Source organism: Candidatus Nanosyncoccus alces (assembly GCF_004138395.1).
Lineage (GTDB): Bacteria > Patescibacteriota > Saccharimonadia > Saccharimonadales > Saccharimonadaceae > Nanosyncoccus > Nanosyncoccus alces.
The window spans coordinates 168,210-225,880 of the sequence record NZ_PRLM01000006.1 but is presented as its reverse complement, the minus strand read 5'-3'; the positions used below and the strand labels follow the sequence as shown (position 1 = coordinate 225,880).

The 57,671-nt window shown below is 43.4% G+C and carries 49 protein-coding genes, 1 tRNA gene and 1 pseudogene (2 of these 51 cut by a window edge); 19 read left to right on the top strand and 32 right to left on the bottom strand.

The window, feature by feature from the left end; translation table 11 throughout:
* The 3 genes from G3RUM_RS03720 to G3RUM_RS03710 all read left to right on the top strand — a co-directional run.
* Positions 1-885 carry the 3' portion of a 30S ribosomal protein S1 gene (locus G3RUM_RS03720; protein ID WP_129735502.1) on the top strand. Its footprint begins 183 nt before the window's first position, so only the last 885 of its 1,068 coding nucleotides appear in the window; the start codon falls outside the window, past its left edge; it ends in the stop codon at positions 883-885.
* A 115-nt stretch (positions 886-1,000) separates the two neighbouring features.
* Positions 1,001-2,359: a hypothetical protein gene (locus tag G3RUM_RS03715; protein ID WP_129735500.1), complete on the top strand. Its 1,359-nt coding sequence runs from the start codon at positions 1,001-1,003 to the stop codon at positions 2,357-2,359.
* 64 nt (positions 2,360-2,423) lie between these two features.
* Positions 2,424-4,145, top strand: a complete 1,722-nt coding sequence (locus G3RUM_RS03710; RefSeq protein WP_129735498.1) for a class I adenylate-forming enzyme family protein — start codon at positions 2,424-2,426, stop codon at positions 4,143-4,145.
* A 16-nt stretch (positions 4,146-4,161) separates the two neighbouring features.
* Here the strand turns inward: G3RUM_RS03710 and G3RUM_RS03705 are convergent, their stop codons facing one another.
* Entirely contained in the window at positions 4,162-5,094 is a 933-nt protein-coding gene (locus G3RUM_RS03705; RefSeq protein ID WP_164998364.1) for a glycosyltransferase family 2 protein, read from the bottom strand.
* Between the two features lie 76 nt (positions 5,095-5,170).
* Between G3RUM_RS03705 and G3RUM_RS03700 the strand changes: the two genes are divergently transcribed.
* The 3 genes and pseudogenes from G3RUM_RS03700 to G3RUM_RS03920 all read left to right on the top strand — a co-directional run.
* The gene (locus G3RUM_RS03700; protein WP_129735494.1) at positions 5,171-5,659 is read left to right on the top strand and encodes a COG2426 family protein; all 489 of its coding nucleotides are present in this window, start codon (positions 5,171-5,173) and stop codon (positions 5,657-5,659) included.
* A 64-nt stretch (positions 5,660-5,723) separates the two neighbouring features.
* The gene (locus tag G3RUM_RS03695) at positions 5,724-7,958 is read left to right on the top strand and encodes a hypothetical protein (protein ID WP_129735492.1); all 2,235 of its coding nucleotides are present in this window, start codon (positions 5,724-5,726) and stop codon (positions 7,956-7,958) included.
* Positions 7,959-8,217: 259 nt separating this feature from the next.
* A pseudogene (locus tag G3RUM_RS03920) lies at positions 8,218-8,340 on the top strand (hypothetical protein); the annotation flags it as partial.
* A gap of 38 nt (positions 8,341-8,378) precedes the next feature.
* Here G3RUM_RS03920 and G3RUM_RS03690 read toward each other — a convergent pair.
* From G3RUM_RS03690 to G3RUM_RS03680, 3 genes are all read right to left on the bottom strand, one after another.
* The gene (locus tag G3RUM_RS03690) at positions 8,379-9,542 is read right to left on the bottom strand and encodes an RNA-directed DNA polymerase (RefSeq protein WP_129735490.1); all 1,164 of its coding nucleotides are present in this window, start codon (positions 9,540-9,542) and stop codon (positions 8,379-8,381) included.
* Positions 9,527-10,279: a hypothetical protein gene (locus G3RUM_RS03685; protein ID WP_129735488.1), complete on the bottom strand. Its 753-nt coding sequence runs from the start codon at positions 10,277-10,279 to the stop codon at positions 9,527-9,529. The genes G3RUM_RS03690 and G3RUM_RS03685 overlap by 16 nt, the downstream gene beginning before the upstream one ends.
* Positions 10,280-10,364: 85 nt before the next feature.
* Positions 10,365-10,439 (bottom strand) — tRNA-Asn (locus G3RUM_RS03680).
* 51 nt (positions 10,440-10,490) lie between these two features.
* On the opposite strand from G3RUM_RS03680, the gene infB reads away from it, so the two are divergent.
* Both infB and G3RUM_RS03670 read left to right on the top strand, forming a co-directional pair.
* Entirely contained in the window at positions 10,491-12,257 is a 1,767-nt protein-coding gene (gene infB, locus G3RUM_RS03675; protein ID WP_129735486.1) for a translation initiation factor IF-2, read from the top strand.
* Between the two features lie 28 nt (positions 12,258-12,285).
* Entirely contained in the window at positions 12,286-12,579 is a 294-nt protein-coding gene (locus tag G3RUM_RS03670; protein ID WP_129735484.1) for a DUF5663 domain-containing protein, read from the top strand.
* On the opposite strand, the gene G3RUM_RS03665 is transcribed toward G3RUM_RS03670, so the two are convergent.
* From G3RUM_RS03665 to priA, 3 genes are all read right to left on the bottom strand, one after another.
* Positions 12,569-13,390, bottom strand: a complete 822-nt coding sequence (locus G3RUM_RS03665) for a methionyl-tRNA formyltransferase (RefSeq protein ID WP_129735482.1) — start codon at positions 13,388-13,390, stop codon at positions 12,569-12,571. The genes G3RUM_RS03670 and G3RUM_RS03665 overlap by 11 nt on opposite strands.
* A complete protein-coding gene (gene def / locus G3RUM_RS03660) occupies positions 13,383-13,955 on the bottom strand; it encodes a peptide deformylase (protein WP_129735480.1) in 573 nt (190 codons plus the stop codon). The genes G3RUM_RS03665 and def overlap by 8 nt, the downstream gene beginning before the upstream one ends.
* 78 nt (positions 13,956-14,033) lie before the next feature.
* Positions 14,034-15,965 carry a replication restart helicase PriA gene (gene priA, locus G3RUM_RS03655; RefSeq protein WP_164998363.1) on the bottom strand — a complete coding sequence of 644 codons (1,932 nt, stop codon included), beginning with the start codon at positions 15,963-15,965 and terminating at the stop codon, positions 14,034-14,036.
* Positions 15,966-16,373: 408 nt separating this feature from the next.
* Here priA and G3RUM_RS03650 point away from each other — a divergent pair, with 408 nt between their 5' ends.
* From G3RUM_RS03650 to G3RUM_RS03640, 3 genes are all read left to right on the top strand, one after another.
* Positions 16,374-16,664, top strand: a complete 291-nt coding sequence (locus G3RUM_RS03650) for a helix-turn-helix domain-containing protein (RefSeq protein ID WP_129735476.1) — start codon at positions 16,374-16,376, stop codon at positions 16,662-16,664.
* A gap of 1 nt (position 16,665) precedes the next feature.
* Complete coding sequence (gene recJ, locus G3RUM_RS03645; RefSeq protein WP_129735474.1) at positions 16,666-18,288, top strand: single-stranded-DNA-specific exonuclease RecJ; 1,623 nt, start codon at positions 16,666-16,668, stop codon at positions 18,286-18,288.
* A gap of 340 nt (positions 18,289-18,628) precedes the next feature.
* On the top strand, positions 18,629-19,168 hold the full coding sequence (locus tag G3RUM_RS03640) for a CYTH domain-containing protein (RefSeq protein ID WP_129735472.1): 540 nt from the start codon (positions 18,629-18,631) through the stop codon (positions 19,166-19,168).
* A 5-nt stretch (positions 19,169-19,173) separates the two neighbouring features.
* On the opposite strand, the gene G3RUM_RS03635 is transcribed toward G3RUM_RS03640, so the two are convergent.
* Complete coding sequence (locus G3RUM_RS03635) at positions 19,174-20,160, bottom strand: Kiwa anti-phage protein KwaB-like domain-containing protein (protein WP_129735470.1); 987 nt, start codon at positions 20,158-20,160, stop codon at positions 19,174-19,176.
* Positions 20,161-20,779: 619 nt separating this feature from the next.
* Here G3RUM_RS03635 and rsmH point away from each other — a divergent pair.
* The 8 genes from rsmH (at position 20,780) to G3RUM_RS03595 (ending at position 29,979) form a co-directional block, all read left to right on the top strand.
* A complete protein-coding gene (gene rsmH / locus G3RUM_RS03630; RefSeq protein WP_129735468.1) occupies positions 20,780-21,652 on the top strand; it encodes a 16S rRNA (cytosine(1402)-N(4))-methyltransferase RsmH in 873 nt (290 codons plus the stop codon).
* 324 nt (positions 21,653-21,976) lie between these two features.
* A complete protein-coding gene (locus G3RUM_RS03625; RefSeq protein ID WP_129735466.1) occupies positions 21,977-22,321 on the top strand; it encodes a hypothetical protein in 345 nt (114 codons plus the stop codon).
* Positions 22,308-24,095, top strand: coding sequence for a peptidoglycan D,D-transpeptidase FtsI family protein (locus tag G3RUM_RS03620; protein ID WP_129735464.1), 1,788 nt, complete (start codon positions 22,308-22,310; stop codon positions 24,093-24,095). The genes G3RUM_RS03625 and G3RUM_RS03620 overlap by 14 nt, the downstream gene beginning before the upstream one ends.
* 6 nt (positions 24,096-24,101) lie before the next feature.
* Positions 24,102-25,127 carry a phospho-N-acetylmuramoyl-pentapeptide-transferase gene (locus tag G3RUM_RS03615; protein ID WP_129735462.1) on the top strand — a complete coding sequence of 342 codons (1,026 nt, stop codon included), beginning with the start codon at positions 24,102-24,104 and terminating at the stop codon, positions 25,125-25,127.
* Positions 25,127-26,359 carry an FtsW/RodA/SpoVE family cell cycle protein gene (locus G3RUM_RS03610; RefSeq protein WP_129735460.1) on the top strand — a complete coding sequence of 411 codons (1,233 nt, stop codon included), beginning with the start codon at positions 25,127-25,129 and terminating at the stop codon, positions 26,357-26,359. The genes G3RUM_RS03615 and G3RUM_RS03610 overlap by 1 nt, the downstream gene beginning before the upstream one ends.
* Positions 26,292-27,527 carry a UDP-N-acetylglucosamine--N-acetylmuramyl-(pentapeptide) pyrophosphoryl-undecaprenol N-acetylglucosamine transferase gene (locus G3RUM_RS03605; protein WP_129735458.1) on the top strand — a complete coding sequence of 412 codons (1,236 nt, stop codon included), beginning with the start codon at positions 26,292-26,294 and terminating at the stop codon, positions 27,525-27,527. The genes G3RUM_RS03610 and G3RUM_RS03605 overlap by 68 nt, the downstream gene beginning before the upstream one ends.
* Before the next feature lie 6 nt (positions 27,528-27,533).
* Positions 27,534-28,172: a hypothetical protein gene (locus G3RUM_RS03600; RefSeq protein WP_129735456.1), complete on the top strand. Its 639-nt coding sequence runs from the start codon at positions 27,534-27,536 to the stop codon at positions 28,170-28,172.
* 55 nt (positions 28,173-28,227) lie between these two features.
* Complete coding sequence (locus tag G3RUM_RS03595; protein WP_129735454.1) at positions 28,228-29,979, top strand: hypothetical protein; 1,752 nt, start codon at positions 28,228-28,230, stop codon at positions 29,977-29,979.
* A gap of 686 nt (positions 29,980-30,665) precedes the next feature.
* Here the strand turns inward: G3RUM_RS03595 and G3RUM_RS03590 are convergent.
* The 24 genes from G3RUM_RS03590 to gatB all read right to left on the bottom strand — a co-directional run.
* Positions 30,666-33,722, bottom strand: a complete 3,057-nt coding sequence (locus tag G3RUM_RS03590; RefSeq protein ID WP_206660907.1) for a type IV secretory system conjugative DNA transfer family protein — start codon at positions 33,720-33,722, stop codon at positions 30,666-30,668.
* A 19-nt stretch (positions 33,723-33,741) separates the two neighbouring features.
* Complete coding sequence (locus G3RUM_RS03835) at positions 33,742-34,770, bottom strand: HTH domain-containing protein (protein ID WP_164998361.1); 1,029 nt, start codon at positions 34,768-34,770, stop codon at positions 33,742-33,744.
* A gap of 264 nt (positions 34,771-35,034) precedes the next feature.
* Complete coding sequence (locus G3RUM_RS03580) at positions 35,035-36,636, bottom strand: PhoH family protein (RefSeq protein WP_129735452.1); 1,602 nt, start codon at positions 36,634-36,636, stop codon at positions 35,035-35,037.
* 118 nt (positions 36,637-36,754) lie between these two features.
* The gene (dnaE, locus tag G3RUM_RS03575) at positions 36,755-40,489 is read right to left on the bottom strand and encodes a DNA polymerase III subunit alpha (protein ID WP_129735450.1); all 3,735 of its coding nucleotides are present in this window, start codon (positions 40,487-40,489) and stop codon (positions 36,755-36,757) included.
* Positions 40,486-40,737 carry a hypothetical protein gene (locus tag G3RUM_RS03570; RefSeq protein ID WP_129735448.1) on the bottom strand — a complete coding sequence of 84 codons (252 nt, stop codon included), beginning with the start codon at positions 40,735-40,737 and terminating at the stop codon, positions 40,486-40,488. Before G3RUM_RS03570 ends, dnaE begins: the two co-directional genes overlap by 4 nt.
* Complete coding sequence (locus G3RUM_RS03565) at positions 40,712-41,005, bottom strand: hypothetical protein (protein ID WP_129735446.1); 294 nt, start codon at positions 41,003-41,005, stop codon at positions 40,712-40,714. Before G3RUM_RS03565 ends, G3RUM_RS03570 begins: the two co-directional genes overlap by 26 nt.
* 31 nt (positions 41,006-41,036) lie before the next feature.
* The gene (locus G3RUM_RS03560) at positions 41,037-41,915 is read right to left on the bottom strand and encodes a UTP--glucose-1-phosphate uridylyltransferase (RefSeq protein WP_129735444.1); all 879 of its coding nucleotides are present in this window, start codon (positions 41,913-41,915) and stop codon (positions 41,037-41,039) included.
* A gap of 35 nt (positions 41,916-41,950) precedes the next feature.
* Positions 41,951-42,547, bottom strand: a complete 597-nt coding sequence (locus G3RUM_RS03555; protein WP_129735442.1) for a DUF308 domain-containing protein — start codon at positions 42,545-42,547, stop codon at positions 41,951-41,953.
* 49 nt (positions 42,548-42,596) lie between these two features.
* Positions 42,597-43,616 carry a lipid II:glycine glycyltransferase FemX gene (locus tag G3RUM_RS03550; RefSeq protein ID WP_129735440.1) on the bottom strand — a complete coding sequence of 340 codons (1,020 nt, stop codon included), beginning with the start codon at positions 43,614-43,616 and terminating at the stop codon, positions 42,597-42,599.
* The gene (locus G3RUM_RS03545; protein WP_164998360.1) at positions 43,613-44,587 is read right to left on the bottom strand and encodes a lipid II:glycine glycyltransferase FemX; all 975 of its coding nucleotides are present in this window, start codon (positions 44,585-44,587) and stop codon (positions 43,613-43,615) included. Before G3RUM_RS03545 ends, G3RUM_RS03550 begins: the two co-directional genes overlap by 4 nt.
* Positions 44,584-45,687 carry a DegT/DnrJ/EryC1/StrS family aminotransferase gene (locus tag G3RUM_RS03540; RefSeq protein ID WP_129735436.1) on the bottom strand — a complete coding sequence of 368 codons (1,104 nt, stop codon included), beginning with the start codon at positions 45,685-45,687 and terminating at the stop codon, positions 44,584-44,586. Before G3RUM_RS03540 ends, G3RUM_RS03545 begins: the two co-directional genes overlap by 4 nt.
* Complete coding sequence (locus tag G3RUM_RS03535) at positions 45,684-46,364, bottom strand: alpha/beta fold hydrolase (protein ID WP_129735434.1); 681 nt, start codon at positions 46,362-46,364, stop codon at positions 45,684-45,686. Before G3RUM_RS03535 ends, G3RUM_RS03540 begins: the two co-directional genes overlap by 4 nt.
* Positions 46,365-46,406: 42 nt before the next feature.
* Positions 46,407-47,678, bottom strand: coding sequence for a glutamate ligase domain-containing protein (locus G3RUM_RS03530; protein ID WP_129735432.1), 1,272 nt, complete (start codon positions 47,676-47,678; stop codon positions 46,407-46,409).
* A 98-nt stretch (positions 47,679-47,776) separates the two neighbouring features.
* Positions 47,777-48,103: a 30S ribosomal protein S10 gene (gene rpsJ / locus G3RUM_RS03525; protein WP_129735430.1), complete on the bottom strand. Its 327-nt coding sequence runs from the start codon at positions 48,101-48,103 to the stop codon at positions 47,777-47,779.
* A gap of 162 nt (positions 48,104-48,265) precedes the next feature.
* Positions 48,266-48,787, bottom strand: coding sequence for a hypothetical protein (locus G3RUM_RS03520; RefSeq protein WP_129735427.1), 522 nt, complete (start codon positions 48,785-48,787; stop codon positions 48,266-48,268).
* 128 nt (positions 48,788-48,915) lie between these two features.
* Entirely contained in the window at positions 48,916-49,530 is a 615-nt protein-coding gene (locus G3RUM_RS03515) for a hypothetical protein (RefSeq protein WP_129735425.1), read from the bottom strand.
* Between the two features lie 210 nt (positions 49,531-49,740).
* Complete coding sequence (locus G3RUM_RS03510) at positions 49,741-50,421, bottom strand: hypothetical protein (protein WP_129735423.1); 681 nt, start codon at positions 50,419-50,421, stop codon at positions 49,741-49,743.
* A gap of 135 nt (positions 50,422-50,556) precedes the next feature.
* The gene (locus G3RUM_RS03505; RefSeq protein ID WP_129735421.1) at positions 50,557-51,060 is read right to left on the bottom strand and encodes a hypothetical protein; all 504 of its coding nucleotides are present in this window, start codon (positions 51,058-51,060) and stop codon (positions 50,557-50,559) included.
* 127 nt (positions 51,061-51,187) lie between these two features.
* Entirely contained in the window at positions 51,188-51,472 is a 285-nt protein-coding gene (locus tag G3RUM_RS03500; protein WP_129735419.1) for a hypothetical protein, read from the bottom strand.
* A gap of 76 nt (positions 51,473-51,548) precedes the next feature.
* Positions 51,549-52,733 carry an elongation factor Tu gene (gene tuf, locus G3RUM_RS03495; protein WP_129735417.1) on the bottom strand — a complete coding sequence of 395 codons (1,185 nt, stop codon included), beginning with the start codon at positions 52,731-52,733 and terminating at the stop codon, positions 51,549-51,551.
* 177 nt (positions 52,734-52,910) lie between these two features.
* Entirely contained in the window at positions 52,911-55,010 is a 2,100-nt protein-coding gene (gene fusA, locus G3RUM_RS03490; protein WP_129735415.1) for an elongation factor G, read from the bottom strand.
* A 179-nt stretch (positions 55,011-55,189) separates the two neighbouring features.
* Positions 55,190-55,738: a hypothetical protein gene (locus G3RUM_RS03485; protein WP_129735413.1), complete on the bottom strand. Its 549-nt coding sequence runs from the start codon at positions 55,736-55,738 to the stop codon at positions 55,190-55,192.
* Positions 55,692-56,099, bottom strand: a complete 408-nt coding sequence (locus G3RUM_RS03480; protein ID WP_129735411.1) for a hypothetical protein — start codon at positions 56,097-56,099, stop codon at positions 55,692-55,694. The genes G3RUM_RS03485 and G3RUM_RS03480 overlap by 47 nt, the downstream gene beginning before the upstream one ends.
* A gap of 612 nt (positions 56,100-56,711) precedes the next feature.
* On the bottom strand, positions 56,712-57,671 hold the 3' portion of the coding sequence (gene gatB, locus G3RUM_RS03475) for an Asp-tRNA(Asn)/Glu-tRNA(Gln) amidotransferase subunit GatB (protein ID WP_129735409.1). It continues 453 nt past the right edge of the window; the window shows 960 of its 1,413 coding nt (coding positions 454-1,413); the start codon falls outside the window, past its right edge; it ends in the stop codon at positions 56,712-56,714.

Here is a 57,671-nt window from a genome sequence, read left to right as displayed (position 1 = left end):
CGTAATCTTAACGTTGGCGACGAAGTTACCGCTTCAGTAATCGAGGCTGAGATGAACGACGGCTATGTACTACTTAGCCTTCGCAAGGCAGTCAAAGATAAGGGCTGGGATGAAATCAATGCCAAACTTGACAACGCCGAGACGGTAGAGGTTACTCCGTTCGACGCTAATCGTGGTGGTCTACTTGTAGAATATGAAGGCATCCGCGGTTTCTTGCCAGTTTCGCAACTCTCCGCTGAACACTACCCACGAGTTGGCAGTGCAGACAAGGACGAAATTTTGCAACGCCTGAACTCCCTAGTTGGCAAAGCTATCAAAGTTCGCATTCTCGACGCCAATAAAAAGGAAAATAAACTCATTTTCTCAGAGAAGGAAGCCATCCGCGACGGTCTTGCTGCCCGCTTTGCTGAACTTAAGGTTGGCGATGTGGTTAAAGGTGTTGTTACCGGCGTAGTAGACTTTGGCGTGTTCGTGAACGTCGACGGTATCGAAGGGCTAATTCATATTTCCGAGATCTCTTGGGAACGCGTCAATAATCCTGCCGATTACGTCAAAGTTGGTGACACTATCGAAGCCAAAATCATTGCTATTGACAAAGAACGCCTCTCGCTCTCTATGAAACAGCTAGTCGAAGATCCGTGGATTTCCGAAGTAGAAGGCTTGAAAAAAGGCTCCAAGGTGGAAGGCACTATTACGCGCATCACTCCGTTTGGCGCTTTTGTGCAGATTTCACCAGCCGTGGAGGCTTTAGTGCACGTTTCTGAGCTTGGTGAGGGCTCCGATGTCGACCCGGAAAAAATCTTCACTCTAAATGAGCGTAAAGATTTCAAGGTTCTCGATATCGACAAAGAAGGTCGCAAGATTTCGCTTTCGATTGCGAAGTAGAAAACACTCAAAATAACTCCCGTAACAGGGAGTTATTTTTTTGCACTTTACATTTTGTCGTAAAGCGTTATAATTATGGAAAAGCGCTTAAACTTAAAAGAAAGGCCACATAAAAATGAAAAACGGTGGGGAAAATATCGGCGGGTCTAACCCTTTACCAGAACAACAGGTAGACCAATGGCAATTTCGTACTGCAGACCAAGATCGCGGGGCTGCTATTATTGAGGACGAAGACAAGGAATTTAAACGCACTCGCACGGAATCTTATCTTGAATCTGAACAAGGACGTAATGAACAGGGCCTAGAAGCAGAATTCGATAAAATGACTGCAATGCTAGACGAGTCAGTGGCCGCCGGCATCATAACCGCTGAACAAAGGGACCAAATCTTAGAATTCCAAATGAACAAAACCATCGAAAAGATAGATGAGAATCGTTCCGATTACGAGTCAGCTAAAAAGAAAGAGCTGTTTGGCCAAATGGCTGGAGTACTTCAATCCAGTGCAGAAAGCGCAAGTGGTAATGAAATTATAGAGGAGGAGCCTCAGTCTACTGACACAACAGAACAACTAGAAAATCAGACCCCAAACAAGGAAACGACCGCCAAAGAAGGCATGGATGGCGAAACCTTCCAAGTCGGATACGGTATGTCTAAGGAAGCTGAGTTTAAGCGTCTTACTGGGGAAGACTGGCCAGGCGTAAAATATGTAGCCGAAAGCTACGGTGCCGATGAAGGTTATGACGACCCTATGGAGACTTGGATCATTCGTGAACGTTCCGAAAAAGCAGCAACCCCCTCTAATACTTCTGGCCAACCCACTGCTCCAACTGCTACTTCAAATGAGCAGCAAACTTCTACTCCAGGCACAAGAGAAAAGGCAGATTTTGAAGAATTAGAAGAGATTCTAGGTGAACAAACACAAGATTTTAACCCCGAAGAAGAGACGAAAGGTGAATCGAACGAAAAGGCCGAGGGGCTTGCAAGGGAAGAAATGGCAAAATTGCTTGAGGAAGAGAATAAAAAGTTATTCAGAGAAGAGGCATCCAAGCTTTTCTTGGAGCAAGCTAGAGAATTAGATGAAAAAGGCCAAGACGCTGACGTAGAGAAAATGAAGCAAGCACAGCCGCTCATTGACCAAGAAGCTGAGAGAATCAAGACTTTATTGCAAGAGCAATATGGCTACACCATTGAAACCGAACCAGACGAAAGCACTAGAGTCCTAGAGGAGTTTAGGCGACGTATCAAGAGTGACAACATCGGCGGTACAGGTGGCGAAGGTATCCTTATGGAAACGGCCCCGCTAACCTTAGTTACTGCAAGTAAATACAACAATTATTGGAGTAGGCTAGATGATGCAGAAAAAGGCAGAGTCATCAGTGTTCTTCAGGAATTGGAGGCAAAAGGCTTACCAAATGGCAGAGGTTTGAGGGCTTGGTTGCGTGGGCAGCCAGGGAACGTTTTGAGCGCTGCCTAAATCTTAGTCTCTTTCTTATTTTTCTTGCTTATGATATAATTAAGCAGTACTTAAGGAGATTTTTGTGAAGAAAAGTGATAAGAAGAGCAAGGAACGTCCTTGGTTGGAATTCTACGACGAAGACGGCATACCTAGCCATATCGAATATCCAGATTGTTCTATGGTAGATATGGTTTTGCAATCTGCCGAAAAGTGGCCAGACAACATTGCCTATACTTACTATGGGCACAAGGTTACGTACAAAAATTTTGTTAAAAAAATTGAAAAAACTGCGCGTGCGCTCAAAAATTATGGCGTCAAAGAAGGCGATCGTGTCACTATTTGTATGCCCAATACTCCAGAGGGCATTACTATGGTGTATGCCGTGAATATGGTCGGCGCTGTTTGCAACATGGTTCACCCATTGTCTTCAGAAAAAGAGCTTGAATATTACATCAAAGTTGCCGAATCTAAATACGTTCTTGTGATTGACGCTGTTTTTGACAAAATCTATCGGCTTCGTGATACGGCTCAACTTGAGCGCATCATTGTGGTACGTCCATCGGCCGGCCTCGGTTTTCTCAAGAAAAAACTTTACAATACTCTCCACATCAAAAAAGTTCGTCTTCCAGCCAACGATAATCGCGTGGTTCTCTGGGAAGATTTCATTGCCAACTCCTATTTTTATCAAGGGAATTATCATGAAGAGCGCGGCGGCGCCGACCCTGCGGTGATTATGTATTCAGGCGGTACTACCGGAGCGCCTAAGGCAGTTCTACTCTCAAACCTAAACATCAATGCTGAATCCATATGTGATGGCACTATGATTCGCCAAATCGTCCCGGGAGCAACTGTGCTTTCAATCTTACCGCTTTTTCATTGCTTTGGCCTTGGCGTTTGTATTCACACCCCACTCTGTAAAGGCATGGGATGTATCTTGATTCCGGCTTTTTCCCATAAGCAGTTTGCCGATATCATCAAGAAAAACGAACCAAATTTTATCGTCGGTGTCCCCACCCTATTTGAAGCGCTTGTTAACACCAAGCTAAAAAGCGATGATCTTAAATCTGTTACCGCGGTTATTTGCGGTGGCGATGCTCTGACCCAGACTCTTCGTGACAGGGTTAACGAATTTCTCAAAAGTCATGGCTCTGATGCTAAAATTCGGGTTGGCTATGGCCTTACTGAAGGGTCAGGCGCCGTTTGCCTTTCACCGGAAAATACCTTTGCCGATGGCATCATTGGTGTACCTCTCCCAGACACGGACTTTAAGATTATCAAGAATGATACTTTCAAAGAACTTCCTGCCGGAGAAGAAGGCGAAATTTGTATTTCTGGCCCTCTGGTAATGATGGGCTACCTCGGGGATGACGCTGAAACAGCCCAAACCATTCGCTTGCACGATGATGGCAAAGTTTGGCTTCACACGGGCGACATTGGCTACCTCGGCAAAGACGGCCTTATCTATTTTGCCCAACGTCTGAAACGAATTATCATTTCGTCCGGGTACAATATCTATCCTACTCACCTCGAATCTATCATTAATTCACACGAGGCGGTTTTAACCTCTACGGTCATCGGCATCGACCATCACTATAAAGGCCAAGTACCGAAAGCCTTCATTGTGTTAAAACCTGGTTACAAGGCAGGAAAGAAGATCGAACGTGAGATTCGTGAGTTGTTAGAACGTAACGTTCCAATCTACGCCTTACCGGTTGCCTATGAATTCCGCGACAAATTGCCCCAGACTCTTGTTGGTAAAGTAGCTTTCAAGAAGCTCGAAGCAGAAGAAAAAAGCAAAAAATAGCAATTTATAAAGCAGTTTAGCCTCTAAGATAATTCAATCTGACTAGTACTCGCAATTTTAATGGTTTTTGGCGTAAAAATTTATTCTTACGCCAATCTGGGAAATATTTCTGAAGCATTTTGCGCGAACGGGCAAAACCCGACTTACCTTCCGGGAATTTACCGAAATCTTTCGCAGAGTCAATAAGAAGATTCCAAATAAAAAACCACTCCAGTTCATCATGATATTTTTCTGTCGCATTAGCCTCCACAAATTTTTGATATAATCCCTCCAGTGCTGGGAAAATGTCGAAAATATGCGGACTAAACTTTTCCTTATGCAGCACTGATTCTGGATTCTGACAATAAAAGTACAAAGGCTCATTAATCGAAACAAATTTATCAGTGTAGAGGATCAACGAAGACATCAACTCCATATCTTCGTGTATGATGCCTTTCTTGAAAGAGAAAGCGTGCTCTATCCACCACTTTCGACGTATCAATACTTGCCAGGGACCCATGCCGTAGCGCACAAAACGACTTTTGTAATTGGACTCTTTTGGTGAGACTGGTGAGAGATAATCTTTTTGTCCTCCGGAATAAATTCGCTCTGCCCCCATCATCACTAGATCTGCCTTTGTCTTGTCCGCCTTTCTAAGAAGCCTAGCTATCGCACTGCTACTAATGTAATCGTCTGCATCAATAAACCAGAGATATCTACCCTTGGCTCTAGCAACCCCAAAATTCCGCGCGGCGCTTGCCCCGCGTGTATTACAGTGTAATACACGAATCAATTTTAGATGTTCTCTTTGAAAATCCTCCATAACTCGAGCGGAGTTATCTGTGGAATGGTCATCTACTAATACGATTTCACCGTTCACGCTTTCTAGTGCAGCTATCACACTTTTTAGGCACCTGCCTAAAAATTTTTCCGCATTATGTACCGGGACAATTACTGAGATATCAATCATAAAATTATTATACCATGCGTCAACTGACCCGACTTCGGCTAGCTCAAAAACCATAAAAACATGCTACAATAGACCTATGTTCTGGAAAATCCTTATTGTTTTATTAATATCGATGGTTCCATTAATTGAACTACGCGGTGCCATCCCAGTAGCCATTGGTATGGATCTTGGGCTTCCTGAGTGGCTAGTTTTGATTGTTGCCATCGTCGGTAATTTGATCCCTATTCCTTTTATCTACTTTTTTGCGCGTAAATTCCTGGAGTGGGGTAGCAAAAAAAAGTGGAAACCTCTCAAACAATTTTGTAATTTTTGTCTTAAGAAAGGCGAAAAAGCTGGTAATAAACTTCTTAAGAAAGCCGGAAACTATGGCACCTATTTTGCGCTATTTCTCTTTGTAGCTATCCCTATACCTGGCACTGGGGCTTGGACCGGTACTCTCGCTGCCAGCATTTTAAATCTAGACTTCAAAAAAACTGTTATCGCCATCATGTCAGGCGTGTTGGTGGCCGGGTTGATTATGCTTGCCGTTTCCCTTGGCTTCTTTAAAGTACTTTTTGGTGGTTAATTTTTGGCCCGACTTAAACTTTTAAATAACTTATGATAAAATAAGCATAAGGAACTTCGTATTTATGCCATCAGAAAGAATCAGCAGTTCTACTAGTGAAAATGTCAACCAAGACCAGTCACCAGACAGGTTGCTTGGTGCTAAAGTATTGACCACCAGTAGCTTTAGGGATAGACATCGCGAAATCGTTGACTCTTCTTTTGAAAAATTAAGACACCGTAAAGAAAAACTAGTTGGCAAGAATGGGGAAAGACGAATTGATGCTTATCTAGAACGTATTAATCGGGGAGTCAAAAAACATGGCAGTAAATACGAGAAGCGCCTCTGGGCCAAAACTCGAGATTCTCTAATTGTCGACCCTCAAAACATCCCAGAAAGTTATTGGCGCACTCAAGAACAAATCTTAAGAGACAATGGCCAAGGTCGGGAACTCAGCGATGTCGAAAAAGATTACCTGGCTCAAGACATTCAAAATAAACAACGTGAGTCCATTGATTCTTGGGTAAATTATCTTTCTCACGAGGATTGTCCATATCCGCTTTGGTTTAAAATCTACACTATTGACGGTGTTAGTAAGATGGGTGTCTTTGACGGTGAGTCTGGCACTTATAGAAAGCGTGATAAAAGCTCGGTCGCACCATACCCACATCTCAATCCTGCGGTGCTAGGCAAGGTTTATACTGCTGTTACAGATTTTTACGGGATTGACCCCAGCAAAGACCTTAGCTTAAACCAAGATAACCCAGCTATTACAGCTACAGATGACGGAACGGAAGCTGAGCGCGACGCTGAGCTCGGTAGCCTAGTAAAATCCGGCAATTTTAACCGACTATATTCAAGACTTCTCCTTTCTGAAAAAGTTATCATGCCGACACCGGAACGTACCGAAGATGTTCGTGGCGAATGGGTCGAATACAAACCGGGAGACGAAGAGGGCGTTGCTAAGGCAGCCGATGGCACGCCATGGTGTGTCGCTTCTCCTTCGGTAGCCAGAAGCTATCTAACTACCGGGAGCTATGGCGAAGTTTATGAAGACAGCAATGACGACTCTAATCAAGCTAGGTTTATCCTCTTCCAACTCTATGATGACGACGATAGGCTAGCCGAGAACGCCTGCGCTTCGATTCGGCTTGACACGGACGGCAATGTCGCCGAGATTTCCGGACTCGGAGAAGGCCAAGCCCTTGAAGATTCTCTAGTCCCAATTGTTGAAGCAAAGGTTAAAACGTTACCTGGTGGAGAAAAATTCTTGAAACGCTTCGCAGACAAGAAAAGGTTGATCGAAATTGACCGCAAGATGCAAAGCGGTGCCGAAATTACCAGGGAAGATTTTCGTTTTATCTGGGAGCTGGATCGGCCGATCGAAACCTTAGATACTTACAACAACGAAGACCCCAGAATCACCGAGTTTAGGAAAAAGTATGATGCTAAATATGCTGCAGAGATGGGCTACATTATTCCGGACACCACAATTGCCGATATCGAGGGTAATTTGGAGAAATATCTCGGCAACGACCTAGGCTTGGCGTCCAATTTACTGGTTTATGTTTTAAAGAAGCAATTAAAAACTACTCCCGAAAACATTAGAAGGGCCTTCGGGCCATCTAGCATTAGAAAGAAACTCGCAGAATTGGGCACAGATTATGTACAAGCAATGGTTGAACGTGTGCGCAGCTTAGAAATTTTCGAAACAGAGAACTATGCGTTCATGCTGCCTAGAGACCAGTGGAGCAAACGGATTGACCTGCCAAACGACCCGGAAAATCGATCTCTCGCTCCTAGTGACCTTACTGCCATACTTAAGCACTCGGTTAGTTACAACTACGACCAAGAATCGGATGGTAGAAGCAGCTGGGGTACTAGTGATGTGTATGATGAATCTTGGGTTGGCAGAGAGATTAGGCATTTCCCGTGGAGCAAAGAGTTATTCGAGGCGGAAGATAAGCTTCTTAAGCCACACGGCTACAGTATACCTAAGAGCTGGAGACCAATTGTCGACGGCCTTAAGCAACAAATCGCCACTGAGAAAGGCATCGGTCAAGATGAAATTAGCGGAAGAGAGCTCTCAAGTGCTTTAAGAGAAAAGCTAGGTCTTACGTTTGCGGGTTGGGTGTTTGGTGGTCGCCGAGGGCGCGTTGGCGAGTACGGTTGCTTCTGGTCGGCGTCTGAGAAGTCTGCGAAGGACGCGTACTACTTGGGCTTTAGTTCCAGTTACGTGAGCCCAGAGGACATCGGAGTCCGTGCCTACGCGCAGTCGGTGCGTTGTGTGGCTGAGTCAGGGTCTTTTCCAAACTCCTAGAACCAGGGTTTCGTCTTTAAAACTAGACTAAATAAAATTACTTTAGACATTATCGAACATTTTCATTCTTTAAAATATCCCAACAGTGTTACAATATAGAGGTGGGTAAATCCACAGGTTTCTGTGCTGGAACTCCGAGGAGCGGCTCATGTTCTAGGGAAGCCTGATAAAAGACCTAAAACCCCTCTGCCGAGACTCAACGAACCGAGTAGAAGCAGGTTAGTATCTCTAAAATCGCCAAGGCTATTTTAGGCACAAAGTGGGTTTTCTTACGTTTGCGGGTTGGGTGTTTGATGGTCGCCGAAGGAACGTTGGCAAGTACGGTTGCTTCTGGTCGGCGTCTGAGAAGTCTGCGAAGAACGCGTACTACTTGAACTTTAATTCCAGCAACGTGAACCCAGAGAACAACGAAGACCGTGCCTACGCGCAGTCGGTGCGTTGTGTGGCTGAGTCAGGGCCTTTTGCCGCCGCAGTGCGGTTTTTTGGTCCAAAGTCCCAGCCTAAGGAATCAAAGACTGCAGCAAGAAACTTTTTGCTATTAACGTGTTGCATATACCCAAGGTAGGAAACCACAGATTCTAACTCGGCATTACCTGCAGCAAAATTTCGAAAAGCCCTTTTTGCGTTTTTTCTGACCCTTTTACCAGGAATTATGTACCCAGGAAACATAGTTGAACCAGTAAAATTCACGCCATTCTTTAGATTCGTCAGAGTCCGTTTATTCGGATGGAGGGTCAACCCTAGCCCACTAAGAAAAAAATCAATCTTCTTGATGTCGGATAAGAGTTGCTGTTTTTCATTCATCTTAACCAAGATATAAAAATCATCAACATAACGCCCGTAATGTTTATGACCAAGTTCAAATTTAACGTATCTATCAAGTTGGTCTAGATAGATATTGCTTAATAATTGAGAGGTTAGATTCCCAATCACAATTCCGCGGCCCCTAGACTGATTAAAAAGGCTTTTTTCTCTTGGTAACGCTTGCCAATCTCTTTTGCTCCCTACAATCTTTACGTTCTTAGTTGGATCATCAAAAATCACCACCTCCCACAGAAAGCGCAAAGTCCAATACAGATCAGTTTGATAGTCTCCAAACTGTCGATCGAGTCCCCAAATAGCACGTTGATAAAGTCGTTTTCGGTCTAGACTGGCAAAATAATTTTTAATATCCAGCTTGGCTGCAAAAATTTCAGTATGGTAGTTATCAGACACGGACCTAGCATGATATTGAAAACGTTTTTGGGAATATAGTGTACCCTTGCCTTTTCGACAGGAATATGAATCTTCAATAAAACGTTTATCCCACCACGGAGCAACCTGGTTATAAATAAAACGATGCACGACTCGGTCGCGAAATGGCGCCGCAAAAATCTCTCTTGCCACCGGGTCGTGTATCACGAAGGCTCTACTTGGAGAAGGCTTGTAAGTACGTTCTTGGATATCCTTAGATAATAACAAGATATTTTCTATATCATTCAATTCAAAAAGATGCTCATCACGAGTTTTTCGCTTACCTGCCCGGGTGTCCAAGTAGGCCTTATGTAACTCTCGATTCAAAAAACCTTTTAAATTGTCTGGCATTTTAGCTCTTTTTTCACGATTCGTTCAGCTATAATGATTTCCTCAAGAATTCTTTCTAGATTCTTTGCGTGAATGATACCGAGATTTTCTACAGTTTTCATATGATAGCGAATTGCTTCTAGATTAGACCTAATTTTATTCAGGCACTGCTTAGTATCTCGGTTATCCGAATTTGCGTAGAACAAATATAAATTTAAAGAGTCGATCGCCAAATTAAGAGTTTTTACCCCTACGGTTTTTTGTGCGAATGGATGAGTTTGACGTAGGTTTTCGTATAGTATTTTCTCCAGATTCTCTAACCGCACAAAGAGCATTGGGTTCGGATTATTAGGGGTAATTATCTGTTGAAATTTAACTTTTTGATTGGCTAGGTCGTTTACAAATTTTTGAATTTCTTGTTTTTGGTATATTTTTGGTAATTTGAAATATATCACATCATGCTGATTCAAAGACTCTTCCTCTAGAATACCATTTTCGAGCAGCTTCTTTTTTAAGTTGTCAAAGTTCTTAAAAGAAATTACCCCGTATTTAGCCTTAGGGTTAGAAACTGAATTATCCGGGCGGAAATTAATGGTCCTATAGCCAACTCTACTGGCAATCTCAGACTTAAATATGAGAGCAGAATGGTCAAAAAGCTGTTTAAAATTGCCAGTGGAATTCATAAATTGTAAATACTGGTAGTTCGTCCGTTCGAAATCCAAAACCCGCTGTTTTATCTCTGTAAAGCTATTTAACATATTGCTCCTTCTGCCTAAACCACCAGGCCTGTTTTTAGTTGTATTTATCAAAAATGAGCAGATAAGGGGGGTTATCTGCTCATTTTGGCTCCCGGGACTGGACTCGAACCAGCAACCTCGAAGTTAACAGCTTCTTGCTCCACCATTGAGCTACCCGGGAATAACCCCATTATAGCATATTTTCTCGTTTTGTGATAGAATTAAGAGAGTTATGGAAGAAAAAACCATTCAGATTGCTGGTTCTATTACTGTTGACGAGCTCGCTACAGCGCTCGGCCTTTCTGTAACTGAATTAATTGGAACTCTATTCAAAAACGGCATCGTTGCCACTATTAATCAACGCCTTGATTATGAAACGGCTTCCATCATTATTGATGAGCTTGGTCTGAAGAATGTTAAGCTAGAGAAGAAAAACACCTCCACTAGAACCTCAGACTTGCGCAGAGAATTATCCGATAAGGCGGTTACTCGCCCTCCAGTAGTCGCTGTAATGGGGCATGTTGACCATGGAAAAACCACCCTGCTAGACACCCTCCTCAACAAAAAGACCGTCGAAGGCGAGGCTGGTGGTATTACTCAGCATATTTCTGCTTACCAATTAAAACATGACGACCGCTTAATTACTTTTTTGGACACTCCAGGGCACGAGGCTTTTGTTGCAATCCGTCAGCATGGTGCTATGCTTACTGATATCGTGGTAATTGTAGTAGCTGCAGATGATGGCGTAAAGCCTCAAACCGTAGAGGCTATTAACTTCGCCAAATCTGCCAACGCTAAAATTATCGTTGCAATCAATAAGATCGATCGTGAAGGGGCCGATATCCAACGTACCATGGCGGATCTATCTAACCACGGCCTTCAACCAGAAGAATGGGGTGGCGATATCACAATGGTGCCGATTTCTGCTAAGATGAATCAAAATCTCGACAAACTTCTAGACATGATCCTCCTTACCGCCGATATTGAAGAGCTTAAAGCTGACATTGACATTCCTGCCGAAGGTTTGGTAATTGAGAGCCATATGGAGACCGGTAAAGGCTCCGTAGTAAATCTTTTGGTTACTGGTGGGGAACTAAAAGTCGGTGAGTTTATTGTAGCTGGCTCTACCTATGGTAAGGTTCGTACCATGCTAGACTGGAAAGGCAAACCTAGGGGTAAGGCTACGCCATCTACACCGGTCACTATTACCGGTTTTAAGGAGTTACCAAATTTTGGCGATCGTTTTGCTGAAGTCAAGGACGAAAAGACTGCTCGTAAAATGGCGCTTCTGAACGCCCAAGCCATAGCTAATGAGTCGGCCAGCGCTAATGTTACTAGTTCGGACCTCCTCCGTATGATGAACGTAGCCGACAACTCTAAGGTTTTCAATGTTATTATTAAAGGCGATGTACTCGGTTCCGTTACTTCTGTGGTAGATAGTCTTAAACTTATCGATACTAAAGGCGAAATTACTCTCAATATTGTTAGTACCGGCGTAGGTGATATCAACGAAAACGATGTTTACATGGCCGCCGGTGGCAACACCGTAATTTACGGTTTCAATGTGTCTGTGCCAATCAATATTTCCAAAATGGCCGCACGCGATGGCGTGCCGATCCGTACTTACCGTGTTATTTATGAACTCCTAGATGATGCTAAGTACGAAATGGAAAGCCTTCTTGACGCCGAAATTATCGAAGAAGATAAAGGCGAAATGAAGGTTTTGGGTGTATTTCGCACCGAAAAAACTTCTATTATCGCTGGTGGCGAAGTTTTGAAAGGCGACGCTAAGCCCGGGTTCCTAGCCCGTGTAATCAGGGGCAAAGAATATCTTGGTGAAGCCGAAGTCGCCTCCGTCCAAAAGGAAAAGATAGACGTAAAAGAGCTCACCGCCGGCGAAACAGGAGGGCTTGCACTCAAAACTACCAGCAAAATTGACCTTCAAATCGGCGACCGTCTCAAATTCTTTACTCGCGAATCTAAAAAACGCACTTTATAGCATAAGCGCAGTGTGCTATAATCAAGATATGGAATTTGACGAAAAGTTTTTGCAGGAAATGGGCCTTTCGGCTATGCCAGAAGACGAAAAGCAGCGCTTTCTGGACTATATTCAAGAAGAACTCGAAGTTCGCATCGGCGAACGTATTTCCAGGGGGCTCACCGAAGTTCAACTTAATGAATTTGACATGATCACTGACCAGTCTGAAGCTGCAAAATGGCTAGAAGTCAATCGTCCAGATTACCGCGAAATCGTCGAACGCACTATCACTGAAATGAAGGCAGAGATTCGTGCTAATCGCAACCGGCTAGTTAGCGCTTAGTATACCCATTAATAAAACTTTTCGCATCCATAGGTTTCTTACCATCTGGCTGCAGTTTATCTATGCTTAAAATTTGCCCATTAGCGCATGTCAAAGGTAAAATGGCCGTTTCATCCGGCTGTAGTATATGCGCCGCTAAAATGGCACAATTTTTGCCGTAGAAGGCATATTTCGCTTTTGGAAAACCCTGAAAAGCTATGATTTTTCGCAAAATTAACTCTGCTGTGTTTGTTCCCGGTTTTAAAAAACTCATACTTTTATCGAATTTCGAACAAAAAGTCGCATTCGACTCGTCTTGCGAAGTTGGCTCTTTTAAATCTGCTAAATTCTTACAAATCCACTTTGCCCCAGTTTCGGCCAGCGCTTGATAAATCGCCGCTTTCGAGGGAATTAAACCAGAGACTAATCTTGTCCCAGTTTTTGCAGCAATTTCTGATCCTGAAAGCGTCGCCTGCCAATAAATCGGCCCCGCATCCATCGCTTTTACTAGTTTCATAACAGATACGGAAAAATCATTATTTCCATCTAAAATTGCACTTTCTATCGGCGAGGGCCCTCTATACTTAGGCAACAGGGAAGGGTGGATATTTAGTATCCCTTCTGGTTCAAACAGCCCTAACACATCAGCCTTAATTAGGACCCCAAATGACGCTAGCACCCCATGAGCCTCCGGCGTTTTGCGTTTTATCTCGCACGCTTGCATCAAATCCTCTTTTGTATGTGCATGAAAAACTACTTCAAAATGTTGTTCTAGTACTCTTAACGCCGCCTCAGCTAGCGGTCCATTGCCAAAAAAGATAATCCTATTCATCAGGGAACAGCTCTTTGTTGTTGGCGATTCTATCGTCGTAGTTCACCGGCTTTAAATCGCCTTTGTCATCCATCTCGTAAAATGCGTCTTTTACTCCTTTGATATGGTCTATGAACAGAATGCCGTCTAAGTGATCTATCTCATGCAGTAGCGTACGTGCTAACTCGTCAGTGGCCTTGATCCGTACCTCTGTACCATCTTCTAGTTTTGCTTTTACTCGCACTTTGGTTGCTCGGGGTACTTTACCGTAGATAAACGGCACCGACAAACATCCTTCAAAATCTGTTTTTATCTTGCCATCCGCTTTAATTATCTCGGGGTTAATCAATGCCGTAAAAGTAGCTTTCTCTTTGTCTGTCATGTCGTCACGTACTATGATAATCCGCTTATTTACGCCCATCTGAGGTGCCGCCATCGCTGCCGACATTTCATAGGGGTGTTCCTTCTCCCAACCTAACGAAAGTTTCCGCATATCCTCAATAATCTTAAGGATTTCTTCGTCAATCTCATGAACTTTTTCAGATTTCTGTCTTAACCGTGGGTCTGGCGTGGTAATTATTTTCATAAGCTAATTATATCACAGAACGAATATTTCGCAAAATAACAGGGAAAGATTTGCTAGCTTTTTTCATGACCAATGTCTCTACAACAAACCTACTGGGTCAAAAGTTACGCGAAAATTTGGATCTAAATTGCTGCATGCGTTTACCAATGCTTTACGCGATTTTGCCCGCACTACAATCTGCCAGGTGTAACCCCGGCTAGTCCGCTCATGAAACGCCGGCATTGGTGGCGAGACTATTAGTCGTTTATCTTTGCTTAAAGTAGCAGCCACTTCGCGCACTTTTTTTAGTACTATCGACTCGGTTTTCATTGCGATCTCTAGCTTTGCTACAAACATGAACGGCGGAAACCCAGCTTCCCGTCGTTTTCTTATCGTATGTTCATAGAATCTTTCATAATCAGATGTTGCCGCCATCTTTATCACCGGGTTCTCTGGCCGAAATGTCTGAATAAACACCTCTGCTATATCACTATGCCCACGTCCTACCCGCCCTATCACCTGAGTAATCAGCTGAAAAGTCCGCTCCTCCGCCATAAAATCCGGTAGATTCAGCCCCGCATCCGCTTGTGCTACTCCTACCGTAGCTAACCGCGGTAAGTCCAGTCCCTTTGCTAAGGTCTGTGTCCCCACTAATATGTCAATCTCACCCTCAAGCACCTCTGTATAAACTGCATCCAGGCTCTCACCTTTCTTGTTGTCTGCATCAAACCTCTTGATTCGCGCACTAGGGAAGAGCTTTTTAAGCTCGCTCTCTAGAAGTTTTGTCCCAAACCCCTTATGCACTAAACCTGGTGCGCCACATTTAGGACAATTCATCGGCACCCGTTCCCGATATCCGCAAGTATGGCAAGCTAACTCATAACTATCTGCATGTAGCGTTAAAGGCAAGAAACAGTTTGGGCAGATTATTTCTTCGCCACAATTTTCACAGATTGTCAGGGGTGACGAACCTCTACGATTATGAAAAATCAGCGTTTGTCGCCCCTGCTCTAGGTTTTTTCTTATTGCGGATAGCAGGGGATCAGCAAAATATCTACTCTTGCCAAATTTATCCCTGTTTTTTAAATCTATTATCTTTATTTCAGGTTCTGCTACGGTAGACTTTGCTTTCTCTGTTAATTTTACCAAGGCGCCCTTTTTCTCTGCCAAATAATAATCTTCTACCGTAGGGGTAGCTGAACCTAAGATTAAATCAGCCCTCAGCTGACTAGCCATAAAACTTGCCACTCTAATCGCCGAGTATTTTGGCGCGTTTTCCTGATGGTAAGCTCCTTCGTGTGCCTCGTCTACAATAATCAGACCCAAGTCTTTTAGAGGTGCAAAAAGCGCGGACCGCGGCCCAATTACGATTTTTGGTCCAGCAGCTTCTAGTAAGGAATCAAATATTAAGTGTCGCTCAGCTTCGGTCTGACGAGAATGTATCAGTACCACCTTATTACCAAAGTGTTCTTCAAAAACCCGAACAAGTTGTCCAGTAAGAGCTATTTCTGGGACCAGAAGTATAGTAGATTTTTGCCCTAGAAGGGCATTTTTAGCCATTCTGAGATATATATTGGTTTTGCCGCTTCCAGTCACGCCATGCAGCAACTTTGTGGCTCCTGGGGCCTGATAAAGGTCTTCTAGAGCCTTTTTCTGGGCCTGATTTAACGGAATTTGCGACAAATGTTTAGTATGTTCGGTTTTTCTTACACTCCCGAACATTTGTTCGGTTTTACGGCGCTTCTTGGCTACCCCATTTGGCAGTATCAAACTTAGAGTGCTAGCTAGCGGTACTTGATAGTAATCCGCCACAAACTTTGCCGTAGTAACTAGATGTGCCGGCAATGGTCTTGAATACAAAACTTTCGTAACCGGCTTGGTAGCAAAATTCGGTTGTGCAACTTTTTTACTAACCACTCCTACCGCTTTGCTACGCCCCAGCGGAACTTCCACTATCTGCCCCGGCACCAGGGAACCGTCATAGGTATAGGTCAAAATATCTCCCTTGCCAAATACCTTCCCTGGTATCACCTCATAAAACATACCTATATTATACACTACTCTTCACGTGTGGGTCTTAGCTCCTAGTGGGTTGAAATTTACGCTTGCCTATACTACAATACCCCAAGCGAATTTCGGTAAGAAAGGAGTAGAATTTACCTTAATAATCTGGCGGTAGAAAGGAGAGTTCTTTGCGATGAAACTTTCAATATGTCTGGGACGATTGCGCGTAACAGTAAAATTGAAAATCGCTCCCAGAAGGAAGCGATAATCCAAGAACTTAGCTAAATTGTAACTCTAAGACTATAAAAAGTCAAGCCAAATTCGCCCAACCCGCCAGGTAACCGCCCAAAGGCTCGGCCTGAGGGCGGTTTTTAGATAAAACGTTGTAAAATTTACCATTTTCGTGCTATAATAGAGAGAATTAAGCGAGGTAATATGTTAGATATATTTGTCACTTCTCGGGTGCGCCGTAAAATTATTGTGGTTTTTGCTAAGTATCCAGATTTTAAGACCCATGTACGTGGCCTCGCCAAACTTATTAAAGAGGACCCCGGTAACATTCAGAGGGAACTAAATCGCATGGCTGAGGGCAAATTCCTCATTGTTACCAAAAAAGGTAAGACCAAAATCTACCAAACCAACAAGCAATTCCCAATCTTAAAAGAGCTTCAAAGTATCGTCATTAAGAGTCAGAAGGGCAGCAAGCCGAGCAAAACCATAGGTTAAAATGAGTAAATTATTTGAACGCTTGCTGGAAAAACGCGGGCTGGGCAGCGATTTTTTACACCCGAAATACGAAGATCTCACCGACCCATATCTGTTACCAGACTTGGAAAAAGCAGTAGAACGTATCACCCAAGCCACACAAACCGGCGAAAAAATCCTGATTTATGGCGACTATGATGTAGACGGTGTTACAGCTAGCACCGTGATGGCAGATACGCTCACTTTGGCTGGCATCAAACCTGAAAATATAGATATTATGCTGCCAGACCGTTTCACCGATGGCTATGGCATGAGCTCGCGCCTCATCGCCCGCGCCAAAAAACAGGGGGCCAGCTTGGTGATTACGGTAGATTGCGGCTCACGCAACCACGCTATTATCGACGAGTTAAATACTTTGAATATAGACACCATCGTTACGGATCACCACGAATGCGGCGACACTCTGCCCGAAGCCGTAGCGGTGGTTAACCCCAAGCGTCCAGATTTTACCGCTATAAATGGGTTAAGGGATTTGGCCGGTGTAGGCGTAGCTTTCAAGGTGGCGCAAGGCTTGGTAAAAAAAGGTATAATCTCCGACGGTCAAGAAAAATGGCTACTAGATTTAGTGCTAATTGGCACTATTTGCGACAATATGCTTTTTACTGGCGAAAACCGCATCCTTGGTTACTATGGCGTAAAAGTCCTAGCTAAAACTCGCCGCGCCGGTCTGAAGGAATTAATGTCTAAAGCCCGAGTAAAGAGTTTGACCGCCGAAAGCATCGGCTTTCAGATTGGCCCTCGGCTCAACGCCGCTGGCCGCCTTCAATCTGCTGATCTATCACTTAGCCTGCTTCGGTCTACTTCGCCTACCGAGGCTGCTACATTAGCTGAACAACTAGAAGAACTCAACAAAAAGCGTAAAGCTGAGCAGCAAACCGCTATGAAAGAAATTTCTGCCCACGGCGTGTCAGATGACCCAGTAATTATAGAAACCGGTACTTGGCATGAAGGCGTTCTCGGTATTATCGCTGGCCGTCTACTGGAGGATTATCATCGCCCTGCTTTTGCGCTATCAGAAGTAGAAAACGGTATTTTCAAGGGGTCTGGTCGAAGTTTTGGCGACTTTAACTTGGCCAAAGCGCTTAATTTTGCCAAAGATTCAATCATCGGTGGCGGTGGACACGCTGGTGCTGCTGGCGTGCGAGTAGATGGCAAAAAACTCTACGAATTTCGTGAGAGAATCAATGAATATTACAAAAGTCTACACCTTACCAACCAAGAAGAACATCTCAGACAACGTGCTGATTTGGATGTCCTAAATTTGGCCGACCTATCTCTCCAATTCCTCGATGAGCTTAAACTTTTAGAGCCTTTCGGGCCAGGGAACGAAGAACCGATTTTCCGTTTGCCAGAAGTAGATATTGTTAATATATCCCGTATGGGCGCCGAGCGGAACCACCTGCGCCTAGATATAAGAGACAAAAAAGGCAACAGCCTTAAGCTCGTTGCTTTCTATGCGTCTGAGCAGTGGATCGCCCTTACTCCGGAAGATAAAGTTGTCCCGCTAGTCAAACTAATGAAAAACGATTTCAATGGTGTGAAATCTGTAGAAGCCAGGATAGTAGACATAGAATTAATTTCGTGATAAAATTAAAGCATAAAAAGAGAAGTCCTCTAGGAAAACTTCTCTAAGTTTGGGTTGTCTAGTTAGCCTTGGCGGCTAGCTAGATTTTTTACTTCGGCGTTTCCTGCCCGGAAAGACGATACATAGCAGATTAATCCGTATGGTCATTTTCTATCACTCCTTTCCTAGAATCCTAGTCTGCCTAGAATAACCGTTTAATGAATCCTCACACAACCGCAAAACCTAAACTATAGAGTTTGTGAATCTATAACCCATTAAACTCCGAAGCCAACCCGCACATAGTATAGTCATGGTAGTTTTAGAAAGTCAACCCCCGACGTAAATATGCTATAATTAGCCTATGAAAAAGGTAATCTTAAAATGTAAATTATCTAGCCGGGACAAATTTGAGGATAAACTTTCTGACATCGACCTAGACTTTAGCGCCATCTATTGGCAGCACGACCGAGTTTATACACCGCGTGGTTATAAGAGAGGAATGAATCTTCCACGTCTAGTAATGCGCACCGAAATGAAAGCAGTAGATAAGCCGCCCAAGTATTCGCTTATACTTCGTCGTCACATTGAAGACTCTGGCATAGATGTGGTAGAAGAAACCAGCATCAAAGATTACCAAAACACCGTGAATATCATTTTGCAACTTGGCTTCAAACTGGTCGGCGAAGTATCTCGTCGTCGCCAAGAGCTAAAAATGGGTGAAGACACCTACATTTATCTAGATAAAATTGATGGCAGAAGCGGTTACTACGCCAAAATTGAGTCCAACCTAGGCCAAGACGACTCTGTTGCCGCCGCTAGGGAAGATCTTAAGAAAACTTTTGAGACTCTCAACGAAACCAACTTCGTAGACGACTCCTATTTCGAACTAAAAAACAATTAAAACTATTATCCGCGTGGCGGCTCGCCATCCGGCTCGCCTAGTAACTTCTTAGATTTAATCTCGTAACGCTTGCCATTTACTGGCGATACATAATAATCTTCGTTTAACAAATTTACAAACATTGTAAGATCTTTATCGTCCATGATAATAATCGAACCATCATCATCGGTCATTAATTCTAACTGCATTTCATCAGCATAGTCTAGTAATTTATCTTGCGGCATCTCCTCAGCGATGTCCATCGCCTGCACCTTTTTTAAAATCGGCTTTTTATCCGCTAGCAGGACATCTAATGTCAGCCCTTCCGCAAAAGATAGCTTATACTTCTCAGTCAATTCCTTTGCCTTCGCCTCAGCAATTACTTGCGACTTGTAATCATACTGGAACAAATTCTCAAACTTTGCCTGGTTAAACACGATAATCGTACCATCCACTATCGCCACTTGGTTGTCTTCTGGCATCTTTAGAGCAATCTCGGCCGAAAACGGCTCAAAGCTTTCGCCATTGATCTCCCAAGACGAAGCGCCTTTTAGTGCTGAAGACGCCGGCAGCAACTTAGCGATATAAAAAGTCTTGGTGCCTTCATCGCCTCCCGGGTAGGTAAATTTGGCAATAATACCTTTTACTTTTTTAAAGTCATACTCATTCTCTGAGAAATAATCAATATCTTTATACTCATTTTCAATCAGGTGGATCAAAGTTTCGGCCCGGCCAACCTTAGGAAGGGAAGTGCGATAAATCACTTTTTCTTCACCGTCAGCCCGCTCATAATCGCGCACTTCTAAGCCTTTATCGGCCTCTTCGATAATATAATGTACTGCCTCTTGCACGAACATTGATTTTACCGCGCCAGTCAACTTATCCGAATACTTTATCTTGTACGGCGTGTAATTTTTGTTAAACAAAAACAGCTCTGCCGACACATTATTTTTTACTTCATCGATTTCGTTCGCCCAAAGAAAGACATCAAACGGCTCACCAGTATTTTCCATGAATTTTCTCCACTTATTTTTCTTAATTATATCACATGGCTATGCTATGGTTAGATTGTTCTTAGAGTAATAATACTTACAAAAAACCGGCTTCGGGGCCATTTTTGATAGGGAATTACTATAAAAACAAGATACAAAACTATGTTCGGTTATTACACCACAAACCGGCCAAAAATCAACCAGGCCCTGTTCGGGAAATTAACAGGGAAGTTTTCCACACATGCGAAAAACTACATGCACAAAAAAGTCCAAAAAAGCTCTTGCATTTTGTGAAAAATTATCATAAACTTAAATCAGCGAATAAATAAACAAAAACGCTAAACAAAAAGTCGTACATTAAAAAAGTTTGAGATCGACCAACTAGGAGCTCTAGCGCGCATTAAAATTCAAGCGAGATGCGAAACCAAAATCGTGCGCTCTTTCCTTAAAACACACCTCCCAATAAAACTCTATGAGGGTCGAAAGACCAAACACAATAAGTCTCTCAACGGCTACAATGTGTGATTTACTTCGTGTAAATCAAATTGTGGTGGATAATATTGTGAGTAAACAAAAATCAAACAGAAACAAACCCGCTAAGTTTCTAGTTGAACGATCTCAAACGTTATATAATTAATGCATGAAGAAACTACATACACCTGTATTACTATCAGAAGTTCTAGCAGGACTTGACCCCAGGCCGGGCAAAACTTATTTAGACTTGACCGCAGGCTATGGTGGACACGCTAGCGAAATTTTGGATGTAACACGGCAGTTTAAAGGTTCAGTTTTGGTAGATCGGGATGAGTTTGCTGCGGACTATTTAAAGCAGAAATTCCCCCGCGACATTGAAATCAAAAATACCGACTTTTATGGTGCAGTGCTACAGCTTGCCGAGTGTGGAAAAACTTTTGATATGATACTGGCAGATTTTGGAGTTTCTTCTCCGCAACTAGATATGGAAGAAAGAGGTTTTTCGTTTAAACATGATGGGCCTCTAGATATGCGCATGGATAGGCGTCAAGCTTTGACGGCAGATACGGTTGTTAACACTTATGGCGAAAGAGAACTAACAGAAATTTTTGTGAGATTTGGCGAAGAAAAGCCTGGTCGCGCAAAAATGCTAGCCCGCGAAATCGTCCACCACCGACCAATACATACCACCAAAGAACTTGCCGACATCATTCTCGGTAAATCTAGGTACAGTAAAACTCATCCCGCCGCACGCATCTTTCAAGCTATTCGAATCGCTGTCAACGATGAACTCGGTGAGATCGAAAAAACTTTACCTTTGCTGCCAAAGCTATTAAATAGAAACGGTCGCTTAGGAATTATTACTTTCCACAGTCTAGAAGATCGGCTAGTAAAGGATTATTTCAAGGAAGCATCCAGTTTTGGCGAAGAATCTGAACTGAAAATCCTTACCAAAAAACCAATTACTGCGGAAAATCAGGAATTAGTTATCAACCCGCGAGCACGCAGCGCTAAACTACGCATTGCTCAGCGGAATTGATAAAAATAAAAACATAAAAAAGGAGGCAATATGCCAAAACAAATCGTAGTCGCGAATAAGTCTCGCGCCCAAAAAGTTAAGGTACATTTCCGTTAGTCTCCCTTCCCGGGCAAGGCGGCTTACGGCTTTGCCCGGTATTCCGTGACTAGCGCGATGGGCTTTTAGCCCGCCAAATAGAGTTTCACGAGAGTGTAAAGTGTATGACCTTCCCGGGAGCTTTTATTAAGTTACTTATAGCTCTGCTTAATCAAAAGCTTCCGGACTAAGACAAAAAGGTCTCCAAAGAGTTAGAAAACAAACAAAAACAAACATCAGCGAGGAAAAATGCAACAAACATATACCACCAGACGCGGTTCAAGTAGCAATACTTTTGCCCGCAATCGTAATACGGTCCGCCATACCAAAAGAAGCTTAGGTTCAATCTCACAAATCGTGATCGTTAGTATGCTCACTCTTGTTTTTGGTCTTATTTATGTAGCTGAAGGAACCAAAGCTACTAGTTTCGATTATGAAATTTCCTCCGTTGAATCAGAAATTACTGAGATGAATGCTAAAAAAGATGATCTTGCCGTAGAAAAGGCGCGGCTAAATTCCGTCGCTACCGCCAAAAACAGTACCGTTGCAGCGGCTATGGAAGATGCCACGGTAACGGGGTATGCCGCGGATTAGCTACCAACATTTAACTACTGCCACTCCGGTCGTTTCCACGCATCACCGGATCAAAATTTTGAAAAAAGTAGTTTTAGTTGCGCTTGCGATTATCGCAGTGCGACTTTTTTTCATTCAAATCATAGAGCATAACGATTGGCTAGCCAAGGCAGACGAGCAGCATACTTTGCTTGAAACCATTGTAGCCAAGCGTGGAGAAATTTACATGATGGATAAGGGCGAACCAGTGGCCGTAGCGCTTAACCAAACCACTTATCAGATTATTATTGATCCGGCCGTCACCGACAAGGATGAAATTAAACACGCTCTTGAGGCCCACGCCAAGGAATACATTGTGGTTGATCTAGAAGAAGTTTACCGCACAGAGGGGTTACGCTATTCTATCGTTGCTAAAAATGTTCCTCGCGACGTAGCAAACAAAATTGCTGAGAAAAATATCTCTGCTGTCTGGTTCCAAAAAAATAATCAGCGCGTCTACCCCGAAGGTGAAATGGCATCCGGGCTGCTCGGTTTTGTGAACGCTGACGGCTTAGGCCAGTATGGCGTAGAGGGTTCACTTAACGATCTGCTCTCAGGCAAGGACGGCTTACTTAAAACTACCGCAGACGTCAACAAAGTCGCTCTTTCTATTGGCAATGACAATATCAAAATCCCTGCCGAAGACGGCAAAAATATAGTTTTGTCCGTAGATCGTGGTCTGCAAAAAGGTGTTGAGGAGCTTGCGGTTGAGTCTATCAACTCTACAGCCGCTACTAATGCTGCTGCTATTGTCATGAACCCTAATACCGGCGAAATTCTCGCGATGGCTAATCTTCCAAACTATAATCCGGGTGACTACGGAGCTGTCAAAGACGCCTCTGCATATATGAATTATACGACTGAAGTCCCGTATGAACCAGCCTCCGTCTGCAAAAACTTTGCTTTTTCTGCCGCTATTAATGAGGGGGTAATGACTCCAGATACAACATACTTCAATGAAGGTTACGAAATTATCGATGGATGGAAAATCCAAAATGCCGAACAGCGTTCAAGCCTTTATGGCACTATTAATATGCGCACTGCGCTCTACTGGTCGCTCAACACAGGCTCCATATATGCACTCAAATTACTCGGCGGGAATCCTGGGGCAATTACCGCGCAAGGACGTGAAAAACTTTACGATTATTATTACAACAAGTTCCGCCTCGGGCAAGCTACGGGCATCGAACTGATAGAAGCTGAAGGCTATATACCTGACCCTAATGAGGGATGGGGTCGCGATTCCGTCTATGCCAACATGACGTTTGGTCAGAACCTCGGCATTACTATGCTTCAAACTGCCACCGCCTTTTCGGCTGTTGTTAACGGAGGTACTTATCATACCCCCACCATTGTAAAAGGCGTCCTAGAAGATGGGGAATTAAAAGCCGAATCTTTCATTGAAAAAATAAATGACAAAATCCTTTCAGATGATACAAGTGCAATGATGCGGGAAATGTTGATCAACAATCGCAACTACAAAGTCCGTGGTGGCATAGATAAAGCCGGGTATGCTATAGGGGGCAAGTCCGGCACTGCACAGGTCATCAAAGATGGTGCCTACGATGATACTATGAGTGAAACAGTCGGTACCTACATCGGTTTTGTTGGGCCGGAAGGAGAGTTGCCAAATTACGTAATAATGGTTAAAATGTGGGGAGAGGGTCAATATTTGGATGGCGGCATTGCCAGTAATTTGTTCGATAGCCTCTCAAATTACGTCATTAATTATTTAAAGATAAAACCGAAAGCATAATATAAAATGGGCGAAATCAACGAAGAAGTATTTTATGGACTATTGTTAGCGTTAGCAGGATTCCTTTTTTCCATGTTCCTGACACCCCTATACACTCATTTTGCTTACAAGTATAAGTTCTGGAAAAAGCAAAAGCGTACTACCGTAGACGGCAAAGATCTTCCCATCATGACAAAGCTCCATGCCCATAAATTTAAACGTGTTTTTCCGACTATGGCTGGTCTTGTCGGCGTCATTGCTGTTACTGCGGTCACCTGGATTTTTAATTTGGATCGTGGGCAAACCTGGTTGCCGCTCGTCGGCTTTCTAGGCGGAGCCTTAGTTGGCGCAATCGACGACGCTATCAATATCTTCGGTTCTGGCCGTGGCGCGGCAGGATTGCGTGGCCCAGTTAAGTTTTTCTTAATTTCCGTCGTTGGGCTAACTTTAGGCTGGTTTTTTACCTTTAAGCTTGGTTGGACAGATATCCTAGTCCCATTTATTGGTGATTTTGAAGTCGGAGCTATCTGGGTAATGCTAATTTTTGCCTTCGCTGTGGTTGCTACATCCAACGCAGTCAACATCACAGATGGTTTAGATGGCCTTTCTGGTGGCCTTGCTATGATGGCTTACGGTGCTTACGGAGTGATAGCTCTTTTCCAAGGCAATATTCTTCTTTTTGGGTTTTGCCTCACCGTAGTCGGTTGGCTTCTAAGCTACATCTGGTTCAACGTCCCGCCAGCCCGTTTTATGATGGGAGATACTGGTTCGTTTGCACTTGGTGCCGGGCTTGGTGTAGTTTCCATGATGACAAATTCGTTTCTACTCTTGCCAATTATTGGCCTGCCCCTAGTTGTGGAAACTGGCTCTAGTTTGATTCAACTCATCTCTAAAAAGTTTTTTGGCAAAAAGGTCTTCATTTCTGCACCACTTCATCATCATCTAGAAGCTAGAGGTTGGGGTGAGGCCAAAATTGTCATGCGTTTTTGGATTGTCGCTGGTGTCTGCGCTATTTTGGGCATCTTTATCGCAGCTACCGGAGGCGCTATTTAATGGCCATTATCCGTAAACATAAATCAGACCTTGTGATATTATTTACTACTTTGGGCCTGATGGCCCTAGGCTTAATAGTAATTTACGCCATCGGCCCCATGCGCGCCAACGTTCTGAACTCTACCTATGGGTCCAACTATGATTCTAATTTCTTCTTCGTTGGCCAGTTACGTTCGGTGGGGCTATCTTTACTAGCGTTCTTTGCTGCCTTCAAGTGGGTTCCTTATAAATATATTAAAAAAACCGCTAAGCCAATCATGATTATTGCGCTAGCTTTGTCTGGCTTACTATGGATCTTATCTATGATTGGTTCGTCACTTGTAAAATGCGAACTAGGTGAATGCCGCTGGTTCAACTTTGGTGGGCTTAGCTTTCAGCCAGCTGAACTATTAAAACTCGCCATGGTCATCTACTTAGCTGACTTTCTCGCCCGCAAGAGAGAAGAGGGCGTCATCGGCAAATGGCAAGAGTTTTGGGTACCGCTCATAATTATCTGTGGCATTTCACTTTTTCTTGTAGTAATTGCTCAAGGGGATCTCGGTACTGGCGTAGCTCTCATAGCCATCATTTTTGGCATGTTACTTATTTCCGGTGTTCCTGCGAAACAATATCTCATCATGCTAGCGGTAGTCTTGGCTGTAGCTGTTGGTTCAGTTGTCACTTCTTCACATCGTATGGAACGTGTAGATGCCTGGCTAACTACTCTTACAGGCGGGGAGAGTACTGACTCTACTTATCACGTTGAAAACGCTATGCTTGCTATTGGCACTGGCGGGATGTTTGGTGTAGGAGTAGGAAACTCCGTGCAGGCTACTGGATATTTGCCAGAATCAATCAATGACTCAGTTTTTGCTATTATGGGCGAAACCTTCGGTTTTATTGGGCTTTTTTTAATCATTGCCGTATTTGGCATAATGCTTTTACACATGCTCAAAGTTGCCGATAATACACCCGCCATTAGCGATCGCCTGCTTATAACTGGGGTGTTTTCTTGGACCCTCGCCCAGGTTGTTGTCAACATTATGGCCATGACTTCACTCGTGCCAGTCACCGGCATCACTTTACCACTTCTCTCTTATGGCGGTACCAGTATGATTTTCATTGCCTTTGCCATTGGTCTAGTTCTACAACTTTCATGTTATACTAGTAGGGAGGTAAGTAAAAATGAAGATATTAGTAGTCGGCGGGGGGTCCGGGGGGCACATCACTCCGGCAGTCGCCGTAGTTCGTGAAATCTTAGACCAAAAACCCCGTGCAGAAGTCGAATTCTGGACCGATTTTAAATATCACAAAAACGTCACCAAACTCACTACGGAAATTGGCGTTTCTTGGGGGGAAGAGGACAAAGCTACCCGTCGTGGCAAGGGATCATACATTCGCGTACGCCGCATTCCGGCCGGCAAGTTTCACCGTTATTCCAACTGGCACTTCAAAGATTATTTCGTGCATCTTGAAGTCACCTTAAAAGATTTGATTTTTGGCAACATAGTTGGTTTTTTGGGGTTTCTTGGTGGTATTATTGCGGCTTTTTGTCGTTTGGTACGCAAAAAATCACGCCCAAATGTAATATTCCTCAAGGGGGGGTACGTTTGCTTACCGGTAGGGCTTATTGCCCGGCTATTTAAGATCCCTTATATTATCCATGAATCAGACGTTGTCGCTGGTCTAGCTAATAGATTGCTAATGCGAAAAGCCAAAAAAGTAGCTTTTGGTATGCCGTTGCCACAAGGTCTGCAAGAAAGACACCCCAATTACGTTTGGACTGGCATCCCGGTCGGGCCAGAATTTAAACCAGTTAGTTTAACCAAACAGAGGTCTCTCAAAAAAGCTTTTTCTTTTAATCCAGATAAACCCTTAGTTGTAATTACTGGAGGGTCACAGGGTTCCGAAAATCTCAATGAAGCTACTCGGCAAATTCTACCTGAACTACTGAATTTTACTTCAGTAGGCCTTGTAGCTGGCCGAAAACATTATGAAAATATGGTAGACCTCAAAAAATATGAAAATTGGGAAAAGGCTTCGCTAGAATCTAACTTTCGTATGTGGGAATTTAACACTACTATGAACGAGCTAATGGGGGCTGCCGACGTGATAGTATCACGTGCTGGCGCTACTACTATTGCCGAAATGGCCGCACTTAAAAAATCTACCATCTTGGTGCCATTCGAACGTTTGCCAGGTGGACATCAAGTTAAGAACGCTGAACGCCTTGAGGCCGCTAGCGCCGCTGTCGTAGTGAAAGATGCCGATATGGTAGCCAACCCCAGCAAATTGCTAGAAGAAATTCGCCATTTGATAAAATCCCCCCGTTTGCGCGCCGATATGGCCGACCGTCTTGCCGAGGAGGCTCGCTCCGACGCCGCAAAACGTCTAGCCGAAATAATTCTAGAGGAAGCCTGAGGTTAAATGGCTAGACGCGCCTCATTTCCTGACAAGGATGAATCTAAGCAACCAGTTTTGGTTCGCCGTGTCGCGAATCGTCGTTCTACATTAAAATCCGGCCGCACCATCGGTGAACAGAGAGAGAAATTCGAGACCGCCAATGAGCGGATGATCGCCCGCCAAAAGGATAAACGCCAGAAGCGTCTTCGGGTTTTTCTCGTAAGTTTCGGTTTTGCAACTTTGGCCGCTGTTCTAGTGGGCGCGTATCTTCTGTTGATTGATCGCAGTGGCGAAAACCAACTCAAGAATAAACCTGAAGCCTACGTCTATCAACCCACTATTGAAATCGTAGACGAAGATGCAACAGCTGCAGAGGGCAAAATAACCTCCCGTATGCAGGAATATATCGGTCAAGCCGAAGCCGATTTTCGCAGTCTCGGCTATCAACCTACTAAAGCGGTACTTCCGACTAATACCATCCGCGAAGTAGACTTCTATCTAGACGGCCACTCGGGCTTTATTAAGATGGTGATTGATCGTGGTACTGCCGTCTCAGTAGAAGATGCCGACCGTATGCTACGTTATCTTGCCGACCAGGGAATTACGGACTTTCAGTATATTGACGTCCGTCTCCCCTATAAGGGGGGGGGGGGGGGGGGGTAGAATTATAAGCATAAAGGTTATACATAAAACAAAAACGTAGAAAGGAAAAATATATATGCTAGAGATAAACAAGAGAACAATAGTCTGTTCTGCTATTTTGTCGACAAGTTTAGCGTTAGCCTGTCTATCTTGTAACCACGCATCGGCCTATACTTATGTCGGCTATATGGGTACGGAAGAGGGTACGTTAAAATATTTTAATGCTCATGGAGACGGCATGGGTGGCTTGGATTTTGCTGTTGGATGTAATGAATTAAATAGTTTTATTGCTAACAATACCTCTTCATACTGGACGAATATTTATCTTACAGAGGATTGTAGTGCTAATATTACTATTCCCACCGGTAAAAAAATCAATCTCCTAACTGACTACTATACTTATTCTTACACTGGCCTTAACGGAGGAACCGTTACCGACTATTATGGATCGTTGGATAGTGCGAATACTTCATTTCCAGCCGTGGATCATTACAAATATAACAGTTTAAAATATACCGATGTGAGCCACACTTTGACGAACGCTGGCTCTGGTAGCACAATTACTATCGAAAACGACGCCACTTTGATTCTTACTGGCGAAGTTTCCGGGACTACTAATGCTGCTATTAACAATAGTGGAACAATGATGTCGATGGCCACAGTAAACGGAAATATTATAGTAAACAGTAGCGGTTCTTTATATTTAAATGGCGGCGATTACACTAATGCTAATTTTTCAAATATCACTGGTAGCTTGAAAATCGTAGACGCAAAAATTGCCAGTAGCGGCATCGCCAATGAGTATACAGTTAATGGTTGTAAAATTGAACAGTCCAATGATGGCAAATATGTCATCACTCAGCCCGGTTATCCATACCAGTACTTCAAAAATGCATACATACCAGTAGCGGTAGATATTGATATGCCTCAAACTATAACTGGCGTTAGCTATCCAGAAATAGTAGAAGCTTCAATGGTAAACGGTGTATCATGGGACACGAGTGTCTTAAAAGTATCCGGCACCCCAACTACCGGCATTACACTGACTGGCGTTAAGGGTGGAGTAATTGGGTTTCATGTTCAAAATCAATATTATACAGCATTGACCGGATACAATGAATCGGATCCGATTGAAAGATATCAAGAAATCATGGTCTATAGATTACCCGAAGGAACTTCTACCGAAAAAAGAATTCAATTTAACAAAATCCTCAATAACCTATTTCCAGCATCAGAAAATGGTTTTATACCTGAAGGCTCGCTCAGAGCTTTTATAGAAAGTAGCGGCGGGACTCTAGATCTCGAATTCACGGAAGAAACCATAGACGAATCAGATGTACCAGAAGAAGATTTAGATTTGATCCAAGATAGTGCTAAAGAAAACAATTCTACTATCGAGGAATATTATGAAATAAGCGCAGCCATAGTCGAAGCCGACACGTCTAATGAACTGTATGATATCACCGATCTAGGTGACGATGTAACTCAAACCTTCAAGCTTCCTGCTCCTGAAATTGAAGGAGTAGACAAATATGACGCAGTATATCAAGTCTATAGAGTCCACGATGGCGAAGTTGAATTATTGCCATCAACTATAGAAAACGGAGAAATTGTTTTCGATACTAATAAATTCAGTACATACGCCATAGGCTATACCAATAAAGTTGGGGTGCCAAATACGGGCGCTGGTAGCATCAAAGAAGTGGTAAAGTCTATTATTGGTTCTATTGCTGCGTCCGGGATCTTATCGGCCGCCATGATAGTTACCATGCGTAAAAATAGCCTTGCTAAACACCGCCACAAGCGCATCGATTTCGACAAACGATAATTATCGGCTACGACAAAATTATGAATAACAGACCTCTCTTTTAGGGGTCTATTATTCATCAGGGTATAAAAAGTCTATCAAAAAAGGGAAACGTTCGGTTTTTGTTCTAGAATTATAATTCCGTAGTTTCCTATTTCTGTTCGGTTTTCGTTCGGAGATTTTTCGGTCCAAAAACATCCACTCCGCGCGCCCACTCACGGGAAAACAGGGAAAAATGTAAAAAAGGGAAATAAACCAAGGGAATTGTCAAATTTATAAATTTGGCTGAAAATCCGCAAAAACTGGCAAAAACCGACATTTTAGATTTTGAACTTCAAAGCGCCAACTAGATTAGAAGTACCTCCGGCTAAGCTTGTTCGCGCCTGCCTGCCGAGTAAGTGTAAAAATCATCAACCAACAAGTCCAAGCTTTGAAGGAAATTGTTATTTGAAAATGGAAACACAACTTAATTCCCGCCCGCCCAGAAATATTCACTCATAGAAGACGATAACTCAACCGTCTGAAAACCATAAGCTCAATGTCTTAAAATCTGTATTGTACGACGTTAAAACTATATCGAAAAGTCGATCGGCTCCACTCATGCTAATTTACTTTATTTTTTAGCTAAGCCCACACTTACTTTTATTTTCTTGTAAAAGCCCGAGTTTGTTTTTAAACTCGGGCTGTCTTAGATTTTTTTGATTTGTCTAATGCTTTATGGATAAGAATCCATCCACCGAGTTATCTTTGCTGGCGAAGTCTTCAGTGTGCTTAACTGGGGTAGACAGGGGTAGAGAATTATGAGACGGTCGGATATCTATGGTTGATTTTTCTTGGTATTCCACCTCTGGCCTAACAGAGGTATGGTTAGAGACATTCTTTGTTGGAGTGTTATTTTGCACAACAGGGAGAACTACAGGGTTAGAGTTGGTTTTTTCGGAACGTTTTCCCCCTCTCTTTGCTTGATTACGACGGTTTTTACTGCCCTTCTTCCTTTTTTTTGTCGTCCCATTGCTGGACACGTCTGGTTTTTGCTCTGCGCTATTTCCCTGATCTTGATTATTGCTCTCGGCTACTAACCTTGCTAAATCTTTTAACCCCAGTCTCTCTTTGCCTTCAGCCGTGTTTGGACTCAAATTCTGCCGGCGAAAATCTGCTTGCGGGGTAGGTTGGTATTTTAAGTTCGGTTTTTGTTCGGATAAAGAGCCAAAACTAAATGTTTGCGTAGGCAAGTTAGACGTTTCGTTTCTAATATTTACAGGCTTAAACACTGGTTGGTCTTTACTATTAATTACCAAGCGGGGTTCATCCTGACGGCCAGAATCAGAAAGATCTTTCTTGTATTTCTCAGATTGTTCGATTGTTTCACGAATTTCCGCCTCCACCTCTAGCCGTGGTCTAGCAAAGTTCTCACGTGAATGATCCATAATTGCCTTAAAGTTATCCTTAGGCGTGTCTGGTATTGATAAAGTAGTAGCCGAGAATGCCGGCACTTTTTCGCCATTAATAATCATTGATATTACGAAGTGTCGGTTATTTAGTTGAATGATATCAGACTCTTCAAAAGTGGGCTCGAATTGTTTCACTAGCACTGGTGCATCATCGGCAGATACTCGGAAAGAAATCGTGGTTCCTACGTTGCCAAATACAGCATCGCGCACGCTATCAGTCATCTGAGCTACATATTGATTTGCTACGGTTAGATTCAAGCCGTATTTGCGTGCTTCGGATAAAATTACCGCAAATGAATCTGTAGCAAAATTCTGAAACTCGTCCACGTATAAATAGAACGGCCGTCGATCCGCTACGTCTGGAATATCCGAACGTGACATTGCTGCAAGTTGTACTTTTGTTACCAGAAAAGCCCCCAAAATGCCAGCATTATCCTCTCCAATCAGACCCTTAGAAAGGTTCACTACTAGTATTTTTCCTTCATCCATAATTTTGCGGATATCAAATGATGACTTGGGCTGCCCAATAATGTTTCGGATAATTGGATTAGCCGTAAAAGCCCCCACCTTGTTCAAAACCGGAGCAATAGATTCGTTTACCTGCTTTTCGTTCCACTGCCCAAACTCGTGTTTCCAAAACTGCAGCACTGTCACATCTTTGCAATAATCCAGAGTTTCTTTACGGAAGTCCTTATCAGTTAGAAGTCTCGAAATGTCAAGGAGTGTGGTCTCTGGCCTGTCTAGAAGAGCCAACAAAGTATAACGCAAAATATGCTCGAGTCTTGGGCCCCAAGAATCACCAAACATCCGCTTAAGCACTCCAATGACTTCTGAACAAATATTTGGTTTGCGCGTAGGATCGGTAATCTCGAGCGGGTTAAAAGCGACCGGGAAGGCTGTGTCCGCCGGATTGAAATACACTACATCTTTCACGCGTGACTCCGGGATAAATCTTAGATTATCTATAGCAAAATCTCCGTGCGGATCGATAATACAATATCCCTGATTGTAGAAAATATCAGATAGCGCCAAAAGCTCCAGCATCCCGCTTTTCCCTGCCCCGGTCTGCCCAATTATATATACATGGCGTGAACGATCACGTCGCAAAAGGCCAAATTGATGGTTAATCCCGCGGAAATTCGTTAACCCAAATGCCGAGATATTCTCGTCGGTGGCCACATTGCCAGTGAGCACCGGTAATTTAGCAGGTGGCTCAGCCGTTTTGGACGAAGCCCATACGATATTTGGTGTTTCTACTGACGTATGTGGCAAATGATATACTGAAGCCAATTCAGAGATATTCAAGATGAAACCACGATTCGAAAATTGCCGCACCTTGTATGCATCTAAATCGGAAGCGTTAAAACTTCCCCCCACTTGTTTAAAGCCATTAAGATTGGTAGAATTATACTGCTTGAACGTTCCTACCAAAGCTTGCATATTAAGTTTAGCGTCAGTTTGGTTTTGTCCTAGGTAGGCCAAGCGAATTTTTACATCATAGCCTAATTTTGTAGCCTTTTCTTCAGCTTTAGTGACACGAGTCTTATCGCGCTCAGACAGCTCTACTTTTACTTCTGATCCAGTGCCTCCAGCTGGCGGGCGGAACAATGCCCCAATCGCCTCTGCTAGCCAAGTCCAATCGATGCCGGTACCAGCAAAAAGCGATTTTTTACCAGATTTCACCCGGCGGACCCATTTGTCCGTAGTATTTTTATGCCAGTCATCTGGGATTGGTCTCGCCAAAATCTGAACCCAAAGCTCTTCTGATTTGTCTGGGCTAAGTTTTGCCAATGTGCCAGTGATTCCTGCCAGCGGATCCACCTCAAAAGTGTCAAAGGTTTTAATCGGTAACGCTTCATTGTCAATCAAACTCAATTCCGCTGAGTAATTTACTGGGTACTTACTGCGGTCATCCACGTAATCCTCGTTCATCTTGTAAATCTGCACGGTCGGGTATTGAGAATAAATCTGCCCTTCCACGAAGCTTTGTAGTACTTTCGGCACCCAGACGTAAAACCTAATTTGGCCTGCGGTCGAAGCAATCTCAAACGATAAATGCTCTTGCACGCCACCAGAGTTCTTTAACTCTTGTTTATCTCTTAAAATTCCGTGCAAACTAGCAAAAAGCTGTTCTGCCGCGAGCTCTTTTTTATCGTTATCACGCGGGATTTCAAGCATCAATAATACGGAATCCACATTTAAAACTTTCAGCTTATTCAACTTTTTATAATTACGATAAGTCAAAAACGCCAAAATTCCTACCACTGGGATCCAGAAGATAGGCATTAAAATAAAATGTATGACTTGTTCCATAAAATCATTTTATCATATATTACGCTAGCGTATAAGAGTTCTTGTCGATTTTCTTAAATAATGCTTTGTTTTGCAAATTTAGTAAAATTGTCGTTTCTTTGACCTTGCGCACTTTTAATACTTGCTTGACAATCTCCTCGCGCGAAAGAGGTTTTTCAGACTTCTCCAGAATAGATTTAATAATTTCGGAGATAGTTCCCTTCTTATACCCCCAATTACTGAGTGCATAAATACCTCTTCCAATTAATACGAACCGAGGGTCTTTTATTAGTTCGTTATGGATTGCTTGGATAGTTACATTTTTGCGTTTAAAATTAGACTCGGCAATCTCTTTTGCGATATCCGAAAAATGCATCGGCTCTTTCTTCGTCTCTAAAACCACGAAAATCTTATCACGGATATTCTTTGGGTTCACTGCCGGCCACTTCGCCAAACCCCATACTCCGTTAAGAGTTGCCAACAATTTAGAGATTGACGCCACGGCCTTAATGTAGCTAGGATGCTCATAATCTAACTTGTTGTCAAGTTCATCCACCGTCATAGGTTTCTTGTTTTCCTTGATGACTTTAACAATCTGATCCACCTTCTCACGAATGGCCCTACTGTCACCGTATTCGGCAATACCTACGGCGGCATTATAACGGTCATTCTCTTCTACTACAGCCAAACTTTTAGAAAAAGTCGCTATAAAATAAAGGCCGGTCTTTTCGGACGCGGTAGCTGGTCTGCCATAGACTTTATCGGCGAGGTCGGAAATCTTCGCCACCCGCCCCATTTCAGTTAGGTTACGAATCAATATCTTTTCAGCAGCGGCTAATTCTGGAATCTGATTCTCCTCAGCGGAAATTTGGAGACGAATAAGAATTGCCTTTTCGAGTTGGCGAACCCGTTCCCTAGTAATTGATAACATCTCACCAATTTGTTCAAGGGTCTCTTTGTTGCCAGCTAGTCCAAAGCGTCGAGAAATAATTTCTTTTTCACGATCTTGTTCGATAATTCTTAGACTGCCGGAGATTGCATTTTTGAGGATTTCCGCATTTTGGTCCATCAGTATATTTCCTTATCCCACTACTGTTAATATTGTTAATTCTACTTATAATATCATAGTTTTAATATAATGTCAACTACGATTTCTAATAAATTCTTTTACTATTGTAGCACATTTTTTACTTTTACAAAAGAAAATGTAAAAGCATAAACTTTATTTCTCAAATTGAATAGATTTTGGGCTTTTCGCACTAGATTTTTCCGTTTTCTATAAAAATCCCCGTCACCATGTAATAGTGGCGGGGATAGTAGAAAGAAGGAAATATTAATGGGCTCTTTTGTCTTTCTGGCGACGAGCGACTTCCCTTACTAAGGGATGACGTATTACTTCATCTTCAGTAAAACGTACTTGCGCTACCATCGGATTGTCTAATAATAGTTTCGAAGCATATACCAAACCGTTATTATACTTATCCAGATATGGTGCATGGATTTGCTCAATATCTCCAGTTAAGATGATTTTGCCTTCCTTGCCGATGCGCTTTATCAAAGTATCAGCTTGTGTTGCGCTCTGATCCTGGAACTCGTCATAGATCGCCAATTCAAAGGAAAAATCACGGCCACGAGCGTTCTCTATTGGTATACTGGAAAACCAGTTTTCCCAAATGTTATTGATTCGGTCGTTCAGCTTGCTCTTGATTGAACCGCTTTTTTCTGCGGAGCTGTCAACGGGTACAAAAGATGCATTATCTTTCTCTTTCCGTCTTCTCTCCATTTCCTTACGGGTAGCCTTATCTTCATTCAACAGATAATTTCTCAGAGCATTCTTTAACGGTTGAACATCAGGATCCATTTTTTCGTCTAAATCACCCGGCAAAGCACCGATATTGCTGTGGCTCTCGCAAGGTACCACAGTTACTCCGATGTAATCGCCGTCTTTGCAAGCCTGGTAGCCATATATGGTGGCCATATACGTCTTGCCAGAACCAGCTGGGCCAGTACAAATAATAGCAGCGATGTTAGGATCCATCAACGCCTCTGCATAAATAGCCTGACCGGAATTCTTAGGGTAAACTGGAGACTGACGCACATATTTTAGTCCGACTATAGATCGCTCTCTAGCGTCGTAGCGACCGATGTTGGAAAAATACGGGTCTTCGTTCGGCCTGTAGTCTTTTGAGTAATCGTTCTCGTCCTCAAGGCTCATCACGATAAACTCATTGGCAATCAATTCTGGTTGCTCAGGCATCAACGCTTGCCATTCTTCAAGACTGAGTCTTTTGTTGGCAAGAAAGTTGTTGAATAGGTCTTTTGGCACCACTACGTCTCTTCTACCAGTATAAGGCTCAGGATACCTGTAACCGTAACGATGGGTTTTGACTCCACGAATCATGGCTCGTGTTGCCAATCCATTGTCATTAGTCAGAATCGTAACGTCAGCCGTACGCTCTTGGGTGAGCTTATTTTGACTCGCGGAGCCATCCGTATCTGACCCCTCTGCAATAAAGGCCGTGGCTAACGCCGCCAAAATGATTTGTCCATCCATATCGTCTCCAGAAGGGCTAAACGGCAGACACTTCTTGAAATCCTTATGCACTGGCAAAATCGACAGCAATTGATTGCGTTGCGGGATCTTTATTGGTGCACGTAGCCCATAAGCTTGGCTCAAGATAGGCGGCTTATCAGCTTCCATTAAGTCACGAATTCTCTTTAGCACGGTTCGGGCTGCTTTGCCGCGTTCGCTCTTTTCCTTTTTGAAGTTGGAAAGCTCACGTATTACGACTGAAGGAATTACGAGATGTGCACCAGTTAAATCGATCGTGGGCGCCTCTAAGGCTATTTTTGGGTTACCGGGGGGGGGTATAATATCGACATAATCTACGAGGACATTAGTGTCGATAATATAATACTGTTGACCTCTTAACATTTGTTAATCTCCTCCTTTTTAATGTACAAAGGTCTTCTTACCTATGAAAAATGAGAGCTTCCTTGTGCTCCCACCTTATTTCCAGTATATACCAACTCAGTGACTTTGAAAAGTTGATTTATTTTACTTTTACTTTTTCTTCGCCAATCAAATCTTGCAACTTTTTTAATAAGTCGTCCGACACTTCCACCTTAAAGGGCATCCTCAAAGGTCGTTTTCGCTCACCGTCACGCAGTACCAATACTACTTCTTGAAAACCTGGGTTCAAATCCGCTAGTCTTCGGATCGCTGATAGAGTATCTGTATCATTAGCATCTTCTATTAATAGATAAAGCCTCTCTTTGCGAGGGTCCTTAGGCGGCTCTTTCAATACTCTGGGAGTATCCGCTATCGAGGACATCTGGGTTTCGTTTGTGTTACTATTTCTATTGTAAACGCGCTCAGCTGAAGTTTTACTATAACGCTTCTTATTGCCACTTGGCGCCAAGGCTGGTGCGGCAAGTTTGGTACCAGTAGGCTGGTAATTTTTTAAGAGATTATCAGACACTAGCTCTATGGTCTCTGCTAGTAGCTTCACATCCGTTGTAATATTCCCGTCTCTATCGGTAGCATTAACCTTACCACGTACTCGTATTACGTTATCCACCTCCAACTTTCCACCATATTCAGCAAAGGTGCTTGGGAACACGATAAACTCTGTTTCGGCAGACTTATTTTCCATCTTTACGAAGGCCATTTTGTCTCCCTTTTTAGTCATAATGGCTCGCACAGCCGTAATAATTCCGCCAATTGTCACAATACGGCCATTGTTTTCCGCATTAATAGAGTCCATTGGGTGAGTTTGTTCTTCAAAGTAAGTATCATATTTGTCTAGAGGGTGAGCGGAAAGGTATAGACCCATCAAATCACGCTCCCATAATAGTTGCTCTTTTTCTGGGTGTTGCACGGGAGCTTTTTTGATTTCTACTTCCGGCACTGCTCCGGCTTCGCCCATCATTCCAAAAAGATCGGTTTGCCCAGAGCCTATGTCTTTTTGAATTTTTGCCCCATACGCCTGAACAGCTTCCAGATTAAAAAGTAAGTCAGAACGCGAAAAACCGAACCTATCGAACGCTCCTGTTTTGATTGCGGCTTCCCACGATTTTTTATTGAATTTCGTACTATCCACCCGTTTAGCAAAGTCACAAACAGATTTAAAGGGGCCATTTTTGTCGCGTTCGGGGATTACGTAGTCTTCAACCAAAGATTTGCCCATGCTCTTAATCCCTGAAAGTCCAAAACGAATCGTTTTTTTGCCCCCCACAATACCAAAGTCTCCGTATGATTGGTTAATATCTGGACCAAGCACTTTTAGTCCCATGCGTTTACACTCTGTGATTTCAATCGCTAAACGATCTGTCCAACGCATATCTGCTGTCATTAACGCCGCCATAAATGCATCCGGATAATGGGCCTTAAGATACGCCGTCCAATAAGCAATTAAAGCATAACACGCTGCATGAGACTTATTAAAGCAATAATTAGCAAACTCAAGCAATTGTTCCCAAAAAGTTTCTGCAATCTCTTTTGTAGCTCCACCCTTTTCTACTGCACCTTTGATGAACTTAGGTTTCAACTTGTTCATCAAATCCACCTTTTTCTTCCCCACTGCTTTACGCAGGGTGTCAGACTCACCTCCGGTAAACCCACACCATTCACGCGAAATCTGCATGAACTGCTCTTGGTAGATCATAATTCCGTAGGTATTTTTGAGCGAATTCTCTAGCCCTGGATGCAAATAGGTGATTGGCTCTTCGCCGTGTTTACGCTTAATAAATGAATCAATAAACTGCATTGGACCCGGGCGATATAACGCCACCATAGCGATGATATCTTCAAAAGTAGAAGCTTTCAGAACGCGTAAATATCGTTTCATGCCGGCGGATTCTAACTGAAATACGCCAGTAGTTTCAGCTCTTTGCAATAAGGCGTAAGTTTCCGGATCGTCTAAAGGCAATGTAGATAAGTCGATGTCATTATTATAGACTTTACGAATCATCCTTAGTGCGTTATTGATTACGGATAAGTTAGATAATCCTAAGAAGTCCATCTTGAGCAACCCTAACTCTTCCACTTGGCCCATCGGGAATTGCGCAGCAATCGGCCCCTTAGCAGATACTTCCAATGGCAAAAATTTTACCAAATCATCTGGCGCAATAATTACACCACACGCATGTACGCCATGGTTACGAATAGTTCCCTCAAGCCGGGAGGCAAAATCTATCACCTCCTTGGCTGTTGGATTCGTTTCATACTCTTGTTTTAAGTCTGGCACATCACGGATCGCGTCTGCTAAATGCACATGATGGCCCATTACTGGGTCAGGTACCATCTTCGCAAGCTTATCAGCCTCTGCATAGGGCACTTCTAGCACGCGGGCCACATCGCGCACTGCGTTCTTCGCCATCATTTTACCAAAGGTTGCGATATTGGAAACTCTATCGAACCCGTACTTATTAGAACAGTACTCAATTACCTCGTCGCGACGTGTATCCTGGATGTCCGTATCAATATCCGGCATGCTAATGCGATCAGGGTTCAAAAAACGTTCGAAAAGCAAATCGTATTTCAACGGATCCAGCTCAGTGATGCGTAAGGCGTAGGCTAAAATAGAACCAGCTGCGCTACCGCGCCCAGGTCCATACACTATGCGCTGTGATTTTCCCCAGTTAATAAAGTCTTGTACGATTAAGAAATATCCATTGTATCCCATTTTATCCACCACAGATAACTCGTAATCGATACGAGGTAGAATTTTGTGCGCTTCGTCGCGCTTTTTGTCTACTTCCTCGATAATTTTGCGGCAGTCTCCTACGCTTAAGTCCAAAGTCTCATCCAGTTTCTTCCCGCCATATCTATAAACTAAGCCCCGAAACACCAGTTTATCCAGATAAGTTTTTTCGTCTTCTCCGTCTGGTACGGGAAATTTCGGAATCAAAATTCGGCCCAATTGCAAATCTACGTTGCACCTGTCAGCTATCCTCTTGGTATTTAACACCGCTTCTGGACAAGTATCTTGCCAGTGCTCAATTATTTCGGTTGCCGGTATGACATGTAAATCATAATCCTTTAGTGTCATTCTGTTAGTGTCGGACAAATTGGCTGCAGTCCCGATACATAATAGTATTTCATGAGCATCTTGGTCTTTTTTGGTAAGGTAATGGGCATCACAGGTAACCACTAGCGGTAAGTCTAGCTCCTTAGCATGCGCCATGTGCCAGTCATTTACTTTTTTCTGTTCAGCTGAATGTGTAGTAGATTTTGGATGGCCGTGATCCTGCATTTCTAGATAAAACCTATCCTTGAACACGTTTCGATACCAGTCTATTAACTCATAGGCACGTTTGTCGTCGCCAGCGCGTATTGCCTCGCTGATTTCCGATCCCATACAACCAGACAAGCAAATGATGCCTTCGTTATATTTTTCTAGTTCATCATGGTCTGTGCGTGGCTTATAGTACTTACCGTGCTCTTCGGCATTACTCATGATTCGGCAAAGGTTTTCAAAACCTTTATTGTTCATAGCAATTAGCGTAATATGGAATCGTTGTTTATCGTGCGCAGGATCTTTATCGGTCATTTTCCGAGCAGCAACATAAGCCTCCAGTCCCAACAAGGGCTTAACTCCGGCCGCATTGCATTCTTTGTACAACTCAACTAAACCTGACATTGTACCATGGTCTGTGACCGCTACCGCTTCCATCCCCTCACCTTTTACGAACTCTACCAGCTCAGGTACCTTCGTCAAACCATCCAACAGCGAGTAGTGCGTGTGATTATGCAAGTGTACAAAATCACTCGGTTTTAGGTTCATTTCTTTTCGCCAGTTTTCTTGGTTTTGCCCTCAGGTTCTTTCTTGCTTACGGGAGCACTCTTAATTGTATTTTCCTTGTTTTCTTCGTGGCAGCTGCATTCATTACCACATTCACAGCCTTCCGGCTCTTCCTCATCGGTTTTTGTACGGATAAACTTTCCGGCAATTGCTCCGGCTACACCACCAAGCAATGCCCCTAAAAAGAACTTTCCGGCGCCACTCTTATTCTTCTGTTTTTCTTCCGTCATCTTTTTTCCTTTCCTTAATTTTTTCTTTCAATTTCGGCGTGATATATTTATCTACAAACATTTCCATTGTGCCACCGATAGATGTCATACCTTTTACGTTAGACACTATGCCATTAGTATTTTTGGCAATGTCTTGCCCTTCAATCACTACTTTTTTAACTTCCTTACTCAAATCTATCAATCGGACTATTAGCACAATTCCTAAAATCAAAAACATCAAAAGAGTTATGCTTAATATTACGACCAATATCCATTCAGCTGTATTCATATTTTTCTCCTTGTAACCATTATAACACTAATTATTTGGAGGCTTCTACGATTTTGCGCACGTCATCACCGTAGTCACTGTAGTTTAATACGTACTCTAAGTGTGCCAAGAAATAATTTTTCGGATCGCCAGTAGTGATCCACTTACCTTTACTTTTCGCTACCACCACGTCGCCATGTTCGGCTAGCTTGGTGATTGCGTCCACTGTCCACAGCTCTCCATCTAGTCCAGTATTGGAGGGGACTAAATATTCAAAAACTTCCGGAGTCAGCAGATAGCGTCCATAACTAGTCAAGTTGCTCGGCGCCAAATCTGGAGTTTTTGGTTTTTCTACAATGTGGCTCAAGGTGCCGTTTGCTTTCAGCGCTACCATGCCATATTTGTGCCATACTTCTTCTGGCATTTCTTGCGCCGCAATTACGGCCTTGGCTCCAGGTGCTTTTTCGTAGTCTTCGATCAAAGTTTTTACGTCGCCCTCACCCAAAATTAAGTCGTCACTATATAGTACCACAAAGGCTTCTTCGTTTTCTACATATTGCTTCGCAGAAACAATTGGCGAACCATTCCCATAAGGTAGGTTCGCATCCTGTTCTATCACGGTAATTTTCGGGAAATTCAATACCTTCTCTACCGCTTCAAATCTGCCAGACTTTCCCTGTTTATCCAGCAGGATTTTTACATTGTTGGCTCTATTATGAAAGTAGTCGTCGTAAATTTCTTTAGACTTAGTATTTGGCGTGGCCACAATGATAATTTCTTCAATGCCGGCCTCCACACATTCTTCCACACACAACTGCATGACCGGCTTTGCGCCTATTGGGATCATTGCCTTCGGTATGGTTTTGGTAATCGGTAAATAACGACTGGCAAACCCAGCGTCTGTAATAATAGCTTTTTTAATAGCTGACATTAAGGCCTCCTTAAGACCTGATTATAACATAGATACTATTTCTTTTTATTCTTCTTTTTGGCTTGTTTTCTGGCTATTTTGTCTTCAATGTTCTGTGCGCGGTTATGCACGCCATATATCATGCTCGTTACGCTCACAATCAGCATATACGCACCAAAGAATCGTATAAATGTCGTTATCTCAAAATTACCTGCATTTAATATCACTGTGCCAATAATACATCCACATGCTCCGGCTAGTATCCGTATAAATCGATCTGTCGGATCAACCGTAGACAAAAAGCCATGAAATACATCAATTACGCCAGATAGTATCGTGTATGCAGATAACACAATCACGCTGGTTACTAAGTCGTTTCTTGCAAAGAAGAGCAGTACTACTGCCGCAACTACGTCTACTCCGGCGTCTATTACCGAATTTATCCAGCCGTGCTTTTTGGTAGAGTTATATAACGCTCCGACTGAATCTACTACGCCTATCAACAACAGAAGAACGCTAATTACCGCCGTCATGTTTTCTATATTTGTCATTCCGCCGAATAAAGCAATAAACCCAAACGCTCCCGCCAGCGCACCTCTGATAATGAATACCAACCAATGCTTATCTATATATTTGCGATTTATTTTCGCCATAAAAATCCTTTATTACTTATGCTTATTATACCACAAATACGCGGCAATCTTATACGTGACGTTTCCTCTTGCGAGCGGTTTCTATTATTTTAGTAATCTGATATTTTACTGGGCTCAAAATCATATCGTGCGCCGGTGTATATTTTAATTCTTCGCAACCAAACGAACGTTTAAACTCGCTTACGCCATAAAACCGATGCGACTTTTCTTCTAACCCTACAATCCCCCACAAGTTATAGCGTCTGCAGCCGCGCTTCCTGGCCTCACGCATCGCCGCCATATGTAGTAGTGGCGCTGCGGAGTATTTGGTGCCTAGCTGCGAGGACACTCCATAATGATAACTCGCCTCCGCCCCATAAAAAATCATAAAGTTCTGTGCTAAAATCTCGCCATCCTTCTTAGCGGTATATATCAGTACTTCATTGTTTTTTGCGAACGCCTCAAATTGTTTGGTAAGAAAGCTGCTAGAAAATGCTACGTATTTCTGTCTTTCAGCATGCTTTTTTTCTAATTTGCAAAATTCTTCAATAGCCCATTTTTCAGCATTAGCTACTATTTCGATATTATTCTTTTCTGCTTTGCGCAACTTCCGGCGGAATCCTTGCGATGCTCCAGCCAAAATCTCCTCTTCGGATTTTCCAAGGTCCAAAATCCCTGCATATTCTACGGATAAATACATTGGCGCCTTCTTCAAACCTAGTTCTTGCATTAATCTTAAAGATCTATCAGACAAAGGTAGCTGTGGTCGTATTCGCACAAACACGCACCCAGCTTCTTTTCCTGCCCTATAGATATCTGCAAAAATTTCACGCACTAACTTTTTATCGTTATAATCTATAATCGGGCCCCCGGCAATCGCCATATAGGTGCCTCGTTTAGCAGTCTCTACTACGCCGGCATAGGCTGCTATAATTTCGTTTTTGTCGTCTACCACTGCACGTCGCACAATCTTTTTGCCACGATTCTTATGGAACTCGTAAAAATCCCATGACTGCAAAAAATTCGCCTCTAGGTGCGATGTGACAAAATCGTCCCATCTTTGTTGTTCCGCAACCTCAATTATTTTCACAAGTGCCTCCTCTTTTTTCGCAAAGTTTCAAACGTAAAATCCGCCAGATATCGCGTTCGCGAAATCACCAGATCGTGTGCCGGTACATACTCTACTACCTCACCCCCAAAACCAGTTTTGAAGGTGGTGACGCCAGCGTAGCGGTGGTTAGGCTGCCCGGCTGGGGCGATTCCCCATAGATTGAATCTCTTGTAACCTTCAGTTTTTAAATCTTTCATCGCCTGCCACAATAACGCGTATGCCCCCGGCAGTTTGCGATTCAGTGGCGTGGAAGCTGCCTCGTAGTAGTCTCCTTCCTCACCATCTTTTATAATCATACCGTAAGCAATTGGTCCACCTTCAGCAGTTTTTGCCACATAAATCACAATATTATTACCAAACGCTTCCTTTTCGGCTAACAGGGTTTTGAGATTTGGTGGGATGAATCCTTGGCGCTTGGCAGTCTCGGCTTGCACTTTACGAAATTCTCTAAAAATCGTTTCATTATTGTCTTTCTCCACCATAATCCCTAGTTTGCTGGCGCGCCGTACTTCATAGCGAGTCTGTCGTCGCATACTGGCCAATAAGTTGTCTTCAGGTTTTGTAAGATCTATCATCACGGTGTGCTCTGCTGCCAGATGCATTGGCGCCTTTTTAAGTCCCAAATCTGTCAACAGTTTTATGTTTTCAGCACTTCGCTTTAGTTGCGGCCGCACCCGCACGAATGCGCACTTTTCTTGTTTAGCAATCTCGGAAATCTTTGTAAAAACTCCCTTCGCAGCCTCTTTGTCTCGCCAATCTAGTAGTGGTCCGCAAGGTATCTCTAAATATCTGCCGCGTTTGGCATCCCGTACTATCATTAGGGCATGGCCCTTGCTATCGAAATCTTCTGTGATTACTTTGTCGCCCAAGATTTCGTTCATTTTGCCATAGTTCGGCGACTGTAAAAAATTTGCTTCCGGATATCTTTTTACTACTTCTCCCCAATTCATTTCGTTTCCTCCACATATTCCGCGATAATCTCGCATGCTAATGCTAAGTCTTTTTTGCTATAGCAAGTTGGCAAATTGATGATTTTTTTGGCCACCTCTACTGCTACCGGACATTTGTCCTCTGGAAAATGCACTTTTTTATAATACCGCTCTGGTGACACCGGTCTCTCATACCAAAACCCGCCAAAATAATATCCCGCCGCGGCCAACTTCTTCAATAGCTCTTCCCTATTTCGTACTAAACGAAACTCTCGCAATGGGTGTTTACTAGATTCTTTCAAATTCTGCAGTTGTCTCAAGGCTAGTTTTGCTTCAAATTTAGCAATTTTGCGTTCCAAGTCTAGCTTATTGTCTGCAGATTTTTCTACCCAGTGGATTTTTACCAAACACCGCATCCATATACCGCTTAGATGTACATAAGATAACCCACGCGAAATCGCGCCCAGTAGCGGATAAAACCTAGCCCGCAAATTATCCGAGATTCTCGGAAGTTTGGAGGGCGCTTCAACCTTATTTTTATGTGGGTGGCGCAAAATCACCGCCCCACCAGAAATCGTATCAATTGCTTTATCTTTACCGAAGGACAGTACCGCTGCTGATCCTACTGTGCCAACTTCACGTCCGCCCGCGTATTTTATTCCCGCACAGTGCGCCAAATCTTCAATAATTACCAAATTATATTTTTTGGCAAATTTCTCTACTGCCACAATATCCACCGGATTGCCTAGCGAGTTTTGGACAATAACCCCCTTCACATCTTCATTAGCTACTTTTTCAAGAGTTTTGGTGTTAAAATTTAAGTCTTCTTGCGAAATGTCTGCCCACACCGGCGTTAGCCCAGCGGCTTTCACAGCTTCGTATACAGCATAGCAGGTAAACCCGTTCACAATCACTGCATCCCCTGGATCAAAATATGCTTTTAGTGCCAGCGCTAAGGCCGAGCGTCCATTCTTCGTTAAAATCGTTTCGCCACCGTATTTTTGCGTCAAAAATCGTTGCAAAGCACCGCGGTCTTTTTTTCGTCCTATCGCAAAAGTGTGTGCCAAGCACCGCTTCCTGGAATAATTCGCCGCCAAACCTAAAAAGTAGTGTTTTCTCACTTTTTAATCCTCGTAATTAAAGCAGTCAGTGCACGTGCTAATTCATCCGGGCTAGAAATGTATGGAGCATGTGTCCAGTTAGCATAAAATTTAAGCTCTGCGTTCGGTAGTTTCTCATACATTGTGGTGGCTTGGCGTGGCGGCGTAGTGGTGTCTTTCTTCCCCCACAAAATAAATGTCTTAGTTTGGATCTTACTAAAATCCAAATCTTTGTCAGATTCTAACATATTAGTAAGCGTCTGCTTCATATTCTCTGGCGCGCGCGAATAATCCGTCGAGCCGGTAAGTTTATGGAATGCTTTGTCGATAATCGGCACCTTTTTTAGCGGCTTGCCAAGCTTTGCTACCTTTTCTACGATTTTTTTTCGTGCGGAAGGTTCGTATACACCCGCTGCATCTAGCAGGATTAGATATTTCAATTTTTCTGGCTTTTTAGCACATAGGTTCAATAGAATCCGCCCTCCATTAGAGTGTCCCAAAGCTAGCGCGCCATCCGGAATATTCTCGTCCGCCCACCCCATATAATCTTCAATTGTAAAGACTTTGTCGGACTTTTCGGTTAGGCCCGGCACATGCAACATCTTCACGCTAATTCCGTTATCACGCAATATCTTCAGGGTGCTTCGCCAAGGTTCTACGGTATAAGTCCACCCGTGGATGATATATAGGTCAGCCATTTTGCTCTCCTCTAGTTATTTTTTCGCACCTAAATCCTAAAATCACGAATCCAGCCCCCAACTTTTGCGCCGCTGTACGGCAGCTTTTTCGCGCCGACATAATTTTTTAGCGTCTTTCGGATCGGCTAATAATTTCTCAATAATCCATTCTAAGTATTGACTGCCTTTGAATATCAGTGTTTCTCTGCCCTTAGCGCGCTTCTCTATATATTCTAAAGCTTTGCGTGGGTCTAATGTTGCTACCGCTGACACGCCTAGTTTCTTCAGCTCTGGTGCAGTGTATTTTTTAGTGCGACGTCCTACCAGTATTACTTTCTCCGGTTCCACATCGGCAATCAGCTGTGCCAATTTTTTATGTTCTTCACTTTCGGTAGAACCTTGGTCTACAATATCACCAATTACTAACCATTTATGATCTGCGTGCATCCGCCGCGCCATATCCAAGATGGATGCCATCGATATCATGTGTGCATTATAACTGCTATCTACGATTTCCAAGCCATTTTTACCCTTAAAATATGAGCATCGCCCCGGTGCAATCGTAATATCTGAAAAATCAGATTTAAACGGCATTTTCAAGTATTTCATCAAATCTTGTAATACTAACAAATTAAAAGCAATATCCTTTGGCTCTGGGTGATTAAAATGAAAAGTGGTATCCCCATAGGTAAAATCCGTCGAATCCGGGTAGACTACATATTTTTTGATTTCGGTCTTTTTGATTGGTACCACTTTGGCCTTAATATCTCGCGTAGCCGTCTTCATCAACCTGGAGGTCGCATCAATGTATACTAATTTAGTAGTATTTTGTGGCAGGGTGGCAAATTCCGCTGTGATTGCTTCATCTAAACTCTTAAATTTGCCTTCTTCCACCTCTTTTTCAAACTGTATCGCATGCGATCGTCCAATTGATACCCAGATTGTTATCTCTGGCTTTAGCCATTTTGCCAAAAACTCCGCCTCGTGCGGGCGCTCTCCGTCGATCTCTACCACGTAAAACTTCTCTTTATGGCGGTAAAATAACGACTTTAGGGGGGCAGCGAGAAATAGATGGACCCAACGCAATTTTGATCCCCGTACTCCCTTCAACCCTAGAATATCGAAACTTACACCAAAAGCCGAATTTGCATCGTGCGAATAATGCGCTTTCTCCCCCATTTCGTGCTCCATTAGGTGTAACATTGTGGTCTTCCCAGCCGAGCCAGTAATCGCAATCACTCGCGGTTTCCACCTCTGTAAAGCCCGATCCGCAAAATGCCGAAAATATTTCGCTGCGACGAAATAAAAGCGCTTTTTAAGCTTAGCAACTGTCATACGGGTATTATAGCACTTTCAGGCCAAAATCGCCACTGGGCAAGGCTCGGGGCAGAGGTGTCGCATCAAAAATCCCCCTTTCGGGGGATTTATAGATTTTACATCTTTATCTCTGCGTCTACGCCTGCTGGGAGCGAGAGATTTTGCAAACTTTCAATCGTCTTTGGCGTAGCGTTAGAAATGTCAATCAAACGCTTGTGGACTTTCATCTCGAAAGCCTCACCACCAGTTTTATATACATGTGGTGACTTCACTACGGTAAAAGTACTGCGCTTAGTCGGTAGAGGGATTGGGCCGCTTACGCTTGCGCCAGTACGAATTGCGGTATCCACGATTTGGCGCGCGCTTTGGTCGATCACGCGGTGATCATAGGCCTTCAAGCGGATACGGATTTTTAGACCTTCGTCTTTTTTGCTATCTGCCATTTTTTCCTTTCACCTCTATAACCTTAGATAAACGCTTAGATGGTTTGTCGATAAGTTTTTTAGAGGTAGATAATTAATTAATGTACGCTTTCATTATGCCACACTTCACTATAAAAATCAAGGGTAGAAAAAAGGCCGAGCATAAAACTCGGCCAGCGCACATTACTTTTCATAGGTATTGGCGATATTATCCCGATTCGGGATATAAAAATCATATTCATAAAGAGTTTCTTCTTCATCGCCGTCTCTTATGAATAACCACTGGTTATGGTGGGTCTTTACGGTTTCATGGATAACAACACGGATGTCGCTATCCTTCTTTGTGCCGTAGTATACTTTGCTGTTTTCAACTTCAGCCTCTCTCGTGACTAAACCGTCAGCCTCATCAATGTAAGAAAATTGGAATTTTCCTCCATTTTGAACCAGATAGTATTCGGCGTCTTTCGCCGTAGTGAGCTGAACCAGCTGATGGGGGGGGGGTAATTCTGTTTCCTCAGAAGTTACAACTTCTTGCCTCCCGATGAAAAATCCCACAGTGGAAACCGCGCTGATTAGGAAGACGGCCACGACCACTATAGTAAATAAGCACCCGCCGAATTCGGTATCTTCGTCCAGAACGATAATCGAAATATAACACAAAACTGCGGATATAAACAATAACACAACAAAAATCCAAATACTCATAAGAGCACCTCCTGAAAAATAGTATTTTGTTAATGTGCGTTCCTTAATTATATCACACCACAAGCATTTTGTCAAGTTAGAACATTCCAGAGCCATTTTAAAGGGCCCGCGCGGGGTGGACCCTTATTTTAAAGTCTAGTCTTTGCCTCTTTGGCTTCCTCTAATGTGCAGTAAAAGCTAACCCTGTTGAATTGGTTGGTCTCCTTGTCGATTCCCCTTTCGAGCTCAAAACCAAGGATGTGCACTTGGTCGCCAGGATGATAGATTATCCCCTCGTAGTCGCCGATACCAGGTATCGCCATTTTTCTGTTCAGCGATTGCCCTGGTAGAATGTCTTTTACTTCGACCATATTGGTGAAACATCTTTCTCCCGGAACTCCTCTTACTTGGGCATTTGGCAGTATTTCTGCGACTGCAACCGCCCCTAGCGCGCACTTCACGTATACTGGGATCGGCGGTTCAAAATCACGAACGATTAGCCGCCTTTCCTCGAAGACTTTCAAAGCCTCGTGCTTCACATAGCTATCGGCATTCTCTATCGCTTGCTCGATAAACCATTCCGGAATCTCCGAGTCGCCGATGCAAGCGTTCATGGCTGCCAGCCAGAGATACTTGCAACCCGCTACGCGCAGCTCATCGGTGTTCAACCACTCTTGAATCCACGATAAGGGCACATCAGTTTTACCGCGAAATTTCTCAGCAAGGTCATGTCGGTGTCTGCCAATACCAGGTTCCTCCAGCATTGCCTTAAGGTGCCGCAGCTCCTCGGTCACCTCTTTGTTTGGTAAGCTTTGTACATTTTCCATTCTCTCACCTCCTCAAGAGCCAGACTAGACTATTAAAGGACTTTTCCCACTCAACTTTATTATTTCACGACCGCAATTATATGTAAAATGCTTAAGTTTATTTTGGTAGAAAAAGCCACCGCTCATGCGGTGGCTGTAGGCTGATGATTAACGGCGCCAGAGCGGTTGCCAGTCCGCCGGGTGCCTGGCAATGATATCTTCCGGTGTGGCCGGATGTCGAATGTCATAAATTAGGCATCCAATATAGACTACTATCGCTGCGACTATCACAATCCAGTACGGCCAAGAGACCTGCCACAAGACGGCAAGATTTTTCAACGCTGCTTCTGGCATTCTCTCTTTTGCAAAGCAATAGTAGCGTCTAGCGACATCAATGACTATTGTTAAAAAAGATATCAATACTTGAGGTATCAGTATGTATCCTACAATGTCGTGCGCTATCTTTGTTGGACTATATAGAGCTCGTATCTCGTAGCAGCCTTTTTCTCTGTTGTGGAGAAAAAAATATACTATTAAGGCGACAATAAAAGCCGGTAATAACAACCAAACAGAATTGGCTGATTTTTCCAACATAATCGTGCCAGTTCTGGTAGTGATTGTAGAAAAGACACCGCCAAATGCTACTACTATTATGCTGAACATCATTTCTCCTGGCAAGAATGCTCGGGCCTGATGCTTCCAAATCGGGACCAATCGTTTTTCACCGACCAGCCCAATCAAGAACATACCTCCAGGCCAGAAGAATAACCAAAGTAGTAATACCATCAAGTATTTCTTAACCGGATCGGCAGAATAAATATCCATCAGTCCTAATATTGTATTGTACATAAGCTCCCTCCTAAGATTTCAAAAATTCAAGCCTACAGTAAAATTATAGCACAAAATACCTAAAAAGTCAATAATAACGGGAATAAAATCAGAGAAAGGCCGGGCGTTTCGCCCGGCCGCAGCACGTTATCTACACTATTTGTACAAGATATCTTTTTCGCTAGGAATGATAAATTTATACTCTGTATATTTCTCATTTTGTATGCCACTTTCTAAAAATAGCCATTTTTTATAATATCCTTTTGCTACTTCTTCCTCAATGACTTGAGGGACTTCGTTCGTATCATACCTTATGTTATCGCTATGAATGTATCTGATATCAATAAATGTGCCCGTTTCTTTTCCGGCCTCGCCTATATAGAGAAATTCATATCCTTCGTCGCTACAGACTAAATAATAGTTCGGTTTCTCTATGACAACTAGGTCTGATGTTTTTGAAGATAAAACTTCCGAAGAGACGTATATTCTATCAGCCAGAACATCAAATCCCGCGAACAAAATTATTGATGCCGCAAGTACTGGCAGTAATAGTGCTAAGCCAATCTTCTTGGCTACACTGCCCTTCTCACAAGATATATAGACGCCGAACACCGCAGCAGACGATACTAGGCATGCTATCCCAAGTATATAAGAAGGCATCAAAACACCCCCAATCCTCTTAACGTGCTTATCTATATATTAACATAAAAAAACATTTCTGTAAAGCAAGATCCCATGATCATGGGTAAACTTAGTTATATACCTCTCAGTTTAAAGCAGTCGGCAATTATCTTTTTTCTGAGAATACGCGAATTTCGTGATAATAATAAATATTCCCCAAGATAAACAAGCCGGTAAACAAGAAGAATGTGCCCACGATTGGGCAGAACAAATCATATGTCGGGTCAATCATTTCGGCTACCACTAGCCCTATCATCACTAAAAATGCCATCATTGGTACGAAATAAGCCAAAAAAAATACTGTCCGCCCATAGAGCGTATTAGAAAAACCCCTAATTAACTTTCGCATTTCTTTTACACTTAAATCATAAATATTCTTTTTCTCACTCATCATACTCCTTATGCTTATAGCAAAATTATACCACAAAAAATCCCCCTTTCGGGGGATTTTTCTGTATCAAACTAGATTATTTGATAACCTTGGTGATTACACCAGAACCAACCGTCTTACCACCTTCGCGGATAGCGAAACGATCTTGTTCGTTCATAGCTACTGGAGCGAGCAATTTAACCTTGAAGGTTACCTGATCGCCAGGCATTACGATTTCCTTATCAGCAGGAAGTTCAACCTCGCCAGTCACATCAGTGGTACGGAAGTAGAACTGTGGCTTATAACCCTTAGAAAATGGAGTGTGGCGACCACCTTCCTCTTTCTTAAGGATGTAAACTTGTGCCTCAAACTCGGTGTGTGGAGTGATTGAACCAGGAGCGGCAATCACCTGACCGCGTTCGATTTGATCGCGTTCAATACCACGAAGCAACAAACCTGCATTATCGCCAGCTTGACCTTGATCCAAAGTCTTGTGGAAAGCTTCGATACCGGTTACTACTGACTTCTGAGTGTCTTTGAGTCCTACGATTTCAACTTCGTCGTTCAACTTTACAACACCCTGCTCGATACGACCAGTAGCTACAGTCCCACGGCCTTTGATCGAGAATACGTCTTCAATTGGCATCAAGAATGGTTTGTCAAGATCATGTTCTGGCACATCAAAGTACTCATCCATCGCCTTGACGAGCTCCATCACGGCATCCTCGTTCTCTTTGTCGCCCTCTAAGGCCTTGGTTGCAGAACCCTTGATGATTGGCGCGTTGTCACCATCAAAGCCGTACTTGTTCAAAAGATCACGTACGTCCATCTCTACTAGTTCTACCAATTCTGGATCAGCGAGGTCCATCTTGTTTAAGAACACGATGATCTTTGGTACGTTCACCTGGTGAGCCAAAAGTACGTGCTCACGAGTCTGTGGCAATGGACCATCGTTCGCAGCAACTACGAGAATAGCACCATCTACCTGAGCGGCACCGGTAATCATGTTCTTAATGTAGTCTGCGTGGCCTGGCATATCTACGTGTGCGTAGTGGCGGTTCTCAGACTCATACTCTTGGTGAGAAGTAGCGATAGTGATACCACGAGCTTTCTCTTCTGGAGCGTTATCGATTTGATCATAAGCGACTGCCTTGTTGACATCAGAAGGAAGACGCTTTGCGAGTACGTTGGTAATCGCAGCAGTTAAAGTAGTTTTACCATGGTCGACGTGACCCATGGTGCCGACGTTGATGTGCGGCTTGGAACGGTCAAAATTTGCCATTCTTTCTCCTTTTATTTGTTATTATGTTTGGAGCGCTAATAAAAACCAGCTCCAAAACTCTACCCTACTATTTTAGACTATTTCCCCTTACTTGTAAAGAGGTTTTTTCGGTTAATTTGACTTTTTAAATAATATGTTTTATTCAAAAGAATGGCCGGTTTTGCCCGGCCGTTCTGTTTATTTGGAATTTCTCTTTTCGATAATTTCTTGGGCCACGTTTGGTGGAACTTCCTCGTAACCGTAAAGCTCCATTGAAGAAGCTGCACGACCTTGAGTCATACCACGTAGATCACCGGTGTAACCGAAGAGGTTTGCCAATGGGCAAAATGCTTTAATTAACTTGGCCCCACCATTTAAGTCTTCCATTTCGTCAATCCGACCACGGCGCGAGTTGATGTCGCCGATTACGTCGCCCATGAACTCTTCCGGAGTGGTAATTTCTAGCTTCATTACTGGCTCTAGCAATACTGGATTGGCCTTCTTGATACCTTCGCGAGTAGCTAAGCTACCAGCCAAGGTAAAGGCTAGCTCTGAGGAGTCCACGTCGTGATACGAGCCGTCATATAGAGTAGCTTTCACATCCACAACCGGGTAACCCGCGATTACGCCACCAGCCAAAGTGTCTTCCACGCCTTTTTGTACTGGCTTACGGTATTCCTGAGGGACTACGCCACCTTTGATTTGATCGATAAATTCGAATCCCTTCCCTGGCTCGTTCGGCTCAAACTTAATCCATACGTCACCATATTGTCCACGACCACCAGACTGCTTAATGTGCTTACCTTGTGCTTCTGCAGTCCCACGGATAGTTTCACGGTATGCCACTTGCGGCGCACCAGTGTTAGCTTCCACATTATGTTCACGTTTCAAACGATCAATAATGATCTCTAGATGTAACTCTCCCATACCAGAAATGATGGTTTGCCCAGTCTCCTCGTCGGTATGGACGCGGAAAGTTGGATCCTCTTCGGCCATCTTCGAAAGGCCAATACCCATCTTCTCTTGGTCGGCTTTAGTCTTTGGCTCTACAGCAATAGATACCGGAGGATCTGGGAATTCAATCGACTCAAGTAAAATCGGGTGAGCTGGGCTACAAAGTGTAGTACCGGTAGTCACGTTTTTCAAACCTACTACCGCAGCGATATCGCCAGCGCCGATTTCTGAAATGTCTTTACGGTCATTTGCATGCATCCGTACCAAGCGGCCGATACGTTCTTTGTCGCCAGTTGAAGCATTCAGAACCGTATCGCCGGACTTTAGTTTGCCAGCGTACACACGGATAAAGATTAATTTACCAACAAATGGATCAGTTGCAATCTTAAATGCCAAAGCGGTCAAAGGCTCAGAGTTATCAGCTTTGCGCACGATTTGGTCGCCAGTTTTTGGATCAGTCCCCACCGTTTGACCTTGATCGCGATCCAACGGAGATGGTAGATAATCGGTCATCAAATCCAGTACTTTTTCTACAATTACGCCGCGACCATCGCCACCAGTTACTAGGAAGAAGTCGCCATCGAGCACGCGCTTACGTAGCGCAGCCTTTAGCTCGTCTACGGTGATAGCTTCTTCGCCCTCTTCAAAGAATTTGTTCATCAAGTTTTCGTCAGCTTGTACGGCCTCCTCGATTAGCATTGAACGCGCATTTTTAGCTTTTTCTACCATGTCGGCTGGAATTTCTCCCACAGTCAGCTCGTGATCGGCGTAGTCTTTGTAAGTGTAGGCCTTCATATCAATCAGGTCTACTACGCCGCAAATATCCTTCTCAAAGCCAATCGGCAAATGAATCGCCACGGCATTCTTAGATAAACGTTTGTGGATAGAATCAAGCGATTTATAAAAATCACCACCAATCTGATTAATCTTGTTTACAAAACAAATCCGTGGGATGCCATACTTAGTAGCCTGGCGCCAAACTGTCTCGGACTGAGCTTCTACCCCCATTTTGCCGTCAAATACTACCACCGCGCCGTCCAATACGCGCAATGAACGTTCTACCTCAGCGGTAAAATCAATGTGTCCTGGGGTATCAATGATGTTAATCTGGTGATTTTTCCAGTATACGGTTACTGCGGCTGAAGTAATTGTAATGCCGCGTTCCTTTTCCTGCTCCATCCAGTCGGTGTCAGCACCACCAGTCCCACCTTTTACTAGATCGATTTTATGTTTTAGCCCCGTACGATAAAGAATCGCTTCCGAGGTAGTAGTTTTGCCCGCGTCGATATGAGCGATAATCCCGATATTCCGCAGATTTTTGAGGTCTTTAACTTCAGTAGCCATATGCTCCTTTTAATTATTATTTTAGTCTTTTTTAAGCTCCACACTCAAAAACAAGACACACTTTCACAAATTATACCATATCTATTCAAAAAATAAAACGAAAACTGTCTAATTTTTAGATATTTTTAGCACAAGAAAAAGCCCCGACGTGTAATCCGGGGCTCCAGCACGAGAGAATATCAGACGAAAATAACGTTCGGGTTTCGTAATCTACTGCGTGCCCGTGCACTGGCGGTTGTACCTCTGGCGATTTCTGCGCGATGCTCAGCTCTGATTGTCTGCCTAAAAAGGTTAACAATTTCATCATAAGCCACGCCAAATCGTCCCGCCGGTATGCCAGACCACTCAGTCAGGATTTCGGGTGGTATCTTTACGCCGCCTTCGGCCCAAAGAAGAAATGTTCTCAAGGGCATTCCGTGTCTCTTTCTCGTCAAGAAAAGATTTTTGTTGAGTACTATGTCGGCCGTCACGTTACGAGGCAGCTTAGTGTCTTGATTGTGGAACACAACATTATACCCTCCGTATTGGCACAATAAATTGAAAAGCTCGTCATTAATAAGACTCATAGACTCCCAATCGCTCAAAACACGACCGCATGTTACCACGGGGAGCACATCTGGTGTATATACGTCTCTGATCAAAGCTTTTGCAAGGTTTGCCGCACGAAGTGTGTATTCCTCGCTATATGCCTCGTAATACTCTACTACGCCATATAGCTGACAGAACATCACCTTCGAGACGGGCGCAGCGAAGTACACATATGGTTGCAGGACAAAACTTTTTGCTCTTTTGCTCCACTTTTTTCTGAAGTGATAGTCTCCGCATCGCTTCTTTGCCTTTCTCTTCTCTCTCATCTGGGAAATTTTGTGAAAGAATTTCCCTATTCTTTTTAATATGCCTTTTGCCTTTTCTTCTTTCATTATTAAGCACCTCTGCTTCTGTTTTATTTGCTGGGCGCAAAACCTCCCAACTTAACACCATTATACCACACATATTTAAAATTGTCAAGCTTAAATAGGATCGTCCTGCATGGCACAGAACCAAGAAAAACCCCAGTACTGGCTGTACTGGGGTAATGTTAGCAGGCATATAAAAGCCTCTTCCGGGGAGTCGTCTTCACGCTATTTACTTTAACATCTTATGCTATGGGCAAAATGCCCGATTGTTTCTCCAGCCGGTCTTGCGGCGGACTTCTAGCCGCGGACGAACTGCCTGCTAAGGTACGAGGTGCTGTATTAAACGAGTTGTCTATATATTGTTTTGAAATTGTGTGGGTTGTCTGCTTATCGAGCAAACAAATGCTTGTGGATTACCACCGAGGTTACCGAAAAAAGAGGTGATTATTCAGAAAAATATCCAGTAACCTCTAAAGCTAGTTCGGAACCAGCTTACGGTAAAATTGATCCACTCTGGGACGAGGCGCGTAGATCGAAGTAATTACCGGTAATGGCGCCAAATTTCTGCCGAACGTAGAAATTGCCTCCGTGTAGGTGGGCATTTCTATCACTATCGGAAAGAAAATACGGATCAATCCCTTCTCCTCCCTTCTGAGCTAAGGGCGTGAGTACTCACGCAAACGACGGCTCAATGTCACGAGTTTTTTTCGGGCGGATGAAATACAATCGTTTTTAACAGCACAAGGGGCGGAATCACGCCCCTGTACAGAATATCTTATCGCATCTAGTATTATCTGTCAATAGTCTAAGCCAGCTTTTTTCGCAAAATTTCTTGCACGGCGGACGGGTTGGCTTTACCGTGGGACTCCTTCATTACTTGACCCACCAAAAATCCGATCACCTTCTCTTCCCCAGCGCGAAAATCTGCCTGAGCCTCCTGGGTCTCTGGTTTTGCTAGCACCGCGTCCACAATGGTTTCCAGCGCGCCTAAATCGTTCTCTTGGATCAAGCCTAGCTCTTTGGCAATTACTTCAGTATCGCGTCTCCTCATTTGTGGATCAAACAAATGCAAAAATACCTCTTTTGTGGCAGTAGAACTGAGCTCTTTCTTTTCGTTCATCTTAGCCAGATCGTTTAGCTGTTTTGCTGTTGGTAAATCATTCAGGTACTCTGCTGATTTTTCTTCTGCTAACAGTACCGATGTAAACAGGTTGGAAACAGTTACTACATATTTTTCGTCGACTTCAGATAGCTTTCTAATTAATTCCGGATAGTCTAACAAAATTTCTAGAATTTCGGTTTTAAGCGAATCGCCAAACTTCCTACGATAATCTGCGGGCATTAACGGCAATTTTTCCGCTACTTCTTGTATAAAATCAGCTGAAAGATTAACTGGTGGTAAATCCGGCTCTGGCATATACCTATAATCTTTTGCCTCTTCTTTTGAACGCTGCCCAGTAGTCTTGCCAGTATCATCGCTCCAACCGCGAGTTTCCTGGATTATTTTTTCGCCAGCATCCAAAAGCTTACTCTGGCGCACAATTTCGTACTCTGCAGCTCGCTCTACTGATCTAAAAGAGTTCAAGTTCTTTATCTCGGCTCTGGTCCCTAGTTCTGTACTTCCTTCCGGCGCGAGCGAAACATTTACGTCGAAACGCATATTTCCGTTATAGAGGTCGCCATAGGACACCCCCGCAAAAGTCATCAGTCTCCACAGCTCTTTGCAATAGTCGTGCGCATCCTTAGCAGAATGGATATCTGGCAT

Excerpts from the sequence above, each read along its gene's own strand:
- recJ (WP_129735474.1), top strand. The coding sequence starts at position 16,666 with ATGAGTAAATTATTTGAACGCTTGCTGGAAAAACGCGGGCTGGGCAGC.
- G3RUM_RS03640 (WP_129735472.1), top strand. The coding sequence starts at position 18,629 with ATGAAAAAGGTAATCTTAAAATGTAAATTATCTAGCCGGGACAAATTT.
- G3RUM_RS03615 (WP_129735462.1), top strand. The coding sequence starts at position 24,102 with ATGGGCGAAATCAACGAAGAAGTATTTTATGGACTATTGTTAGCGTTA.
- G3RUM_RS03685 (WP_129735488.1), bottom strand. The coding sequence starts at position 10,279 with ATGTTAAATAGCTTTACAGAGATAAAACAGCGGGTTTTGGATTTCGAA.
- infB (WP_129735486.1), top strand. The coding sequence starts at position 10,491 with ATGGAAGAAAAAACCATTCAGATTGCTGGTTCTATTACTGTTGACGAG.
- G3RUM_RS03580 (WP_129735452.1), bottom strand. The coding sequence starts at position 36,636 with ATGTTAAGAGGTCAACAGTATTATATTATCGACACTAATGTCCTCGTA.
- G3RUM_RS03665 (WP_129735482.1), bottom strand. The coding sequence starts at position 13,390 with ATGAATAGGATTATCTTTTTTGGCAATGGACCGCTAGCTGAGGCGGCG.
- G3RUM_RS03610 (WP_129735460.1), top strand. The coding sequence starts at position 25,127 with ATGGCCATTATCCGTAAACATAAATCAGACCTTGTGATATTATTTACT.
- G3RUM_RS03600 (WP_129735456.1), top strand. The coding sequence starts at position 27,534 with ATGGCTAGACGCGCCTCATTTCCTGACAAGGATGAATCTAAGCAACCA.
- G3RUM_RS03635 (WP_129735470.1), bottom strand. The coding sequence starts at position 20,160 with ATGGAAAATACTGGTGAGCCGTTTGATGTCTTTCTTTGGGCGAACGAA.
- G3RUM_RS03570 (WP_129735448.1), bottom strand. The coding sequence starts at position 40,737 with ATGACGGAAGAAAAACAGAAGAATAAGAGTGGCGCCGGAAAGTTCTTT.
- fusA (WP_129735415.1), bottom strand. The coding sequence starts at position 55,010 with ATGGCTACTGAAGTTAAAGACCTCAAAAATCTGCGGAATATCGGGATT.
- dnaE (WP_129735450.1), bottom strand. The coding sequence starts at position 40,489 with ATGAACCTAAAACCGAGTGATTTTGTACACTTGCATAATCACACGCAC.
- G3RUM_RS03620 (WP_129735464.1), top strand. The coding sequence starts at position 22,308 with ATGCCGCGGATTAGCTACCAACATTTAACTACTGCCACTCCGGTCGTT.
- G3RUM_RS03565 (WP_129735446.1), bottom strand. The coding sequence starts at position 41,005 with ATGAATACAGCTGAATGGATATTGGTCGTAATATTAAGCATAACTCTT.
- G3RUM_RS03835 (WP_164998361.1), bottom strand. The coding sequence starts at position 34,770 with ATGGACCAAAATGCGGAAATCCTCAAAAATGCAATCTCCGGCAGTCTA.
- G3RUM_RS03510 (WP_129735423.1), bottom strand. The coding sequence starts at position 50,421 with ATGTACAATACAATATTAGGACTGATGGATATTTATTCTGCCGATCCG.
- G3RUM_RS03590 (WP_206660907.1), bottom strand. The coding sequence starts at position 33,722 with ATGGAACAAGTCATACATTTTATTTTAATGCCTATCTTCTGGATCCCA.
- G3RUM_RS03555 (WP_129735442.1), bottom strand. The coding sequence starts at position 42,547 with ATGGCGAAAATAAATCGCAAATATATAGATAAGCATTGGTTGGTATTC.
- G3RUM_RS03545 (WP_164998360.1), bottom strand. The coding sequence starts at position 44,587 with ATGAATTGGGGAGAAGTAGTAAAAAGATATCCGGAAGCAAATTTTTTA.
- G3RUM_RS03560 (WP_129735444.1), bottom strand. The coding sequence starts at position 41,915 with ATGTCAGCTATTAAAAAAGCTATTATTACAGACGCTGGGTTTGCCAGT.
- rpsJ (WP_129735430.1), bottom strand. The coding sequence starts at position 48,103 with ATGGCAGATAGCAAAAAAGACGAAGGTCTAAAAATCCGTATCCGCTTG.
- G3RUM_RS03705 (WP_164998364.1), bottom strand. The coding sequence starts at position 5,094 with ATGATTGATATCTCAGTAATTGTCCCGGTACATAATGCGGAAAAATTT.
- G3RUM_RS03535 (WP_129735434.1), bottom strand. The coding sequence starts at position 46,364 with ATGGCTGACCTATATATCATCCACGGGTGGACTTATACCGTAGAACCT.
- G3RUM_RS03650 (WP_129735476.1), top strand. The coding sequence starts at position 16,374 with ATGTTAGATATATTTGTCACTTCTCGGGTGCGCCGTAAAATTATTGTG.
- G3RUM_RS03625 (WP_129735466.1), top strand. The coding sequence starts at position 21,977 with ATGCAACAAACATATACCACCAGACGCGGTTCAAGTAGCAATACTTTT.
- G3RUM_RS03595 (WP_129735454.1), top strand. The coding sequence starts at position 28,228 with ATGCTAGAGATAAACAAGAGAACAATAGTCTGTTCTGCTATTTTGTCG.
- G3RUM_RS03715 (WP_129735500.1), top strand. The coding sequence starts at position 1,001 with ATGAAAAACGGTGGGGAAAATATCGGCGGGTCTAACCCTTTACCAGAA.
- tuf (WP_129735417.1), bottom strand. The coding sequence starts at position 52,733 with ATGGCAAATTTTGACCGTTCCAAGCCGCACATCAACGTCGGCACCATG.
- G3RUM_RS03485 (WP_129735413.1), bottom strand. The coding sequence starts at position 55,738 with ATGTTCTGTCAGCTATATGGCGTAGTAGAGTATTACGAGGCATATAGC.
- def (WP_129735480.1), bottom strand. The coding sequence starts at position 13,955 with ATGAAAATAATTACCACGCCAGACCCACGGTTAAGACAGAAATCTGAA.
- G3RUM_RS03480 (WP_129735411.1), bottom strand. The coding sequence starts at position 56,099 with ATGCCTGCTAACATTACCCCAGTACAGCCAGTACTGGGGTTTTTCTTG.
- G3RUM_RS03605 (WP_129735458.1), top strand. The coding sequence starts at position 26,292 with ATGAAGATATTAGTAGTCGGCGGGGGGTCCGGGGGGCACATCACTCCG.
- G3RUM_RS03700 (WP_129735494.1), top strand. The coding sequence starts at position 5,171 with ATGTTCTGGAAAATCCTTATTGTTTTATTAATATCGATGGTTCCATTA.
- G3RUM_RS03520 (WP_129735427.1), bottom strand. The coding sequence starts at position 48,787 with ATGAGTATTTGGATTTTTGTTGTGTTATTGTTTATATCCGCAGTTTTG.
- G3RUM_RS03500 (WP_129735419.1), bottom strand. The coding sequence starts at position 51,472 with ATGAGTGAGAAAAAGAATATTTATGATTTAAGTGTAAAAGAAATGCGA.
- rsmH (WP_129735468.1), top strand. The coding sequence starts at position 20,780 with ATGAAGAAACTACATACACCTGTATTACTATCAGAAGTTCTAGCAGGA.
- G3RUM_RS03670 (WP_129735484.1), top strand. The coding sequence starts at position 12,286 with ATGGAATTTGACGAAAAGTTTTTGCAGGAAATGGGCCTTTCGGCTATG.
- G3RUM_RS03515 (WP_129735425.1), bottom strand. The coding sequence starts at position 49,530 with ATGCTGGAGGAACCTGGTATTGGCAGACACCGACATGACCTTGCTGAG.
- G3RUM_RS03505 (WP_129735421.1), bottom strand. The coding sequence starts at position 51,060 with ATGCCTTCTTATATACTTGGGATAGCATGCCTAGTATCGTCTGCTGCG.
- G3RUM_RS03530 (WP_129735432.1), bottom strand. The coding sequence starts at position 47,678 with ATGACAGTTGCTAAGCTTAAAAAGCGCTTTTATTTCGTCGCAGCGAAA.
- G3RUM_RS03690 (WP_129735490.1), bottom strand. The coding sequence starts at position 9,542 with ATGCCAGACAATTTAAAAGGTTTTTTGAATCGAGAGTTACATAAGGCC.
- G3RUM_RS03695 (WP_129735492.1), top strand. The coding sequence starts at position 5,724 with ATGCCATCAGAAAGAATCAGCAGTTCTACTAGTGAAAATGTCAACCAA.